This window comes from Kitasatospora sp. NPDC058063, assembly GCF_042885395.1.
Taxonomy (GTDB): domain Bacteria; phylum Actinomycetota; class Actinomycetes; order Streptomycetales; family Streptomycetaceae; genus Kitasatospora; species Kitasatospora lactacystinica.
In genome coordinates, this window is record NZ_JBHVSD010000004.1 from 186,867 (window position 1) to 244,537 (window position 57,671).

The window sequence follows — 57,671 nt, forward strand, 5'->3', positions numbered from 1 at the left end:
TGTGGCCGCGGTTGGGGGTTGGGGTGGCGCTTTCTTGGGGGCGCCCGCCCCCCCCCCCCCCCCGGGGGGGGCCCCCCCCCCCCCGGGCCCCCCCCCCCCCCCCCCGCCCGGTGCCCAAGGACCTGACACCCGACCACCTCGCACAGGAAGTCGGCCCCACCGACTTCCTGCTCATCCCCACCGGTCCCCCATGATGGTGATCATGACTGATGAACCCCTGTCCGTGTCCTTCGCCGAGCTGCGCAGCTCGTTCGACGTCGTACTCCGTCATATGGAAGCCGCTGCGGCGGGCGATGCCGTCACCCTGGACAACGACTACTTCTGGTCCATCCCCCCGAACGACCTCTACGACGTCACCCGGACGCCGGACGAACTCACCATCGGACAGCTCTCGGAATCCTGGCAGCACCTGCGGGACGTAGTCGCCGACCCGGACCGCGCACTGAGCCACCACCTGACGTGGCTCGCCGACGTCCTCCGGGCCATCGCCCACGAGCACCCGGCATAGCCCCCCTCCCGCCCCACGCGGGAAGTGCCGAAAGTCTCCCGTGATCCGGTCCCGGAAGCTGGGATGCAGGGTGATCCTGTCCCGGTTCGTCCGGTCCGGGGACGGTGGATGGCGAGCCGAGCCTACGACCCGCGGAAACGCAACAGAAAGGGCCCGGTCGGCAGTGGCGGTTTCTAGCGGCCGACGGGGCCCATGTCCTTGCCGGACGGCGCTCCGCTCCGCTCCGGCACGGGCGAGGATCAGCCCGCACCGAAGCGTGGGCGCGGCCGGATCACTCGCCGTCGGCGCTCACCGGGACTTCGTCCTCCCGGATGATGATGTGCTCCTCGCCCTCGATCGTGATCTCCGTGCCCGCGTACTTGCCGGACACGGCCTTGTCCTTGGCGGACTCCGTCACCTTGCTGTCCTCGGCCATGTCTCCTCCTTCCGGTCGACACGGTGCCGACCCGCACCGATCCTGTCATGACGGACCGTCACCGGACCATCGCTCACGACCAATCGGCCCGACCCCACCCACCCCGCGCGGGAAGTCGACGGAGGTCCCCGGCCGGGGCGGGCCCGGCCGGGGACGCGAACGGCTACAGGTGGACGTCGGAGACCTCGAAGGTCTGGACGCTGTAGGCACCGCAGTCGGACCAGAACCGCCCGCCGTTCATCACGGTGTCCGCGTAGTACTGGTAGCGCTGGCCGTCACCGGCGCCGACGCCGGTGACCCAGCGCTTGACCGCGGCGCCGTGGACGCCCGGCTGCGAGAACGCCGACAGGTCGAACGTGAGCCACTGCGCGTCCTCGAGGAGGTAGGCGACCACGACCAGCTTGTGGTTGACGGCGTCGTAGGCCGCGACCGCGTTGTTGTGGCCGGTGTCCATGATCGTCATCCCCGGGCGGATGTGCCGCATGTACTGAGCGAGCACCCAGTACTTGGGGTTGACCCAGACCAGTGCCCCGTCGGTGAAGTCGATCGCGCCGAAGCCGTGCCAGTCGAGGATCTGCCACGCCACCCAGGCCGAAGGGTGGAGCAGGTGCAGGTCGGCGTGCAGGTTCTCGGCGAGGGCCAGGCCGTGCGCCCACCCGTCGCCGTACTCGGAGTTCCAGATCCGCTTGCCGTCGGCGGACACCGCGTCGTACAACCCGGCCCGGTCGCCGCCGAGTTCGTCGTAGCCGTGGACGTTGACCCGGCCGACGGCCGCCTTGGTCACGGCGTCGAACTCCGGGCTCGTCCAGGTGTTGCGGGCCAGCGCGGTGCCGTTCTCGTCGAGGCCCGCCACCAGCGTCCCCGTCAGGCCCCGGACGTTCAGGTGGGCGCGGGTCCGCCGGATGAGGTCGGCCTGCTGGGCGTGGGTGTAGAAGCAGCCTTCCTGGGTGGTGTTCATCACCGCCTTGTTGCCCCAGTTCAGGCCCGGCTCGTTGAACGGCTGGACCGAGGCGAAGTCGATGCCCCAGTGGTCGTGCGCATACCGTGCCACCGTCGCCAGGTAGGCCGCGTGGCGGTCGAAGTTGCCGTCCTGGAGGTTGCAGAGCCCATCGGCGGCGCCCTCCGGGTTGTCGTTCTTGAGCATCCACCACATCGGCGAGTTGGCGAAGAGCTCGAAGGTGTCCACGCCCCGGGCCTTCGCCTGCTGGAGAACGCCCCGCTGCTTGGCGTCCAGGCTCCAGTCGAAGCTCGACGAGGACGGGTCGTCGGAGTTCCAGTCGAGCTGGAAGCAGGTCGGCCAGGTCGTCCCGGGGCCCGATCCGGTTCGCCCACCAGCCCAGCGAGGTGCCCCATCCCTCCCAGCGGCGGGTCCACTCCACGTTCGGTGCCGGCGGCTTGACGTCGATCGTTCCGATCGGCTGGCCCGCCCAGGAACGGCCGGTTCCGGAGATCAGCGTCATCGCGCCGAGCGGCACTCCCACGAGTCCGCGCAGCAGCGTACGTTTCCATCGGTTCCCCCTGGAATCCGTCGCCGCCGGTCAGCCCAGGAGGAGTCTGCCTTGTCGTCCACCCTGGTGGGCCGACGGCTCCTGAGGGAGCACGCAATGTCAAGAACCGGCGACGCTGGGCCTGAAAGCGCGCCTGGACGAACGCCTGGACGGGCGCCCGGACCGTCAGCGCGGGGCTGCGGCGAACTGCTCCGCCGACAGCTCGAACACCCGGACCCGCCGACCGCTGGTGGGATTGACGGTCTCGCGGGCCGGGTGCATCCCCAGCTTGGTCATGATCCGTTCGGAGGCGTCGTTGCCCACCTGGGCGATGCTGACGATCCGCTCCAGCCCCCGCTCCTCGAACCCGAACCGGACAGCGGCCACAGCCGCCTCGGTGGCCAGGCCCCGCCCCCAGTGGGAACGTCCCAGCCGCCAGCCGACCTCGACCGCCGGCAGCACCTCCGGCAGGAACGCGGGCACCGAAAGCCCGGTGAACCCGGCCAGCTCGCCGGTGGAGCGGATCTCCACGGCGAACAGGCCGAAGCCCCGCGACTCCCACTCGCCCTCCCACGCCCGGATCCCGGCGCGGGTCTGCTGCTCGTCACGGACGCTGCCGTCCCGGATCCACCGCATCACCTCGGGATCGGCATTGACGGCAGCCATGGGCGCGACGTCCGCCTCGCGCCAGCGACGCAGGATCAACCGGGGAGTCTCAAGCGTGACCATTCCGTCATTCTGGATCAGCAAGTGGCTCTCCGCCATCCTCATCGGACACGCGTGCAGGCGCTCGTCGGATCGATCCGGCCCCCGTCCTGGCCTACTCCGAACTCCCGCCGGGCGTCGGGACGACGTCGAGTTGCTGGAGGAAGCCGAGAAGGTCCTTGTCCGACCACTTCTCGGCGAGCTTCCCGTTCTCGACACGGTGGATCACCGTCGCGGCCCGCCCGCTCCCCCCACCACGTCCCCGGCGCGCGAGGCCGCCCTGCACGTTCACTCAGAAGCAGCCGTGCGGGGCCCGCCCAGGAGCAGTGCGTTGAGGGTGGCGTAGTCGAATCCGCCCTCCAGCGCGGTCGTTGTGCCGCTCTCCAGCAGTTCCCGGGCCGCCCTGCGAACCAGCGCGTACGCGGCCTCGACGAGGGAGGACCCCGCGCTGATGCGGGCAGCGCCCGCCTCGGCGAGCTCGGACACCGGCGGTGCTCCGGGGCCGACCAGGACGTTCACCGGCAGGGGTTGAGAACCCGCGAGCGTCCTGACCGTCCCGGTGTCCGGTGTGCCGAGGACGAAGATGCCGTCCGCACCGGCCGTCGCGTAGGCGCGGGCGCGGGTGAGCGTTTCGTCCAGCCAGGTCGTGCGGTCACCGGGCGGCAGGCGGTGCGTGTCGATGCGGGCGTTGATGAACAGCGGGACGCCGGTCTCGTCCGCAGCCTCACGGGCGGCCGCGATCCGTTCGGCCTGCTCGCCGACCGGACGCAGGGTGTCCTCCAGGTTGATGCCCACGGCCCCGGCCGCGAGGACGCCTCGAACGGTCTCGGCCACACCGTCCGGGTCGGTCGCGTAGCCGCGTTCGATGTCCGCGGTGACCGGTACGTCGACGGCGGCCGTGATCCGGGCCAGCGCGCCGAGCGCCTGGTCGCGGGTCAGGCGATCGCCGTCGCCGTGACCGAGCGACCAGGCGACCCCGGCACTGGTGGTCGCGATCGCACGGGCACCCGCCTCCGCCACCACCCGGGCGGAAGCGCCGTCCCATGCGTTGGGCAGGACCAACGGCGAGCCCGGTACGTGCAGGGAGCGGAACGTCAGTGCCGTGTCGAGAAGTGTCGCCATGGACGACATTGCACCACGGGGGCCGGACGAACGATCACGGCCCGCTCCCGGGTGCGGGATCGATCGCCTCACAGGGAACCGTGCCCGGCCGCACGCACCGTCACGGTCGCGGGGGGGTCCGCTCGCAGGAGCCGGCCCTCGCCACCGGCGAAATTGATGCCCTGGAAGGAGGCGCCGAACTCCACCTGCTCGAAGCCGAGTTCCCGGTGCAGGTCGAGCGAGGCGCGGTTCCTGGCCGAGATGAAGCACCAGACGGCCGCCCCTCCTCCCCAGGCCCATTCCATCCGGCGCCGGGTCAGCAGCCTCGCGATTCCACGGCGCCGCCAGTCGGGATCCACCGTGACACCGGTCAGGTAGTGGCCGGCCGGGGCACCGTCCCCGGCGTGCTCGGGCAGGAACGCCGCGCTCGCGTACCCGACGGCTGCACCGGACACCTTCGCGGTGATCACCAGGCTGCGCTCAGCACGCAGCGCCCCCCGGATGCGGTCCGCCCATGCGCCCGCCGAACCACCGCGCGCCCGGGCCTGGATCGCGGCCAGCCTCGGCACATCGTCCCCGGTCGCCTCCGCCACCACCGCGGTCACCGGAGCAGGCCGCTCGGCCGGGTCCGGAGCGTAGGCGGCGAACCGCGTGTCCTGCCCTGCCATGTCGCCTCTCCCCGCCGTCCGGCGTCGTCCCGAACCCGCACGCTACGGCGGCGGGCACGGCCTCCGCCACCCTGGCCGGTACCCGGCTCTGGCCCCGACCCACCGCAGCGGAACGCCCGGCCGCCGGGCCGGGCCGCGTGCGGGGCCGAGGTACGGGGCCGAGGTGCAGGGGGCCGAGGGACAGCGGCGGAAACCGCCGTGCGCGGGGCGGGCACCGTGCGCGAGACTGCCGGGATGAACAGGGACGGGGATACGGCGGAACCGGTGACGGAGCTGGTCGGGCAGGCCCTCGGCGCGCAGGACCGGCACGCGTGCGAGGGACTGCTGCGGCGGGCCGCCGAGGCCGACGGGCGCGGGGCACTGGCGCGCGCGGTGGACCTGCTCGGGTCGCCGCGGCCGGTGGAACGGGCCCTGGGCTGCGACCTGTTGGGGTTCGCGAGCGACGCGCACGAGGACGTCCGGGCGGGGGCTGCCGACGCCCTGACCGCCCTGGCCGTACGGGAGTCCGAACCCGAAGTCCTCCGCTCGCTGGCACGGGCCCTGGACCAGACCCAGGACCGGCGGGCCGTGCCCGTCCTGGTGGCCCTGGCCGGGCACCGGGACCCCGAGGTGCGGCAAGCGACGGCCATCGCCCTCGGGGGCTTCGACAGCGGGCTGCCCGACGGGCCGGACGTCCGCGCGCTGATCGCCCTCGCCCGGGACCCGGACCCGGAGGTGCGCAACTGGGCCACGTTCTCGCTGGGCTTCCAGTCCGGGGCCGACACCCCGGCGGTCCGGGCGGCCCTCTGGGAACGGACCCGGGACGCGGACCCGGACGTCCGCGCGGAGGGCGTCCGCGGTCTGGCGCGGCGGCGCGACCCGCGCGCCACCGCGCCCCTGCGCGAGCTGCTGGCGGATCCGGACGGCGCGGAGGTCCTCACCTTCCGGGCGGCGGAGATCCTCGGCGCCCCCGAACTGCTGCCGCTGCTGGAGGACTACGACCCGGACGACCACGGGGTGGCCGAGGCCCTCGCCGCCTGCGACCCGGCACGGAAGGCCCGGCTCGACGAGGCTGCCTGGGCGCTGGTGCGCGCCCTGGAGCAGTTGCGGCCCGAGCTGTCGGCCGCGGTCCGGGCGACCCGCTGCGAACCCGGCCTGACCCTCGGCCTCGGCAGCGGCCCCGACGCACCGGGCTACGACGTCGGAGCACTGCTCGCCCGCGCGGGCAACGATCCGCTGCGGGCGGCCGAACTGGTCTGTGGAGACCACCCGGGCGACCACCCCGTGACGCGGCCGTAGGCGCCGCGACCGCCCGCGAGTGATCCAGCTCACAGGATCGCGGTGCATAGCGGTCCGGGCGCCAGTGCCTTTCAACAGGTACAGGTGTTCGCGGGTCGGAAGGGCGGTGCCGGATGAGGCAGTCGCGAGCGGATGGTTTCGACGAGTTCGTCGCGGCGCGCTGGTCCGCGTTGTTCCACCTCGCGCGCCTGCTCACCGGCGGAGACCGGCACCGGGCCGAGGACCTGCTCCAGGAGGGGCTCCTCAAGCTGTGGTCCGCCTGGCCGAAGGTCGCCGGGCAGGCCCCCGAGGCGTACGTGCGCCAGGTCCTGGTGCGTGCGGCGGCCCGCTCGGCCCGTCGCCGCTGGTGGGGCGAACGCCCCACCGGGGAACTGCCCGAGACGGCGGACGGTCAGGACCTGGCCGCCGCCGTCGACGAACCCACCCGGCTGGAGGCCGCACTGGCCCTCCTGTCGGCCCGGCAGCGGGCCGCGGTCGTCCTGCGCTACTACCAGGACCTGCCGGAGCAGCAGGTCGCCGAGGTGATGGGCTGCCCGCTGGGCACCGCCCGTTCCCTGGTGTCGCGCGGGGTGGCGAAACTGCGACAGGCCCTGACGGAGGTCAGCGAGCCGGTGGGGTGAAGGAACGACACATGGATCATTTCGAACAGGAGCTGACACGCATGATGCGCGACACCCAGGAACAGACGCCCTTCGAACCCCGGCACCGCGAGCGCCTCCAGGCCGGCGTGCGGGCGCGCCGCCGCACCCGGGCGGCCCTCATGGGCGGCGGCTCCGTCCTGCTCCTCGCCGGAATCGGTGTGGGCCTTCCCGCCGCCTTCGCCCAGGACCACAGCACCACCGGCCCGGCCTCCACCGCCACGTCCACCCCGACTCCCGTCCCGACGGCGACGCCGACGCCGACGCCGACGGGCCCTCCCACCCCGAACCCGACCTGGACCCCCACCCCGACCGGCCCTCCCACCCCGAACCCGACCTGGACCCCCACCCCGACCGGCCCTCCCACCCCGCTCTCGACCGCGCCCCGGTCCCGGTAGCAGGCGGCCGGACCGGCTGCGGCCCGAGCGCCGAGGGAACGGGCCGCAGCCGGCCGCCCGTCAGCAGTCGGGGCAGTCCGGAACAGGGGGAACCGTCGGGAAGGTGTCGTTCCCGCGGAGCCAGTCCGTGAGCCATTCCGCCAGCGTGAACTTCTGCGGGGACACGTAGTGGTGGTCGCAGGCGTTCTCGTCCATGCCCCACATGGCGCCCTGCGGGGTACTGAGGTCGAGGCACCACCAGATGACACCGCCGAGGGTCACCAACGGCACCACGCTGGACGGAAAGCCCGGCTCGGAGGCCCACTTCCGGTAGACGCGCGCCAGAGACGCCTCGTGGCTGAACCGCCGCTTCGACTCGGTGAGCGAGACGACGCCGCCGTACGGCCCGAAGCCGCCGTCGGCGACCTCGCAGTAGATCCTCCGCAGCAGGGGCGCCATCGGAAATCCGGTGAGGGCCTCGAACTCGTCGGCGGCCTTCGTCGGCGCGGGCAGGGGAAGACCGCGGGCCTCGGCGAACTCGTGGAGGCCGGCGATGATCTCGTCATCGGTCCAGGCGGGGGAAGTCACGGAGGAACCGTAGCGGCATGCTCGCCGGTGCGTCCGCGCAGGTCGTCGCGGCTCACCGCGGGAGGATGCGGACGCTCGCGGCCCCGTCCGGGCGGGGTTCAGGGGCGGTCCTGGAGGGGGCCTCGCCGAGCCGGGTCAGGGCGAGGCGGACGCCGGGGCCGGAGCGTTCCGTGGTGAGCAGGCCCGCGGCCCGCAGGACGGTGGTGTGGTGGCTACCGGGATCGCCAAGGCCCGTCCGACCCCGTTGATAGCGTGCTCACCATGACGGAGCTGGAAGAGTCGGAAGAGCTGGAAGCGCTGGTCCTGACCCCCGACGAGCGGGCGCGGGGAGTCCGGGTCGACCGGGTGATGTTCACGATGGACTGGACCGGCGAGGACCACCCGGGGCAGCTGGCGGCATTCGTGGCCGGTCGGGTACGGGCCTTCGGGGCGGAACCGGCGGGCATCGACACCGATGTGGTCCACCGGGCGGCCGAGGACGATCCGACGCTGCGCCGCGGTGACGTCCCGGTCCGTCAGCTCGATCACCTCGCCGGCGTGCTGGCGGACCTCGGCCGCACGCTCCTGGTGCGGGAGAACGGCACCGACACCTACGAGCTGCTGGTCGCGCTGACCGGTGGGCGCGAGCCCGCCGGGTTGCTGCACGAGGGCCTCCCGGTACGGGCCTGGGGCTCGGGGCCCGAGGCGACCCTGGTCAGTCTGAACTGCCCGGACTGCTCGCAGATGCTGGTGTGGGAGCTGCCGCCGAGCGAGACCCTCGCCGACGAGCACTGCGACTGCGGCGCCGCGTTGTTCGACGCCGAAGGCCGCCCGCTGCCCAACGTCGTGCTCCACGCCTGAGCCGGCGCGCTTCACCCGCTCAGGCCGAGGCCCCGCCGCAGTCGCATCCGCTCCCGCCGTCGGCGTGGTCGTGCCGCTCCCGGCCGGAGCCGGCGGGCAGCACCAGGGTGAAGGACCGGGCGACGGTGAAGACCGCAGGCTCGGGCAGGCCGAGGGCGGCCAACGCAGCGGAGGCGGCCTCGTGCCGCTCGCCGTTGACCCGGACTTCGGCCTCCACGGCGCCCGGGGCACCACCGTAGAAGAGGTGGACACCGTTGAACCAGGGCGACTCCAGGTCGGCGGTGAAGGTATCGGCGATCTTGCGTAGTGCCTGCGCCTCCAGCAGTTCCTTCTGGAGCCGGAGGTTCTCCTCGGCGGAGAGTCCGTAGGCCAGGACGCCCGAGGTGATGGATCGCCGTCCCGGGACGCCGTGTTCCTGGTCGGGGCTCAGGTGATCGGCGAACTGCCCGCGACCGTCGAGCAGTTCGAGCATGCAGGCACCGGCGGAACGGGCCCACAGCCCGGCCGCCGCGCGCGGGGTGCTGACGACCACGACGCAGTCCGTGAAGCAGGGGACGTCGGGCTGGACACTCACGTCCGGGAAGGCGATCAGGTCGTAGTGCCGGTTGTCCCCGTGTCCTGCCGGTCCGACGGCGACGGCCCAGCCCCGGGGGCTGAGCAGCGAGTTGCCCTTGAGTTCGGTGCCCTCCGTGCTGCCGGGGGCGATCTCCTCAAGGGCATCGCGAACCAGGGCGAGGAACTCGCGGTCGGGCAGTCGGCTCTCGGGCGGCTCGCAACGCTCGGTGCGCTGGGACGACTCGGTGGGCTCGGTGGCGCGAGAGCGGCGGCGTATCCAGGACATGCGGGGATCATACGGAGGCGAAGCTTCCAGTGCCCCGTTCACGCTCCACGCCTGAGCCGGGCCGGCGCGCCGCGCAGGAAGTCGGGCCCGCCGACTTCCTGCGCGGAGCTGCGATGTGGAATGCCCCGAACCCGCCCTCGCCGCCGCGGACCTGCACGTGGTGATGTGCTGTGTGCTGTGCACGGTTACCTGTACGCGGTGCTGAGCTGCACTGTTGATGGGGAGTCGAACCCCGCGTTGCTCTTCACGCGCCAGGAGTGGGCCGGAGTACCGCCGGCCCTCGGTGTGTGCACGCCTCCGAAGCTGCTACCTGCTCCACATCGTCCGATCATGCCGGACTGTCAGTCCAGCAGATCGACCTCCCAGTTCGTGCGCTGGATCCGCACGTCGACCTCGCGGATCTCCCGCGCGAGCGCATCCGCCTGACCGCGCAGTTCGGCGACCGGGAGCGCGGAGAGCATCATCAGCTCGGACCGGAGCGGGGAACCGGGGCGACGGCCGGTCAGGTCCGGCTCGGGGCGGCGGCCCGGCCGCGGAAGGTGGCGCGGTAGGCCTGGGGCGACACCCCGATCGCCGCGTGCAGGTGCTGGCGCAGCGAGGCGCCGGTGGCGAAGCCGATCTCGGTGGCGATCCGGTCGACCGGGAGGTCGCTGGTCTCCAGCAGGTGGCGGGCGCGGTGCAGCCGTTGCTGGATCAGCCAGCGGCCGGGGCTGGTGCCGGTCTCCTCCTGGAAGCGGCGGGCGAAGGTGCGCGGGCTCATCCGCGCGTGCGCGGCCAACTCCCTCAGGGCGAGCGGGCGGTCGAGGTGTTCCAGGGCCCAGGCCTGGGTCGCGGCGGTGCCGTTGGCGCCCTCCGGCGGCACCGGCTGTTCGATGTACTGGGCCTGGCCGCCCTCGCGCCAGGGCGGCACCACGCAGTGCCGGGCGACCTGGTTGGCGACGGCGCTGCCGTGGTCGGAGCGCACCACGTGCAGGCACACGTCGAGGCCGGAGGCGGCGCCCGCCGAGGTGAGGATGTCGCCGTCGTCGACGAACAGCACGTCGGCGTCCAGGGCGACGCGGGGGAACATCCGGCGGAAGGCCGGCGCCAGCGCCCAGTGGGTGGTGGCGGGGCGGCCGTCGAGCAGGCCGGCGGCGGCCAGGGCGAACGCGCCGGTGCAGATGGAGACGATGCGGGTGCCGGGGCGGATCCGGGCGAGGGCCGCGCGCTCGGCGTCCGGCAGGTCGGCGGTGACGCGGTGCAGGGCGTAGGGCGGGATGACGACCGTGTCGGCGCTCTCCAGCGCCTCGGGCCCGTGCCCGACGGTGATCGTGAAGTCGGCGTCGGTGGCGACCGTCCGGTCGTCCGTCGCGGCGCACGTCACCACCTCGTACGCTCCCGGCACGCCGGGGAAGACCCGGTTGGGGATGCCCAGCTCGAAGGGGTACACGCCGTCGAGGGCGAGGACGACCACGCGGTGCGGCGGCCGGTCGCCGGGGAGACCGAGGGCGCCGGGGAGAGCGATGAAACCGGGGCCGCGGTGGCCGCGGGGTGCGATCGCAGGCATGGCACGATCCTATCGGTCTTTGACCATCTTGCCATTTCGCAGGTCAGGGCCCCGGTCGCAGGCTTGGTCCATGACCACGAACACGATGCGAGCCGTCACCCAGACCACCCTCGGCGCCCCGGACGTCCTCCACGAGGCCGAGGTCGAACGGCCCACGCCCGGCGTCGGCCAGATCCTCGTCGCCGTCCACGCCGCCGGGGTCAACCCCACCGACTGGAAGCACCGCGAGCGCGGCATCTTCCTCGGGCAGCCCCCGTTCACCCTCGGCTGGGACGTCTCCGGGACCGTCGAGGCGGTCGGCCTCGGCGTCTCGCTCCTCGCCCCGGGCGACGAGGTCTTCGGCATGCTGCCCTACCCGTACGGCGCCGGCTCGCACGCCGAGTACGTCACTGGCCCCGCCCGGGCCTTCGTGCCCAAGCCCGCCGCACTGACCCACGTCGAGGCGGGCGCGCTCCCGCTGGTGGCGCTCACCGCCTGGCAGGCCCTCGTCGACACTGCCGGGGTCCGGCCGGGGCAGCGGGTCCTGGTGCACGCGGCGGCCGGCGGCGTGGGGCACGTCGCCGTGCAGATCGCCAAGGCGCGCGGCGCGTACGTCATCGGCACCGCGTCCGCCGCCAAGCACGACTTCGTCCGGGGCCTGGGCGCGGACGAGGTGATCGACTACCGCACCGCCGACTTCGTGCAGGAGGCCCGGGACGTCGACGTGGTCCTCGACCCGCTGGGCGGGGAGTACCGGCTGCGCTCCCTGGAGACGCTCCGGCCCGGCGGCGTCCTGGTGTCGATCCTGCCCCACGACCTCGACGGACTGGCCGAGCGTGCCGCCGAGTTGGGCGTGACGGCGAAGACCCTGCTGGTCGAGCACGACCGGGCCGGGATGGCCGCGATCGCCGCCCTCGCCGAGTCCGGGCAGCTGCGCGTCCACGTCTCCGGCACCTACCCGCTCGCCGAGGCTGCCAAGGCCCACGCCGAGGGCGAGACCGGCCGGGTCACGGGGAAGCTGGTGCTCACCGTCCGCCCGTGACAGCGCCCGGCGGTGTCACGGGCGGACGGTGAGCAGAACCGATCAGACCGGGGCAGAGTCGGACCGATTCGGGCGGGATGGGACGATACCTGCCATGCCAAGCAAGTCTCCCCCGGTCCGGGGCACCGACGCCCCGCCCGACCCGCTCCGCCGTCTGCTCCTCGAACTGGGCGAAGCCCTGCTGGGCGGCGGCCTGCCCGTCCATGACGTCGAAGAGGAGCTCCACTGGCTGGGGCGGGCGTTGGGGGCGCCGGAGGTACGGGTCGCCGCCCTGACCAACGGGCTCTTCGTCGCGCTGGGGCCGGACGACGCCACCCGGTTCCAGCCGGTCGGCACCGCGCTGCGGTTCGAGCAGACGGCCGACGTCCTCCACCTGGTGCACCGGCTGCGGGCGGGCGAGCTCGACGGGCCCCGGGCGCTCGCCGAGCTGGACGGGATCCGGCGGGCCCCGGCCCGCCGGCCCGCGTGGGTGTCGGACCTCGGGGCGCTGCCGGTCGGGGTGGGGGTCTGCCTCTTCCTCCAGCCGGTGGCGGCGAATGTGCTGGCGGCCGGGCTCGGCTCGCTGATCGTCGTCGGACTGACCGTGCTCGCCCGGCGGCTGCCGTACCTGCGGCCGCTGCTGCCCGTCACCGCCGGCTTCCTGGTCGCGCTGCTGGTCCTCTCGCTCGCCCGGGCCGGGCTGCTGGAGGGCCCGCTGCGGACCATCGTGGCCACGCTGGCGATCCTGCTGCCGGGCGGACTGCTCGTCACCGGGCTGTCGGAGATCGCCGCGGGTGCGGCCAGCGCGGGTACGGCCCGGCTGGTGTCCGGTGCGGTGCAGCTGGCGCTGTTCCTCGCCGGGGTGGCCGCGGCCGCGACGGCGGCCGGCGTGCCGGCCGCCGCGCTGGCCGACGTGCAGGTCGCCAGGCCCAGCTGGTGGGTGATCGCGCTGGGGCTGGCGCTCGCGGTGGCCGGCGTGGTGGTCAGCGTGAACACCCCGCCCTCGGCCGTCCCGTGGATCGTCGTGGTGATCGCGGTCAGCGTCACGGTCCAGGTGGTGGTGGGGTCGGCGCACGGCGCGGCGGTCGGCGGCCTGGCCGGCGCGGTCACCGCCGCGGCCGCGGCCACCCTGGTGCACTGGCTGCCCGGCGGTCCGCTCTGGCAGGTGCTCTACCTCCCGGCGTTCTGGATCGTGGTACCGGGCTCCTTCGGCCTGCTGCACACCGCGCAGATCGAGGTCGGGAACGGCGCGCAGTCGGTGCTGACGGCCGTGTCGGCGGTCTTCGGGGTGTCGATCGGCACCCTGATCGGCTCGGTGATCAGCCGGATCCCCCGTCCCTCCCGCGCCGTGCTGCTGCCCCGGGCCTGAGCCCGGGGCAGACGGCCCCGCCCGTGTCAGGGCCCCGATGCGGCCGGGGCCCGACGCGGGCGGGGCCCCGCTCAGGGGTGGCGCAGCGCCTCGGTGAGCCGGTGCGCGGCCTCCACCACGGCCTGGGAGAGCTGGGCGCCGGGGTGCCGGGTGAGGCGTTCGATCGGCCCGGACACCGTGACGGCGGCGACCACCCGGTTGGACTGGCCGCGGACCGGCGCGGAGACGGAGGCGACCCCGAGTTCGCGCTCGCCGACCGACTGGGCCCAGCCCCGGCGCCGTACGCCGCTCAGCGCGGTGGCGGTGAAGCGGGCGCCCTGCAGTCCGCGGTGGAGCCGTTCGGGCTCCTCCCAGGCGAGCAGGATCTGGGCGGCGGCGCCGACCTTCATGGGGAGGGTGACGCCCACCGGAACGGTGTCGCGCAGGCCGGTGAGGCGCTCGGCGGCGGCCACGCAGATCCGCACCTCGCCCTGCCGTCGGTAGAGCTGGGCGCTCTCCCCGGTGATGTCGCGCAGCTGGGAGAGGACCGAGCCGGCCGCGGCCAGCAGCCGGTCCTCGCCGGCCGCCGTCGCGAGCTCGCCGAGCCGCGGGCCGAGCATGAACCGGCCCTGGGTGTCCCGGCTGACCAGGCGGTGGTGTTCAAGTGCGACCGCCAGCCGGTGGGCGGTGGGCCGCGCCATGCCGGTGGCGGCGACCAGGCCGCCCAGCGTGGCGGGGCCGGCCTCCAGGGTGCCGAGGATCGAGGTGACCTTGTCGAGCACGCCGACGCCGCTCGTGTTCTCCATGTGGGGGTACTCCAGTCTCGGGGCCCGGAGCAGCGGACGGTCGCTGCTCACGGCGGCTCCTGGCGGGGAGCCGGGGGGTGTGGTCAGCGAGGACGGGCCGGGGGAAACGGCCGATTGCCTGCGCCGGGCACGAGACGGGTACGCGAAAGCGCCGGGGCGGGAAGCGCCCGGGCGAAGGACAGCACAGAGAGCACCGTGTCTCCTCATCTTTCCCGCGCCACAGTGGCGACAGGCCGGAGTTGGCACTGCCCCCGGACGGCACGGCGCGTACTTCGGACGCCGGGTCGAACGGGGAGTTGCCGGGGCTTCGTAGGGCCGGTCCCTCCACCCCTCTGGATGATTCGCCAGGAACGATACAAGACTTCCCGGGCCGCTCGGCAAGCCCCCCCACCTCCGACCCCCACCCCGACCCCCGCCCCCGGCCGCCGCCCGCGGGCCCGCTCAGCGGTGGCGCGGCTCCGGCAGGCCGGTGCACGGGGCCCGGTCCGGGCCGCCGGGGGCGGTGGCGTCCCAGTCGCTCAGGGCAGCGAGGGCGGCGGCGCGTTCGGAGGCCGTCGGCCGGGTGCCCTCGGGGCCGAGCAGGTAGTCGGCGACCGGGGTGAGCAGCAGGGTCGCGTCGCCGGCCGGGAGCAGCAGGGCCTCGTCCCACCGGTGCCGGATGACGGTGCGGCGCAGCAGGGTGCCGTGGCGCGGCCGGAGCGGGTGGTGGCGGCCGCGGCGGCGGCGCCGTTCGGGGGCGACCTCGGCCTCCAGGACGGTGCGCACGTCCCGCAGGGAGCCGAGCGGCACGTGTTCGGCGGCGAGGTCGAGGAGGGCCGCGGCCTCCGGGGCGAGCCGGTAGGCGGCGACCACCGCGGCGGTCTCGACGGGGTCGAAGGGCTGCCCGGCGAGCTGGGCCACGTCGATCACATCGCCCGCGAGGAAGGCGCGCCCGAGCCCCTCCTCGGCGAGGGCGATCAGGCATTCCACGTGGTCGTCGGCGGCCAGGTAGGGGCGGACCGGGACGGAGGCGAGGTCGCCGGTGAGCGCGGCGGTGGCGACCCGTACCTGGTACCACGGGTCCAGCAGCGGGTCCTCGCCCGGCCAGCGCAGGGTGACGGCGGTGTGCCGGGGCCGCTCGCCGAGCAGGGTGACCTCCACGGACTCCACCGGGTGATCGGTGACCAGCCGGTTGACGGCCTGCCAGAGCGTGGCCTCGGTGGGGCTGACGAGGACGAGTTCGGCCAGCGGCCGGGGCAGGTCGGGCGGGTAGTAGCCGGCCAGTGGCAGGTCACGGACCGGACGGACCCCGGTGGCGTCGGCGAGGTCGCGCGCGACGCCCGCGTAGCACTCGGCCCGGTCGCGGGCGCGCTGCAGCTCGGCGCGGGCGTGCTGGCCCATCCGGACGCCGTCCCGGGCGAGTGCGGCGAGCACCAGGTACGGGAGGTGGCGCTCGCCCCGGGCGCGGTGGAGCAGGTCGACCGGTCCGGCGGCCGGGTCGACGTCGAGCAGCCGGTGGAGCAGGTCGGTGTTCATGGGGGGTCCGCCTCCGAGAGCCGTGGTGGTCGGCCGGACGGCGGCCGGGCGACCGGGGACGTGGCGGGTCCGGCGGTCGGGGCCGGGCCGACTGCGGGCGCCACACCGTCGATTGTGGTCACGGCCGATCAACGCCGGATCACCACCGGGTCGATGATCCCTCGACATCCCGCGGGGTGCCGTGGGTTGATAGGGGCTCATCGAATCGGGGGGCGGCACGTGCGCGGACGGGGGCGAGCACATGAGGCGGGCAGGTGCAGGGATGGATGATTTCCGGTTCTCGGTGCTGGGACTGATGAGAGCGCAGCGCGGCGCGACCGCGCTGAAGGTGGGCAGCCCCCAGCAGCAGGCGATGCTGGCGGTGCTGCTGCTGCGGCCCGGCCACGGCGCGAGCGCCACCGACCTGATCGACGCCCTGTGGGGCGAGGAGCCGCCGGGCACCGCGATGACGACGGTGCGCACGTACGCCTGGCGGTGGCGCAAGGTGCTGCACGGCGAGGAACCGGACGCGCCGACCGTGCTGACCTCGGTCGGGGACGGCTACCGGCTGGTGCTGCCGAAGCACGCGGTGGACGCGGCGCAGGCGGAGGAGCTGGCGGCGCAGGCCGAGCGCACGGCGGCCGCCGGGGAGCCGCAGCAGGCGCGTGATCTGCTGAACCAGGCACTGGAGTTGTGGCAGGGCGAGCCGCTGGCCGGCATCCCCGGCCCGTTCGCGCAGCGCCAGCGCCAGCGGCTCCAGGAGCTGCGGCTGACCCTGCTGGAGGAGCGGATCGCCCTGGACCTGGCGCTCGGCCGCTACTCCCGGTGCATCCCGGAGCTGACCTCGCTGACCACCGAACACCCGCTGCACGAGCGGGCGTACGGGCTGCTGATGCGCGCGCTGTACCAGGCCGGGCGGCAGGCGGACGCGCTGGCGGTGTTCCGCGGCGCGCGTCAGCTGTTCCTGGCCGAGCTGGGCGTGGCGCCCGGAGCGGAGCTGGACCTGCTGCACCAGCGGATCCTGGAGGGCGACCCGACGCTGGCCGCCCCGGCGCCGGTCCTCCGGCCGGTGTCCGCCGTGCCCGGGCCGGCCGCGCCCGTCGCCGGCCCGGCGGAGCGGACCGCTCCCGGGGCCGGGTCGCCGGAGCCGGCCGGCGGACCCGCGGCGCCGGACGCACCCGCCGCCGCCCCGGCCGGGAGCGGCGTGCCGGCCCCCAGACCGGCCCAGCTTCCGCCCGACGCGGCCGACTTCACCGGCCGCACGGTGCTGGTGGAGCGGCTGCGCGGGGCCCTCGGCGCGCCCGGCCAGCAGGCGCTGGCGATCGCGACCGTGGTCGGCATGGGCGGGGTCGGCAAGACCGCGCTGGCCCTGCACGTCGCCCACCGGGTGCGCGAGGCCTACCCGGACGGGCAGCTCTACGTCGACCTGCGGGGCGCCGACGCCACCCCGGCCGACCCGGAGGCGGTGCTCAGCGGCTTCCTGGTGGCGCTCGGCGTGCCGGCCGACGCGGTGCCGGACGGGCTGGACGCCCGCTCGGCGCTGTTCCGCTCGGTGGTGGACGGCCGGCGGCTGCTGCTGGTGCTCGACAACGTCCACGACACCGCGCAGATCAGACCGCTGCTGCCGGGCGCGGTCGGCTGCGCCGTGCTCACCACCAGCCGCACCCGGCTGTCCGGCCTGCCCGCGACCGTCCAGGCCGACCTGGGCGTCTTCGAACCCGAGGAGGCGCTCGAACTGCTGGGCCGCACCATCGGCGCCGAGCGGCTGGCCGCCGAGGCCGAGGCCGCCCGGGAGCTGCTGCTCGTCTGCGGCCACCTCCCGCTCGCGGTGCGGATCGTGGCGGCCAGGCTGGCCGCCCGGCCGAGCTGGACGGTGCAGACGCTGGGCCGCCGGCTGGCGGTCGAACGCCGGCGGATCGACGAGCTGCGCATCGGCGACCTGGAGGTGGCGGCCGCCTTCGAACTGAGCTACCGCCAGTTGACGCCCGCCCAGGCCCGGGCGTTCCGGCTGGCCGCCTCGGTGGACGGCCCGGACCTCGGGCTGCAGGCCGCGGCCGCCCTGCTGGACCTCGACGAGTACGACGCCGAGGACCTGCTGGAGGCCCTGGTGGACGTGGCGATGATGGAGTCGCCCTTCCCCGGCCGCTACCGCTTCCACGACCTGCTGCGCGCGTTCGCCCGGCGCCGTCCGGACGATCCCGGCGCGGCGGTGGCGGCCCGCGACCGGATGCTCGACCACCTGCTGGCCACCGCGTGCACGGCCTTCCAGCACGCCGTTCCCGGGGATCCGGCGGCCGGCGCGCTGGGGCCCGCCCGCAGCGCGGGCGTTCCGCTGGACGGCCCGGACGGGGCGCGGGCCTGGGCCGAGGCGGAGGGTTCCGGGGCGATCGCGCTGGCCGCCCAGGTGGCGGGCTGGACCCTCGCGGACGACGCCGAGGCCGCCCCGCCCGCCCCTGCCGACGGCCGTGCGCCGGCACACGGGCCGGGGCAGGGCCCGGGGCCCGAGCCGCTGCGCGCCGCGATCGATCTGCTGATCGCGCTCACGCCGTTCGTCCTCGCCCCGCCCAGCCGTCAGCTGGCCACCACCGCACAGGACCTGGCCGCCGCCGCGGTCCACCGCGCCGACCACCGGGCAGCTGGCCGGGCGCACTTCCTCCGCGGCAACGTCGCCCTGGCCGCCACCCGGCTGGAGGAGGCGGAGTCGGCCTCCCGGCTGGCGGTGGCCGCCTCCCGCTCGGCGGGCGACACGGTGATCCTGCGCCAGGCGCTGAACGACCTCGGCCTGGTCTGCCAGTTCCTCAGCCGCTACGACGAGGCCGTCGGGCACTACGACGAGGCACTGCTGCTGGCGCGCGAACTCGGCCACCGCTCCGGGGCGCTGGTGACGACGGTGAACGCGGCGCTGGCCCGGGTGCGCAGCGGGCGGGCCGCCGAGGCGGTGCCGATCTGCCACGAGGTGCTGGCCGAACTGCGGACCCGGCACGACGATCCGGGCCGGGCGTACACGCTGTACGTGCTGGGGCTGGCGCTGCACGGGCTGGGGCGGCACGAGGAGGCGGTCACCTGGTTCGGCGAGTGCCTGGCGGTGGCCTCGGCGGCCGGTCTGCGGGCCCGGGCGGCGCACGCCCGCTACCGGATGGCGGACAGTCTGCGGTCGCTGGGCCGGACGGACGAGGCGCTGGAGCACGCCGGGCAGTCGCTGGAGCTGTGCGAGGAGCTGGGTGCCGAGCGGGACCAGGGCCACGCGCTGGTGGTGCTGGGCCGGACCCTGGCCGACCTCGGGCGGGAGGCCGAGGCGGGCGGCCGGCTGCGGGAGGCGCACCGGATCTTCGTCCGGCTGGGGCTGCCGGAGGCGGCGGAGGTGGCGGGGCTGCTGTCCGCGCGGGAGGGTTCTGCCACGTCGGCCGCGCCGGCTCCGTCGGCCGCATCGGCCGTATCGGCTCCGTCCGTCCCGTCGGCTCCCTCGGTCCCGAAGGGGCGGCGGGCCGCCGACCGGCTCTCGTCGGGCTGCTGAAGAAACGATCCTGCGCCCGGCTTCGGCATGCTCAGGAACCGGTGCTGTTCCAGTCGCCGGTGCTGCCGTGCCCGGTGCCGGTCGGGGTCGGGGTGGGGACGGCCGTCGGCGTCGCGTCGCCGCTCACCACCGTCGCCGTCCCGGTGCCGGCCGACTCCGCCACGGCGACCGTGGCGGAGAGGCCCGCGCCCAGGGCGACGACCACCCCGAGGCCGACCGTGAACAGCCGCAGGCGGGTACGGGCGGTGGCCGGACGCTGCGTCATCTCTGGTGCTCCCTTGGGTCGCTTCCCCGGAGGGAAGGGGTTCCGTCGTGGTGTGGCACCAGTCTGGCCGGGGGCGGTCAACGGCCGATCTACAGCCGAGCACCGGTGGTCACCACTGATCACCGGTGCCCGGCGGAGCCGCTTCTCAGACCTCCGAACGGATCTCCGAACCAATCCCCGAACGAATCTCCGAACCAATCTCCGAACGGATCTCCAGGGTGCAGCACTTCACGCTGCCGCCGCCCTTGAGCAGCTCGCTGAGGTCCATCCCGATCGGCCGGAAGCCGCGCTCGCGCAGCCGCGCGGCCAGGCCGACGGCCGCCTCCGGCAGCACCACGTGCAGGCCGTCGCTCACCGCGTTGAGGCCGAACACCGCCGCGTCCTCGCCGCCCACCAGCAGCGCGTCCGGGAAGAGCCGCCGCAGGACGGCACGGCTCCCGGCCGAGAAGGCCTCCGGGTTGTACATGATCTCGTCGCCGTCGAGCACGGCGAGCGCGGTGTCCAGGTGGTAGTAGCGCGGGTCGACCAGCTCCAGCCCGATCACCGGTCGGCCGAAGAACTCCTGGGCCTCCGCGTGCCCGTCGGCCACGCTGCGAAAGCCCCGCCCGGCCAGCACGGAGCCCGCGGTCAGCAGCAGGTCCCCCTCGCCCTCGTTGACGTGCTCCGGATCGCGCGTCTCGAAGCCCCGGGCGCGGAACCACTCCAGGTAGGCCGGGCCCTCGGCGGCCCGCTCGGCGTTGCGGAAGCGCGCGCCGAGCACCTTGCCGTCCACCACGGTGGCGCCGTTGGCCGCGTAGACCATGTCGGGCAGGCCGGGCAGCGGGTCGATCAGGTCGACCCGGTGGCCGAGCTCGCCGTAGAGGGCGTACAGCCGCTCCCACTGGGCGACGGCGAGGTCGGTGTCCACCGGCTTGGCGGGGTCCATCCACGGGTTGATCGCGTAGCTGACCTCGAAGTGGGTCGGACGGCACATCAGGTAGTGGCGCGGGCGGGCGGTGCGGGTCATCGGGGCCTCCGGGTGAGGGCGGGTCGGGAGGTGGCGCGGGGTGGGGCGGGGGCCGGGCGGCGCGGTCAGGCGGCGGGGTCCGACGGCCGGGTCGGGAAGTCGCGCAGGCCGCGCAGCGGGCTGGCCAGCAGCACCCCGCCGGCCGAGAGCAGCACGCCCGCCATCAGCCAGATGGTGCCGCGGGCGCCGATCACCTCGCCGAGCCAGCCGCCGAGCAGCGCTCCCACCGGGATCGCGCTGTAGTTGAGGGTCGCGGAGCTGGCCCTGATCCGGCCGATCATCTCGGGCGGGCAGTAGGCCTGGGAGAAGCTGCCGGCCAGGACGTTGCCCGCCACCACGCCGCAGACCGCGACGGCCCAGGCGAGCGCGCTGACCACGAGCGGCAGCCGCTCGCCCGCCAGCGGCAGCAGCAGGATGAAGGGCGCGACCACCAGCTCGCAGACCAGCAGCCCGCGCGCGGTGCCCAGCCTCCGGGCGATCCGCCCGGCCAGCATCGCACCCGCCAGCCCGCCGACGCTCACCAGCGCGAACACCGCGCCCACCGCGCCCGGTTCGATCCCCACGCTGCGCACCAGGAAGACCGTCTGCACCGCCTGGATGCCGTTCAGTCCCAGGTTGCCGACCGCCGCGAAGCAGGCGAACGTGCGCAGGTAGGGATCGCGCAGCAGGAACCGGACGCCCTCGCCGATCTCGCGCGGGATGCCGCGCCGTTCGGACACCGGCGGGGGGCGCTCCTCCGTCCTGATCCGCCGCAGGCAGAACGCCGACACCAGGTAGGTGAGCGAGTCGGCGAGCATCCCGCTGGCGGCACCGAAGGCCTGCGCGAGCAGACCGGCCGCGCCCGGGCCGGCGATCTCCGCCGCCGAGGCCCCGGAGCGCAGCTTGACGTTGGCCTCCAGCAGGTCGGCCTTCGCCACGAGGGTGGGCAGCACCGCCCCGTAGGCGGTGGAGAAGAACACCTTCACCGCCCCGGTCAGCAGGGCCACCACCACCAGCTGGGCGAGGGAGAGCGCCCCCAGCCACGCGGACACCGGGACACTGGCGAAGAGGACGAGCAGCAGCAGGTCGCAGACCAGCATCACCCGCACCCGGGGCCAGCGGTCCACCCAGGCTCCGGCCGGCAGGCCGAGGAACAGCCAGGGCAGCCAGGCGGCGGCGTTGATCACGCCCACCGCGAAGGGGCCGGCGCCCAGGGTGACCACGGCCACCAGGGACAGCGCCACGCTTCCGACGGCCGTGCCGAGGGTGCTGGTGGTCTCACCGATCCAGAGCCGGCGGAAGTCCCCCTGGGCCCACAGGCCCCACCGGCCGCGCGGCCGCTCCGGCGGCGCCGGTGATTCGATCGGGACGGTGGTGGTCATCGCGGGTCACGCTCCCGGCTTCTGGGTGTGCGGCGTCTCGGTGTGCGGCGTCTCGGTGTGCAGCTTCTCGGTCAGCACGGCGGCGATCCGTGCGAGGGGTTCCGGCCGGGTCAGCTCGCCGTGGGCGCAGGCCAGGCGGTGGCTCTCGATCCGGCCGTCCAGGTACGGCCGCCAGCTCTGCTCGTACGGCCAGTCGGCGGGCTTGCCGGTGGTCGCCCCGAAGAAGACGGCGTCCCCCCGGTAGCGGCCCGGCACGTGCTCGGCCATCAGCTTGCGGTGCCGGTCGAAGACCTCCGGCAGCACGGCCACGGCCTCCCCGAGCACGGCCCGCAGATCGGCGAGGCCCCGGCCGTCCGCCGGGTCGTGGCCGAGCGAGTGCAGCAACTCCGCGAGGGTGTCGGCGGTTTCGACGGGCGGGGCGTCGGCGGTGCGGACCGCCGGGGCGCCGTCGAGCAGGGCCAGCAGGCCGACCTCGGCGCCCTCGGCCCGCAGCCGCACGGCCATCTCCTGCGCGACCACCGCGCCGAAGGACCAGCCCAGCAGGTGGTACGGGCCGTCGGGACGCACCGCGCGGATCTGCCGCACGTAGTCCTCGGCGATCTCGGCGACGCTCGCCGGTGCGTCGCCGCGCAGGCCCCGGGCCTGGAGGCCGTACACCGGCTGCTCGGGGCCGAGGTGGCGCAGCAGCCCGGAGTAGACCCAGCTGATGCCGGCCGCCGGGTGGACGCAGAACAGCGGGGGCCGGTCGCCGCCGGCGCGCAGCGGCAGCAGGACGTCCAGCGCGTCGGCCGCCGGGCCGTGGTCGAGCCGCCGGGCGAGCCCGGCCGCGGTGGGTGTCTCGAACAGCGCCCGCATGCCGGGGTCCGTGCCGAGGGCGCCGCGGACCTTGGCGAGCAGCTTCATGGCGAGCAGGGAGTGGCCGCCGAGGTCGAAGAAGTCGTCGTCGATGCCGACGACCTCCAGGCCGAGCACCTCCGCGAACAGCCCGCACAGGATCGACTCCTGCGGCGTCCGGGCGGCGCGGCCGCCGGCGAGCTGCCCGAAGTCCGGTGCGGGCAGCGCCGTCCGGTCGAGCTTGCCGCTGCCGGTGAGCGGCAGCGCGGCCAGCGGGACGACGGCGGCGGGCAGCATGTAGCCGGGCAGGTGGCCGGCGGCGAAGGCGCGCAGTTCGGCGGGATCGAGCGGGCCGTCGGCCACCACGTAGGCGACCAGGCGCAGCCCGTCCGCGGCGGGCAGCACGGCGGCGGCGCCGACCCGCGGGTGGAGCGTCAGCACGTGCTCGATCTCGCCGAGTTCGATCCGGAAGCCGCGGATCTTCACCTGGTGGTCGGTGCGGCCGAGGTACTCCAGCTCCCCGTCGCGGGTGCGGCGGGCCAGGTCCCCGGTGCGGTACATCCTCGCCCCGGCCGCGGACGGGTCGGCGACGAAGCGTTCCGCCGTCAGGCCGGGGCGGCCCAGGTAGCCGCGGGCCAGGCCCGGGCCTGCGAGGTACAGCTCCCCGGGCACGCCCGGCGGGACGGGGTTGAGGTACTCGTCCAGGAGGTACGCCCGCACCCCGGCGATCGGGCCGCCGAGACCGGGGCGCTCCGCCCCGCCGAGCGGCCGGCCGAGGGCGTAGACGGTGGCCTCGGTCGGGCCGTACAGGTTGTAGGCGGTGGTGCCCGGCGCCGCGCGCAGGCTCGTCCAGAGCTGCTGGCCGACGGCCTCGCCGCCCAGCACCAGGACGGCCGGGGCGGCGCCCTCCAGCAGGCCCTCGGCGAGGAGCTGCTCGGCGTAGGACGGGGTGACGTCCATGGCGCCGATGCCCTCCGCGCGCACGTGCCGCACCAGCGCGGCCGGGTCGCGGCGCAGCTCGTCGCCGATCAGGTGCAGCTCGTGCCCGGCGAACAGCCAGAGCAGGCTCTGCAGCGACCCGTCGAAGCAGAGCGAGGCGGTGAGCGCGACCCGCAGTCGGCCGTGCGCGGCCTCGGCGGCGGCGATCGGCCCGGCCCGGTGGGCGGCCAGCAGGGCGGCGAGGCTGCCGTGCTGGACGACGACGCCCTTGGGGCGGCCGGTGGAGCCGGAGGTGTAGATCAGGTAGGCGGCGTGGCCGGCCGAGGCGCGCGGGGCCGGGTCGGTGTCCGGCCCGGTGGCCTCGGCGAGGGCCAGCACGGGGGTGCCGGCCAGCGCCTCGGGCCGGGGCCAGCCCTCGTCGGTGAGGACGAGGACGGGGGCCGCGTCGGCGAGGGTGCGGGCGGTGCGGTCGGCCGGGTGGTCGGCGTCCAGCGGCAGGTAGGCCGCGCCGGCCTTGAGCACGGCCAGGGTCGCGATCACGCTCCCGGCCGAGCGCGGCAGGGCGAGGGCGACCACGGACTCGGGTCCGATGCCCCGCCCGATCAGGTGGTGGGCGAGCCGGTTGGCGCGGGCGTTCAGCTCGGCGAAGGTCAGCCGGACGTCGTCGCAGACCAGCGCGACGGCCTCCGGGGTGCGGGCGGCCTGGGCCGCGAAGGCGGCCGGGACCAGCGGGAGTTCGGCCGGCAGGGCGGCGCCTGCGGTCGGGAGCGCGGCGCGCTCCTCGGCCGACAGCAGCTCGATCCGGCCGATCGGCAGCTCGGGCCGGGCGGCCACCGCCGCCAGCAGCCGGCCGAGGCGCACGGCGATCGCCTCGACCGTCTCCCGGTCGAAGAGGTCGGTGGCGAAGTCGATCGCGCACTCCAGGCCGGCGGGCGCACCGTCGGCGTCGAAGGACTCGCCGAGGCCCACGCTCAGGTCGAACTTGGCGACCGTCCCTGCGGAGGACACCGCCGAGGCGTCCAGGCCGGCCGCGGCGAGCGGCGCCGAGTCGCCCCGGCCCTCCAGCAGCAGCATCACCTGGAAGAGCGGGTGGCGGGCCAGCGAGCGGGCCGGGTTCAGCTCCTCCACCAGGCGTTCGAAGGGCACGTCCTGGTGGGCATGGGCGTCGAGTTGGGTCTCCCGGACGCGGGCCAGCAGCTCGGTGAAGCTCGGATCGCCGGACGTGTCGGTGCGCAGTACCAGGGTGTTGACGAAGAAGCCGACCAGCTCGTCCAGCGCCTCGTCGCCGCGCCCGGCCACGACCGAGCCGATCGGGATGTCGGTGCCCGCGCCGAGGCGGGTGAGCAGCGCGGCGAGGGCCGCCTGCACGGTCATGAACATCGTCACCCGCTGCCGGCGCGACAACTCGCCGAGAGCGCGGTGGAGTTCCGCGCCGTACGGGACGACGACCCGGTCGCCGCGGTGCGAGGCGGCGGCTCGGCGCGGCCGGTCGACGGGCAGCGACAGCTCCTCGGGCAGGCCGGCCAGCGCCTCCCGCCAGTGGGCGAGCTGGCGGGCGAGCAGGCTCTCCGGGTCGCCGTCCTCGCCGAGCAGTTCGCGCTGCCAGAGCGCGTAGTCGGCGTACTGGACGGGCAGCGGCGCCCACTGCGGGGCCGCGCCGCCGGTGCGGGCCGCGTAGGCCGTGGCGAGGTCGCGCAGCAGCGGGCCCATCGACCAGCCGTCCCCGGCGATGTGGTGCAGGACGAGGGCGAGCAGGTGCTCGCCGGGCCCGGCCGGGATGACGTGGGCGCGGACGGGCAGGTCGGCGGCCAGGTCGAAGGGGCGGGCCGTGCAGCTCGCCGGCTCGGTGCCGGGCGGCAGCAGTTCGACCCGGACGCGGGCCTGCCCGGCGGGCAGGATCCGCTGGTACGGGGTGCCGTCGGACTCCTCGATCAGGGTGCGCAGGCTCTCGTGCCGGGCGACCACGTCGCCGAGGGCGAGCTCCAGCGCGGCGGCGTCCAGCTCGCCCGCCACGCGCAGGACGAGCGGCAGGTTGTAGAGGGCGCTGGGGCCTTCCATCCGGTCGATCAGCCACAGGCGCTGCTGGGCGAAGGACAGCGGCACCCGCTCCGGGCGTTCGCCCGCCGCGCTCAGCGCCGGTCGCCGCGAGCCGGTGCCCAGGCGGGCGGCCAGCCCCTCCACCGTCGGTGCCTCGAAGACGTCCCGGATCCCCAACTCCGCGCCCAGCGCCGCCCGGACCCGGCTGAGCAGCTTGGTGGCCAGCAGCGAGTGCCCGCCCAGGTCGAAGAAGTCGTCGTCGATACCGACGCCGTCCAGGCCGAGCACCTCCGCGAACAGCCCGCACAGGATCTCCTCCTGCGGGGTGCGCGCCGCCCGGCCCGCCGACAGCGCCCCGAAGTCCGGCGCGGGCAGCGCCCGGTGGTCGACCTTGCCGCTGCCGGTCAGGGGCAGGGTGTCGAGCAGCACGACGGCGGCCGGCACCATGTAGCCGGGCAGCGACTCGGCGGCGAAGCGCCGCAGTTCGGCGGCGAGTTCGGGCGCCTCCCGGTCCACCGTGCAGTAGCCGACCAGGCGGCGGTCGCCGGTGTCGCTCTCCCGGACGGTGACCACGGCCTGGCGGACGGCGGGGTGGCGGGCCAGCACCTGCTCGATCTCGCCGGGTTCGATCCGGAAGCCGCGGATCTTCACCTGGTGGTCGGTGCGGCCGAGGTACTCGACGCCGCCGTCGCGGGTGCGGCGGGCCAGGTCCCCGGTGCGGTACATGCGCGCGCCCGACTGGAAGGGGCAGGCGACGAAGCGCTCCGCCGTCAGGCCCGGCCGCGCCAGGTAGCCGCGGGCCAGGCCGGCGCCCGCGAGGTACAGCTCCCCCGGCACCCCCGCCGGGACGGGGTTGAGGTACTCGTCGAGGAGGTACGCCCGCACCCCGGCGATCGGGCCGCCGAGACCGGGGCGCCGCGCCGCGTCGAACGGCTGGGTCAGCGCGTAGACGGTGGCCTCGGTCGGACCGTAGAAGTTGTGGCCCGCGGTGTCGGGGTGCTCCCGCAGCCGCTGCCACAGCGCCTGGCCGACGGCCTCGCCGCCGAGCAGCAGGAGGCGCGGCGCGGGTGCGTCCAGCAGCCCCTCCTCGATCAGCTGCTCGGTGTAGGACGGGGTGAGGTGCAGGGCGTCGATCCCGGCGGCGGCCGTGTGGCGGACCAGCGCCGCCGGGTCGCGGCGCAACTCGTCGCCGATCAGGTGCAGCTCGTGCCCGGCGAACATCCAGAGCAGGGGCTCCAGGGAGGCGTCGAAGCAGAGCGAGGCGGTGAGCGCGATCCGCTGCCGGCCGTGGGCCTCCTCGGTGCCCCGGATCAGGGCGGCGCGGTGGGCGGCGAGCAGGGCGGCGACGGCGCCGTGCGGCACCACGACGCCCTTGGGGCGGCCGGTGGAGCCGGAGGTGTAGATGACGTAGGCGGCGTCGCCCGGGTCGAGGGCGCACCACCCCGGGTGGGACGCGCCGGCCTCGGCGTCCTCGGCCGGCGGGGCGTCCTCGGACGACGGGGCGACGTCCAGGGCGGGCAGGCCCGCCAGCACCTCGGGCAGCGGCCAGCGGTCGTCGGTGAGGACGAGCGCCGGGCGGGCGTCGGCGAGCATGTGGGCGGTGCGCTCGGCCGGGTACTCGGCGTCCAGCGGCAGGTAGGCGCCGCCGGCCTTGTGCACGGCGAGCATGGCGACCACCGTCTCCGCCGAGCGCGGCAGGGCGAGGGCGACCACCGACTCCCGCCCGGAGCCAGCGGCCCGCAGGCGGTGGGCGAGCCGCTCGGCCCGGGTGTCCAGTTCGGCGAAGGTCAGCCGGACCTCGCCGCAGACCAGCGCGACGGCCTCCGGGGTGCTGGCGGCCTGGGCCGCGAAGGCGGCGGGCAGCAGCGGGAGTTCGGCCGGCAGGGCGGCGCCGGCCGCCGGGAGCGCGGCGCGCTCCTCGGCCGACAGCAGCTCGATGCGGCCGATCGGCAGCTCGGGCCGGGCGGCCACCGCCGCCAGCAGCCGGCCGAGGCGGACGGCGACGGCCTCGACGGTCTCCCGGTCGAAGAGGTCGGTGGCGTAGTCGAGGGCGCAGTCGATCCCGGCGGGCTCGCCGTCGGGGCCGAAGGACTCCTCGGCGATCAGGCTGAGGTCGAACTTGGCGGAGCCGTTGCCCGCCGCGAGCGGCTCGACGCGCAGACCCGCCGTGGCCGGCTCGGCCCGCTCGTTGCTCTGGAGCACCAGCATGATCTGGAACAGCGGGTGGCGGGCCAGCGAGCGGGCCGGCCTGAGCTCCTCCACCAGGCGCTCGAAGGGCACGTCCTGGTGGGCGTAGGCGCCGAGGGCGGTCTCCCGGGCGCGGCCGAGCAGTTCGGCGAAGCTGGGGTTCCCGGACGTGTCGGTGCGCAGCACCAGGGTGTTGACGAAGAAGCCGACCAGCTCGTCCAGCGCCTCGTCGGAACGCCCGGCCACCACCGAGCCGATCGGGACGTCGGTGCCCGCGCCGAGGCGGGTGAGCAGCGCGGCGAGAGCCGCCTGCACGGTCATGAACAGGGTGACCCGGTGGGCCCGGGAGAGCGCGACCAGTTCGCGGTGGCACTCGGCGTCCAGGGTGAGCGCCACCCGGTCGCCGCGGTGGGAGGCGACGGGCGGGCGGGGACGGTCCAGCGGCAGCGTCGCCTCGTCCGGGAGGTCCGCCAGGGTCTCGCGCCAGTGGGCGAGCTGGCGGGCCGCCAGGCTCTCGGGGTCGCTCTCCTCGCCGAGCAGCTCGCGCTGCCAGAGCGCGTAGTCGGCGTACTGGACGGGCAGCGGCGCCCGGCCGGGGTCGGCGCCCTCGGTGCGGGCCGCGTAGGCGCCGGTGAGGTCGCGGACCAGCGGGCCGAGGGACCAGCCGTCGCTGGCGATGTGGTGCAGCGCCAGGACCAGCACGTGCTCCTCGGCCGAGACCCGCAGCAGGGCGGCGCGGACGGGGAGTTCGGTGCGCAGGTCGAAGGCGTGGCGGCAGAGCCCGGCCACCGTGGCGGCCACCTCGTCGGCGGGGCAGTCCCGGGTGTCGAGCGGGACCACGGCCTCCCCCGCCGGAAGGACGCGCTGGTACGGGGTGCCGTCGAACTCCTCGATCAGGGTGCGCAGGCTCTCGTGCCGGGCGACCACGTCGCCGAGGGCGAGCTCCAGCGCGGCGGCGTCCAGCTCCCCCGTCAGGCGCAGCGCCAGCGGCGCGTTGTAGAGGGCGCTGGGGCCTTCCATCCGGTCGATCAGCCACAGGCGCTGCTGGGCGAAGGACAGCGGGACGCGGTCGGGGCGCTCACGGCCCGTACCGAGGGCCGCCCGCTCGGAGCCGGCGTCCAGGCGGGCGGCCAGCCCGGCCACGCTCGGCGCCTCGAAGACCTCCCGGATCCCCAACTCCGCGCCCAGCGCCGCCCGGACCCGGCTGAGCAGCTTGGTGGCCAGCAGCGAGTGGCCGCCCAGGTCGAAGAAGTCGTCGTCGATACCGACGCCGTCCAGGCCGAGCACCTCCGCGAACAGCCCGCACAGGATCTCCTCCTGCGGGGTGCGCGCCGCCCGGCCCGCCGACAGCGCCCCGAAGTCCGGCGCCGGGAGGGCGGACCGGTCCAGCTTGCCGTTGGCGTTCAGCGGCAGCGCGTCCAGCGGCACGATCGCGGCCGGCAGCATGTAGCCGGGCAGCGTCCGGGCGGCGCTGGCGCGCAGCTCGGCCGGGTCGAGCGGGCCGTCGGCGACCACGTACGCGACCAGGCGCAGCCCGTCCCCGTCGGGCAGGACGGCGGCCTGGAGCACCCGCGGGTGGGCGGTCAGGGCGCGCTCGATCTCACCGGGTTCGATCCGGAAGCCGCGGATCTTCACCTGGTGGTCGGTGCGGCCGAGGTACTCCAGCTCCCCGTCGCGGGTGCGGCGCACCAGGTCCCCGGTGCGGTACATGCGCGCGCCCGGCTCGAACGGGCAGGCGACGAAGCGCTCCGCCGTCAGGCCCGGCCGCGCCAGGTAGCCGCGGGCCAGGCCGGCGCCCGCGAGGTACAGCTCCCCCGGCACCCCCGCCGGGACGGGGTTGAGGTACTCGTCGAGGACGTGGCAGCGGGTGCCGGCGACGGTGCGGCCGAGGACGGGCCGCCCGGTGGCGTCCAGCGGGTGGGTCAGGGCGTCGACGGTGCACTCGGTCGGGCCGTAGAGGTTGTGGGCGGCGGTGCCCGGGGCCTCGCGCAGCCGCGTCCAGAGCGCCTGGCCGACGGCCTCGCCGCCGAGCAGCACCAGGGCCGGCGCGGGCTCCTCCAGCAGGCCCTCCTCGATCAGCTGCTCGGCGTAGGAGGGCGTCACCTCCAGGACGCCGATGCCCTGCCGACGCGTGTGGCGGACCAGGGCCCGGGCGTCGCGCCGCACGTCGCCGCCGATCAGGTGCAGCTCGTGGCCGGCGACCAGCCACAGCAGGCCGTCCCAGGAGGCGTCGAAGCAGAGCGAGGCGGTGAGCGCGACCCGCTGCCGGGCGACCCCGGCCATCACGCCCGCGCGGTGGGCGGCCAGCAGCGCGGCGATGCCGCCGTGCGGCACCACGACGCCCTTGGGGCGGCCGGTGGAGCCGGAGGTGAAGATGACGTAGGCGGCGTCGGCCGCCGTGGCCCGCGGCGCCGGGTCGGTCTGCGGGCCTTCCGCGCCCTCGGCGAGGTCGAGCACGGGGTGCCCGTCGAGCACCTCGGGCAGCGGCCAGCGGTCGTCGGTGAGCACCAGCGCCGGGCGGGCCTCGGCCAGCATGTGGGCCGTCCGCTCGGCCGGGTACTCGGCGTCCAGCGGCAGGTGGGCGCCGCCGGCCTTGAGCACCGCGAGGACGGCCACCACCGTCTCGGCCGAGCGCGGCAGGGCCAGCGCCACCACGCGCTCGGGGCCGATGCCCCGGGCGATCAGCGCGTGGGCGAGCCGGTTGGCGCGGGCGTTCAGCTCGGCGAAGGTCAGCGAGAGCTCGCCGCAGACCAGGGCCACCGCGTCCGGGGTGGCCGCGGCCCGCGCCTCGAAGACGGCCGGTACCAGGGGCACCGTCGCGGGCAGCGGGGTGTGGTCGGCCGCCTCCGCGGCGCGCCGCCCGGCGGGCAGGACGTCCAGCTCGGCGACGGACCGCCGGGGGTCGGCGGCGACCTGGCGGAGGATCGACTCCAGGGCGGCGGCCAGCTGTTCGGCGCTCGCGCGGTCGAACAGGTCGGTGGCGTACTCCAGGACGCCGGCCAGCCCCGCGGCGGCGCCCTCGGCGCCCTGCCGCTCGACCAGGCGCAGGGTGAGGTCGAAGGTGGCCGTCCCGAAGTCGACCGGCTCCTCCGTCACCGTCACGCCGGGCAGGTCCGGGCCGTCCTCGGCGGCGCCCGCGAAGGCCAGCATCACCTGGAACAGCGGGTGGCAGGCGGTCGAGCGGGTCGGGTTCAGCTCCTCCACCAGGCGCTCGAAGGGCACGTCCTGGTGGGCGTGGGCGGCCAGGTCGCTCTCCCGGACCCTCGCCAGCAGCTCGGCGAAGCTCGGGCGGCCGGACAGGTCGGTGCGCAGCACCAGGGTGTTGGCGAAGAAGCCGACCAGCTCCTGCACGGCCTCGTCGAGGCGGCCGGCCAGCGGGGTGCCGATGGGCAGGTCGGTGCCCGCGCCGAAGCGGTGCAGCAGGGTGGCGTACGCGGCCCGCAGGACCATGAAGAGGGTCACACCGTGCTCGGCGGCGAGCGCGGTGAGCCGGGCGTGCAGGTCGGCGTCGAACTCCAGCGGGACGACCGCGCCGCGGTGGGTGGCGACCGGCGGGCGGGGGCGGTCCAGCGGCAGCGGGAGCTCCTCGGGCGCGCCGGCCAGCGCCTCGCGCCAGTGGGCGAGCTGGCGGGCGAGCGGGCTCCCGGGGTCGTCCTCGTCGCCGAGCAGTTCGTGCTGCCAGAGCGCGTAGTCGGCGTACTGGACGGGCAGCGGCTCCCACGGCGGGGCGTCGCCGGCGAGGCGGGCCCGGTAGGCGTCGGTGAGGTCGCGGTAGAGCGGGCCCAGCGAGGCGCCGTCCCCGGCGATGTGGTGGACGACCAGGACCAGCACGTGCTCCTCGGCCCCCTCGGGCCGCAGGTAGGCGTGGACCGGAAGGTCGGTGGCGAGGTCGAAGGTGTGGCCGGCGAGTTCGTCGCTCGGGCGGTCGGTGACGGTGAGCAGGCCGGTCGCGGGGGCGTCGAGGACGCGCTGGTACGGGGTGCCGTCGTGCTCGCCGAAGACGGTGCGCAGGGCCTCGTGCCGGTGCACGACGTCGCCGAGGGCGGCCTCCAGGGCGGCGGGGTCGAGCGGGCCGCGCAACCGCAGGGCGAGGGTGACGTTGTAGGTGGCCGAGGGGCCGTCGGCCCGGGCCAGGAACCAGAGCCGGCGCTGGGCGAAGGAGAGCGGCACCCGCTCGGGCCGGTCGGCGGGCCGCAGCGCCGGGCGGGCCGGGGCGGGGGTGCCGGTCGCGCGGTCGGCGAGCCGGTCGGCGAGCCCGGCGACGGTCGGGGCCTGGAAGAGGTCGCCGATGGCGAGTTCGACGCCGAGCTCGGTGCGGGCCCGGCCGACCAGGCGGGTGGCGAGCAGGGAGTGGCCGCCGAGGGCGAAGAAGTCGTCGTCGATGGTGATGTCGTCGATGCCGAGGAGTTCGCCGTACAGCTCGCAGAGCACCCGTTCGCGCTCGTCGCGCGGGGCGCGCCCGGTGTCGTCGGCGGCGAGGTCGGGGGCGGGCAGGGCACGGCGGTCGACCTTGCCGTTGGCGTTGAGCGGCAGCGCGTCCAGCAGGACGACCACGGCGGGGACCATGTAGCCGGGCAGCGCGGTGCCGGCGAAGGCGCGCAGCTCGGCCGGGGTGAGCGAGGCCTCGGCGGTGCAGTAGGCGACCAGCCGGGTGTCGCCGGGGCGGTCCTCGCGGGCGATCACGATGACCTGGCGGACGGCGGGGTGGCGGGACAGCGCCGCCTCGATCTCGCCGAGTTCGATCCGGAAGCCGCGCAGTTTGACCTGCCCGTCGATCCGGCCGAGGAACTCCACGGCGCCGTCGGCGCGCAGCCGCACGAGGTCCCCGGTGCGGTACATACGGCCGCCGGGCGCGTACGGGCAGGCGACGAAGCGTTCGGCGGTCAGGCCGGGACGGCCCAGGTAGCCGCGGGCCAGGCCGGCGCCGGCGAGGTACAGCTCGCCGGGGACGCCGGGCGGGACGGGGCGCAGCCGGGCGTCGAGGACGTAGCTGCGCATGTTGTCGAGCGGGCCGCCGATCGGCACCCGGGGGCCGTCGAGGTCGGCGGGGGCGAGCGGGTGGTGGGTGGCGAAGGTGGTGGTCTCGGTGGGGCCGTAGACGTGGGCGAGCAGCAGCTCGGGGCAGGCCTCCAGGACCCGGCGCAGCAGCACCCCGGAGGCGGCCTCGCCGCCGGTGCAGACGACGCGCAGGGCGGCGAAGGTCTCCGGGGCCTGCTCGGCGACGAGGTCGAACAGGGCCTTGGTGAGGAAGACGGCGGTGACGTCGTGGCGGGTGGTGACGGCGTGCAGGGCGGTGGCGTCGAGGGCGCCGGGCGGGGCGACCACGACGGTGTTGCCGGCCAGCAGCGGCGTCCAGATCTCGTAGGTGGCGGCGTCGAAGGCGTGCGGGGAGTGCAGCAGGACGCGCTGGTGGCGGCCGTCCTGCCAGCGCCGGTCGGCGGCGAGGTCGAGCACGTCGCGGTGGCGCACGGCGACGCCCTTGGGGCGGCCGGTGGAGCCGGAGGTGTACATCGCGTAGGCGAGCTGGTCCGGGTGGACGGGCACGCCGGGGCGGTGGGCCGGGGCGCCGGCCTCGTCGCCGGGGCGGACCACGGCGGCGCCGTGCGGGAAGCCCGGGTCGGCGCGGTCGGTGAGCAGCACGGGGGCGCCGGTGTCGGCGAGCACGCCGGTCATCCGCTCGGGCGGCAGGCCGGGGTGCATGGGGACGTAGCAGCCGCCGGCCTTGAGGACGGCCAGGGTGGCGACGACGACGTCGGCGGAGCGCTCCATCAGCATCGCGACGGGGGTCTCGGGGCCGACGCCGAGGGCGGTGAGGTGGTGGGCGAGGCGGTTGGCGCGGGTGTCGAGTTCGGCGTAGGTCAGGCTGCCGCCGTCGTGGACGAGGGCGGTGGCGTGCGGGGTGCGGTCGGCCCGGCGCTCGAAGGACTCGACGAGGGTGCCGCTCCACCGGGGGGCGTCGGTGGCGTTCCATTCGACGAGGATGCGGGTGCGCTCCTCGGGGGCGAGCACGTCCAGGGTGGCGATGGGCGCCTGCGGGTCGGCGGCGGCTCCGGCCAGCAGCCGGCCGAGCCGGTCGGCGAGGGCGGTGACGGTGGCGCGGTCGTAGAGGTCGGCGGCGTACTCGATCGAGCCGGTGAGCCCGGCGGGGGCGCCGTCCGGGCCGTGCTGTTCGGCGATGCCGATGTTGAGGTCGAACTTGGCGACGCGCAGGCCGATCGGTTCCGGCGCGCTCTCCAGCCCGGGCAGGTCGGGCGCGGCGTCCTGCCCGTGGTTCTGCAGCACCAGCAGGGTCTGGAACAGCGGGTGGCGGCCGAGCGCGCGGGGCGGGTTGAGCTCCTCGACGAGGCGCTCGAAGGGGAGGTCCTGGTGGGCGAAGGCGTCGAGCTGGGCCTCCCGGACCCGGCCGAGCAGCTCGGCGAAGCTCGGGTCGCCGGACGTGTCGGCCCTCAGTACCAGGGAGTTGACGAAGAAGCCGACCAGGTCGTCCAGGGCGTCGTCGGCGCGCCCGGCGACGCCGGTGCCGAGCGGGATGTCGGTGCCGGCGCCGAGCCGGGTGAACAGGGCGGCCAGGCCGGCCTGGAGGACGGTGAACAGGGTGGTGCGGTGGGTGCGGGCGAGGGTGAGCAGGGCGGTGTGCAGGCCGGCGTCCCAGGCGAGGTCGACGGAGTCGGCGGCGCCGGTGGGGGCGGGCGGTCGGGGTCGGTCGGTCGGCAGCTCCAGTTCCTCCGGCAGGCCCGCCAACGCGGTTCGCCAGTAGTCGAGTTGACGGGCGAGCAGGCTCTCGGGGTCGTGCTCGTCGCCGAGCAGGTCGCGCTGCCAGAGCGCGTAGTCGGCGTACTGGATCGGCAGCGGCTCCCACGACGGGGCGCCGCCGGCGAGGCGGGCCCGGTAGGCCTCGGCGAGGTCGCGCAGCAGGGGGCCGAGCGACCAGCCGTCGCCGGCGATGTGGTGGAGCACGACGAGCAGCACGTGCTCGGTCGGGGAGAGGGTGAACACCGTGACCCGGATGGGCAGTTCGCGGCTCAGGTCGAAGGTCTCGGCGGCGGCCGCGTCCCGGTGGGCGGGGTAGTCGGCCGGTGCGCGGTCCAGCACCAGGAAGCGCGGCCGCGCCTCCTCGGCGGGCAGGATCCGCTGCACCGGGACTCCCCCGACCACCGGGAACACCGTGCGGAGGGCCTCGTGCCGGGCGACCACGTCCGCCGTCGCGGCGCGCAGCGCGGCGGTGTCGAGCTCGCCGCGCAGGCGCAGGGCGAACGGCAGGTTGTACAGCGCGGTCGGCCCCTCGATCTGGTCGATCAGCCAGAGACGCTGTTGGGCGTACGAAACCGGGATCACGGTGCTTCCTCTACTCACGTCACGGCACGGCACGGGGTGTTCGGGATGGGGACGGTCGGTCGGCGGTCAGACGGCGGCCAGGTCCGGGCGGACGCTGGGCCGGCAGTCCAGGACGTCGACCGGCTGTCCCATCGAGACGGCGATCCTGCGGTCGCCGCGGTACGGGTCCCGGCCGTGTGCGCAGAGCACGTTGTCGACCAGCATCACGTCGCCGACCTGCCACCGCTCGCGAACGGTCGCGGCGTGGTACGCCTCGTTGAGGGCGTCGACGTCGGCGCTTCCGAGCGGTTCGGCGTCACCGAATCCGGTGTTGAACGGCAGGCCGTCCGGGCCGAACTCCTCGGTCATCGCCTCGCGGATGTCCGGGTCGAGCGACCACTCGTTCCAGAACGCGAGGTGGTTGAACCAGACCTCCTCACCCGTGCGCGGGTGGTGGATGGTGGCGGGGCGCAGCTGACTGGTGCGCAGGTTGCCGTCCGGGCGCCACTCGCAGGTGATGCCGTTCTCCCGGCAGTAGGCCTCGACCTCGGCGGGGTCCTCGGTGGCGAAGGCGGTGCGCCAGCCGAGGGAGACGTAGTCCGAGTAGGCGCGGGTGAGCGTCCAGCCGGAGGTCCGCCCCCGCTCGACCAGGTGTGCCGGCAGGTGCTCGAGCACCTTGCGGCAGTCGGCGGTCGGGGTGGCCCCGCCCTCCTCGGGGGCGATCAGGCAGGCGAAGAGCAGCCGGCCGGGGAACGTGAGGGTGTAGCTGTTCTCGTTGTGCATCCGGATCGGCTGGGCCGGCGGCAGGTCGGTCGAGGAGAAGACCCCGTTGCCGTAGTCGCTGCGCGGGGTGGCCTTCTCGCGGTAGGGGGTGCGCTCGGGGATGAGCACGTCGCGCACGGCCGCGACGTCCTCGGTGCTCGCGACCGGCAGGCCGCGCAGGAAGATCGTGCCGTGGCGGTGCAGGGCGTCGGTGAGCTCGGTCTCGTTCTCCCGCAGCCAGTCGCAGGCCTCGCCGAGGTCGGCGGTGCGCGGGGCGTGGGCGAGGGCCGGGCGGCCGGGGTTCAGTTCCCAGGTCGGCATGGCGGCGCTCACTGGTGGGCGAGGGAGGCGACCAGGCTGGCCGGCCTGATGTCGGTCCAGTTGGCCTCGATGTAGTCGAGGCAGCCCTGGCGGGTGTCCTCGCCGTGGACGGTGGTCCAGCCGGCGGGCACGTCGATCCAGACGGGCCAGAGGGAGTGCTGGTTCTCGTCGTTGGCCAGGACCAGGTAGCCGGCGTTGTCGTCCTCGAACGGGTTGCTCATGGTGTCCTCCTTGGGTTGATTCGAAGGTACGGGCGGCCCGGGGCCCGCAACGGCAGGAGGCGAGGCAGGTACGCGGCAGTTCGGTGCGGGTGGCTGCCGCCGTCGGACGGTCAGCGCGGGAGGAGGCGGACCGGGAAGCGGTCCAGGCCGAAGTTGATGATCGAGCGGTTGTGGGTGACCGGGCCGGTCGGCTCGATGACGGCGACGCGTTCCAGCATCGCCGTGAACAGGGCGCCGAGTTCGGCCTTGGCCAGCGGTGCGCCGATGCAGTAGTGGGCGCCGAGGCCGAGGGCGAGGTGCTTGTTGGGGCTGCGGTCGAGCAGGATCTCCTCGGGCCGGTCGAAGGCCTCCGGGTCCCGGTTGGCGGACCACACCCAGACGGCGACCCGGTCGCCGCGCCGGATGGCGTGGCCGTCGAGTTCGGTGTCCCGGCTCGCGGTGCGCAGGGTGTGCAGCCCGACCGAGGTCCAGCGCAGGAGTTCGTCCAGGGCCGAGTCCATGCCGACCTCGCCGCGCTGCAGCTTCCGCCACAGTTCCGGGTTCCGGGTGAGGGTGTGCAGGCCCATGGCCGCGGTGTGACGGACCGTCTGGACGCCGCCGACCACGATGTTGTCCAGGTTGAGCACGACGTCCTCGACCGGCAGCAGCTTGCCGCCGACCCGGTAGGTCGCCATCTTGCTGATCAGGTCGTCCTTCGGGTTCGTCCGGCGCAGCATCACCTGGTGCAGCAGGTAGGGGATGAGCTGCTGGTGGCCGGCCCGGCGCTCCTCGGGGGTGTTGCCGAGGAACGCGACGTCGCAGACCCGTTCGACCATCTCGCGGTCCTGCTCGGGGACGTCCAGGAGGTCGCACATGACGGACAGCGGAAGGGCGGAGACGGCGTCGACGAGGTCGACCTCGCCCAGTTCGACGGCCTTCTCGACGATCGAGGCGGCGAGGTCGGTGATGCCGCGGGCGGCGCCGCGCACCGGGCCGGGGGCGAAGAACGGGTTGGCGGGGGCGCGCAGTTCGCGGTGCCGGGGCGGGTCGGTGAGGGCCATCATCCGGCCGGAGCCGACCGGGACGTTGCCCTCGCCGGCGCCGAGCAGCGAGCCCTGTTCGGAGCTGTAGAGGGCGGCGTTGCGCAGCACCTCGGCGGAGTGCCGGTAGGAGAGCACCGACCAGACCTGCCCGTCGTCGACGGTGTCGGTGCGGTGGACGGCGGACTCCCGGCGCAGCTCCGCGACCAGCGCGGGGGTGTCGGGGCGGGCCCACAGGTCGGGATCGGTGAGGTCGACCGCGGTGGTGGTTGGCATCAGTGCTCCGTCGTGGACTGGTGGGCGGCGCCGGGCCGCGCGATGAGGGAGGAGAGCAGGTCGACCGGGCCGGGCCCGTCGACGGTGGCGAGCAGGTGGCCGCCGGGGACGACGTGGTGGCCGGAGCCGCCGCGGGTGTGGGCGGCCCAGCCTTCGAGGCCGCCCACGGCGAGGAGGGGGTCCTCGACGCCGACGACGGTGTGCAGGGCGGAGCCGATCGGCGGGTGGGGCCGGGGCCGGTAGGTGTCGACCACGGCCAGGTCGGTGCGGATGCCGCGCAGCGCGTTCTCCTTCAGGTCGGCGTCGCCCTCGACGAGTTCGCCCATCCCGGCCAGCCGCAGCAGCTCGTCGGCGGTGTACCGGGGGCGGTCCGCCCCGGCCCAGGCGGCGGGCGGCGAGGCGGCGGCGGCGACGACCAGCTCGGGGCGCCGCTCGGCGGGCAGCGCCCGGGCGACCTCGTAGCCGAGCAGCGCGCCGAAGCTCTGCCCGTAGAAGCCGAACCGGCCGGTCAGGTGCGGGGTGAGGGCCTCCAGGACGGCGTCGACCAGCAGGTCGAAGCTCGCGGGCATCGGGTGGCCGAGCCGGCCGCCGCGGGCCGGCGGGCGCAGCGCCCAAACCTCGGCGGCCGGGGCGAGGGCGCGGGCGAGCGGGGTGTAGGCGGTGGCGTCGCCCCCGGCGTGCGGGAAGCAGAACAGCCGGTAGGGGCGGTGCGGCTGGGGCGCGGGGACGAACAGCCAGTCCCCCTCGACGCGGGGCCGCACCCGCAGCGCGGTGGTCATGCGCCGGCCGCCCGGGCGCGGGCGGTCAGGGCGGGCCGGGGGGCGGCGGTGCCGGCCGCGGCGGCCTGCCCGACGGTGGCGGTGAAGGCGGCCAGGTCGGCGGAGTCGAGCAGGTGGCGCAGCTGGAGTTCGATGCCGAGCCGGCGGCGCAGCAGGTGGACGACCCGCAGCGCGGCGATCGAGTGGCCGCCGAGCGAGAAGAAGTCGTCGGTGGGCCGGACGCCGGTGACGCCGAGCACGGTGCTCCAGACCTCGGCGACCTGCTCCGCCAGTCCGCCGGTGCCGGCCGTCGCCTCCTGTGCGGGGGCGGCCGGGGCGGCGGGGACGGGCAGCGCCGCCAGGTCGACCTTGCCGTTGGGGGTGAGCGGCAGGGCGTCCAGCACGGTGATCACCGAGGGCACCAGGTGGGCGGGCACGGTGGCCCGCAGCCGCTCGGTCAGCTCGGCGGCGGTGACGGCGCCGGTGACGTAGCCGGCCAGGCGCCGGTCGCCGGGGGCGGGTTCGTGGACGGTGACGGCGGCGGCCTGGACGCCCGTCAGCCGGGCCAGGGCGTGCTCGACCTCGCCGAGCTCGATCCGGTAGCCGCGCAGCTTGACCTGGCGGTCCACCCGGCCGACGTACTCCAGCCGGCCGCCCTCGCCGCGCCGGGCCTGGTCGCCGGTGCGGTACATCCGGGCTCCCGGCCCGCCGGACGGGTCGGCGACGAAGCGCTCGGCGGTCAGCGCGGGCCGGCCGACGTAGCCGTGGGCGAGTCCGGGCCCGGCCAGGTACAGCTCGCCGGCGACGCCGTCGGGGACGGCGGCGAGCTTCTCGTCCAGCAGGTGCAGGCGCACCCCGGGCAGCGGTTCGCCCAGGTGCGGCCCGGGGCCGCTGATCGGCGCGGTGACGGCGTCGACGGTGCACTCGGTGGGCCCGTACAGGTTGAGCGCGTCGATGCCGCCGTCGGCCAGCTCCCGCCAGGTGCGCTCGGGGACGGGCTCGCCGCCCATGAACAGCCGCGGCACCCGGGCGCCGGCGAGCGGCTCGCGCAGCAGCTCCCAGTGCGAGGGGGTCAGGTCGAGGTCGGTGACGGCGTGCTCGGCCAGCAGGGCGGCGACCCGGGCCGGGTCGGCGCGGTGCTCCTCGCCGATGACCAGGACGGTGTCGCCGCGGCAGATCCGGGCCCACTGCTGGACGGAGGCGTCGAAGGAGACGCTGGCGTTCCAGCCGACCACGCCGGGCTCGGCGCGGTAGGCGCCGGTGGCCTCCAGGGCCTCGACCAGGGCGGCGACGGCGCCGCGCGGCACCTCGACGCCCTTGGGGCGGCCGGTGGAGCCGGAGGTGTGGATGACGTAGGCCGGGTCGAGCGGGTGCGCCCCGGCGGGCAGGTCGGGCCCGTCGGCGGCGGCGTCCGGGCGCAGCACCGGCACGCCCTCGGCGGCCGGGAGGCCGTCGGCGCTGATCAGGGCGGCGAGCCCGGCGTCGGTGGCCATGAAGGCGAGCCGCTCGGCGGGGTAGGCCGGGTCGAGCGGGACGTAGGCGGCGCCGGCCCGCCAGACGGCGAGCAGGGCGACCGGCAGGTCGGCGGTGCGGCCGAGGTGGACGCCGACCCGGTCGCCGCGGCCGACGCCGAGGGCGCGCAGGGCGCGGGCCAGGGCGGCGGTGCGGCGGTCGAGTTCGGCGAAGTCCAGGCGGTCGGCGCCGGCCAGCACGGCGGTGCGCCCGGGGTGGGCGGCGACGGTGGCGCGCAGGCGGTCCAGCAGATCGGTCATGACGGGTCCTCAGAGGTCTCGGGCGGCGGCGGCCATGGTGTGCAGGGCGGTGGCGTAGGTGTCGATGAACTGCTCGGCGGTGCTGTCGGTGACCAGCGAGCGCTGGTGGTCCACCGCGAGCAGCACCCGCTGGGTGACCGGGTCCTGGATCACCGAGGCGCCGAAGGCGAAGCTGTTGGGTTCGTGGCGCAGGGTCGGCTCGGTGCCGATCCGGCCGTCCACGATGCGGGCCGAGCTGAGCCGGCCGAGGGCGTGGAAGCGCAGGTAGCCGAACTGGCTGTCCAGCGCGGTGTCGGTCATCAGCCGGGCGAGCCGGGCGAAGGGCACCCGGCGGTGCGGCATCATGTCCAGCTCCTCCCGGTGGACCTCGCGGACCAGGGCGAGCAGGTCGCCGGTGGGCTCGCAGCTCAGCGGGACGGTGTTGAGGAACAGCCCGTACACCTCGGTGCCGCCCAGGCGTTCCAGCCGGCCGTTGACGGCCAGCCCGGTGGTGACGCGCGGCTTCCCGGTGACGGCGGCGAGGGCGTGCAGGTGGGCGGCGAGCGCGACCGACTTGACCGGCACGCCGAGCGCGTCGGCGACGGTCCGCAGCTGGTCGGGCGCCTCGGGCAGCACCCGTTCGACGGTGCGCGGCGCCTCGTGCACGGACTCGCTGCCGGGGAACAGCTGGCCGCTGACGCCGGACAGCCGCTCGCGCCAGTAGCCGAGCGAGCGCTCGTCCCCGGCGGCCTGCCGTTCGACGGCCACGAAGTCGCGGAAGGCGGTGCGCGGCGGCGGGGTGGGCGCGCCGAGCGGATCGGCGGCGAGGGCGCCGTGGCGTTCCAGGATCTCGGTGAGCAGCGAGGTGAAGCTCCAGCCGTCGAGGATCGCGTGGTGCTCGGAGACGGTGAGCTGGAAGGCGTCCTCGGCCAGGCGCTGCACGGTGATCCGGAACAGCGGCGGGGCGGTGAGGTCGAAGGGCGTCCACCGGTGGGTGTCGAACACCTCGCGGATCGCGGTGTCCTGGTCCGCTTCGGCCGCGCCGCGCAGGTCGGCGAAGTCGACGGGGGCGGGCAGCCGGCCGTGGACGAGCTGCAGCGGTTCGCCGTAGCCGGACAGGTCCAGGCCGGTGCGCAGCACGGCGTGGCGGTCCAGGGCCTCGGCGACGGAGCGGCGGAAGGCCTGTTCGTCGAGGTCGCCGGAGATCCGGTAGGAGTTGACGTTGTGGTAGCTGTCGGTGCCGCCGGCGATCTCCATGTGGAAGACCATGGAGAGCTGCATGGACACCATCGGGTAGGCGTCGACGACGCCGGGCGGCAGGTCGGCGCGGTCCTCCGGGGTGATCAGGGCGAACGGCTCGTGGGCGTCCGGGTCCTCGGTGACGGGCTTCGCCAGCGGCAGCAGGGCGGCGACGGTGGGGGCGTTGAAGACGTCGCGCAGGCTCAGCCCCCAGCCGCGCTCGTGCAGCGCGCCGGCCAGCTGGACGGCCCGGATGGAGTCGCCGCCGAGGTGGAAGAAGTCGTCGTGGACGCCGATGCCGTCCACCCCGAGGACCTCCGTCCAGACGGCGGCGAAGGCCTCCTCCTCCGGGGTGCGCGGCTCGACGTGGCGGCCCGCGGCGGCGGCGCTGCGCTGCCCGGGGGCGGGCAGGGCGGCGCGGTCCACCTTGCCGTTGACGGTGAGCGGCAGCGACTCGAGCACGGTGAAGGTCGCCGGGACCATGTACGGGGGCAGCGAGCGGCCGAGGAAGGCGCGGACGTCGGCGGGCTCGCGTCCGGTGACGTACGCGGCGAGGCGGTCCTCGTGCACGGTGACGACGCAGGCGTCGACGTCCGGGTGGGCGGCGAGCGCGTTCTCGATCTCGCCGAGCTCGATCCGGAAGCCGCGCAGTTTGACCTGGAAGTCGGCGCGCCCGATGTACTCCAGTCCGCCGTCGGGCAGCCGCCGGGCGACGTCGCCGGTGCGGTAGAGCCGGGCCCCGGGCGGGCCGTAGGGGTCGGCGACGAAGCGCCCGGCGGTGAGGCCGGGGCGGCCCCAGTAGCCGTGGGCGAGGCTGCCGCCGCCGATGTACAGCTCGCCGGCCGCGCCGGGCGGCACCGGCCGCAGCCAGTCGTCGAGGACCTGGGCGCTCAGGTGCGGCATGGGCGTGCCGATCAGGCTGCGTTCGAAGCCCGCGCTGCCGGCCAGGTCGTGGGTGGTGACGTGGACGGTGGTCTCGGTGATGCCGTACAGGTTGCAGAGCCGGGCCGGGGGCGGCGGGTCGAGTTCGAACCAGCGCTGGACGACGGCCGGGTCCAGCGCCTCCCCGCCGAGCATGATCCACTTCAGCGCGGGCAGGGCGCGCGGGCTGCGGCGCAGCACCGGCTCCAGCTGGCGCAGCGCCGAGGGGGTGAGGCAGAGGCGGGTGACGCCCTCCTCCTCCAGCAGCTGGGCGAACTCCTCGGGCGAGCGGCTGGTCACGTACGGGACGACGACCAGGCGGGCGCCGTGCAGCAGGGCGCCCCACATCTCCCACACCGTCCAGTCGAAGGCGTAGCTGTGGAAGAGCGTCCAGGTCTCCCGCGGGCCGAAGCCGAAGTGCCGCTCGCCGTCCGCCATCAGCCGGCTGACGTGCTCGTGGGCGACGGCGACGCCCTTGGGGCGGCCGGTGGAGCCGGAGGTGAAGATGACGTAGGCGACGTCACCGGGGCGGCCGGCGGCCGGCGGGCGGGTGTCCGGCCGGGCGGCCAGGTCGGCTGCCCCGGCGCTCAGGTCGTAGGCCTGCCAGGGGCCGTCGGGCACCAGGTCCGGGCGGTCGGTGACGACCAGGGCGACGCCGGTGTCGCCGAAGACCAGGGCGGCGCGGTCGGCGGGGGCGGCCAGGTCGACGGGCACGTAGGCGGCGCCGGTCTTGAGCACGCCGAGGACGGTGACCAGGACGTCGGCGGTGCGCTCCAGCAGCATGCCGATCCGGTCGCCGGGGCCGGCGCCGCGGGCGCGCAGGGCGTGCGCGAGGCGGTTGGCCCGGCGGTCCAGTTCGGCGTAGCTCAGGGTGCGGTCGGGGTCGCTGACGGCGGGCCGGTCGGGGTGGGCGTCGGCGGCCCGCTCGAACAGCTGGTGCAGGCAGTGGCCGGGGGTGTCGGTGGCGGCGGCCGCGTCCACGGGGCGGGTGGTCAGCCGCAGCACGGTGGCGTCGGGGTCGTCCAGGGCCGCGGTGAGCAGGGCGTCGTACTCGGCGGCCAGCCGGCGGACGGTCTGCGGGTCGAACAGCTCGCTGCGGTACTCGGCCTCGCCGCGCAGCTCGCCCCCGGCGTCCCCGCCGTCGAACACGGACCAGGTGAGGTCGAACTTGCTGGTGCCGTTGGAGCGCACCCGGCTGCGGGCGGTGGCCGCCGGGCCGAGCGCCAGCGGGCTGCGGTCCTCGCCGTGGGCGCCGAACACCACCTGGACCAGCGGCGGGTGCTGGGCGCTGCGGGCGGCGCCGAGCCGGTCGACGATCTGGTCGAAGGGCAGGTCGAGGTAGCCGTACGCCTCGAAGGCGACGTCCTGGACGTGCTCCAGCAGGTCCCGGAAGCCCAGCGCCGGCGCGAGCCGCAGGCGCAGCGGCAGCAGGTTCACGAAGTAGCCGAGCAGGTGCTCCAGTTCGGGGCGGTCCCGGGTGGTGACGGGGGTGCCGACCACCAGGTCGTCGGCGCCGGTCCAGCGGTTCAGCAGCAGGGCGAAGGCGGCCAGCTGGACGGTGAACGGGGTGACGCCCTCCGCCTCGGCCAGCGCGCGGACCCGCGCCGCCGTCCCGGGGGCGAGGCCGAACTCCTCGGTCCGGCCGGCCGCTCCGCGCTCGGCGGGCCGGGGCCGGTCGGTGGGCAGCTCCAGCAGGGCGGGGGCGCCGTCCAACTGCTGCTTCCAGTAGGTCAGGTGCTCCTCGTAGGAGGTGCCGAGCTCCTCCTCGGCGCAGTCGGCGTACTGCACGGTCAGCTCCGGCAGCCGGGCCTGCCCGCCCCGCACCGCCGCGCCGTACAGCTCGGCGAGCTCGCGCTCGAACACCTCGGCGGACCAGCCGTCCCAGACGATGTGGTGGACGGTGAACAGCACCGTGGTGCGCTCGTCGGCGAGCCGGAAGGCCTCGGCGCGCAGCAGCGGGCCGGCGGCCAGGTCGAAGGGCTCGGCGCAGCGGGCGGCGAGCAGGTCCTCCAGGCGCTCCTCCTGCCCGGGGCCGCCCAGCGCGCGCAGGTCGGTCACCGCGAGCGGCACGGCGAGGCGGTGGTGCACCTGCTGGCGGGGGCCGTCGGGGTGCAGCGCGAAGGTGGTGCGCAGCGTCTCGTGCCGGGCCGTGACGGCGTCCAGCGCGCGCTGGAGCAGGGCGAGGTCGAGCGGGCCGGTGACGTCGAGGGTCCAGGGGGTGCAGTAGGTGACGGCCTTCGGGTCGAGGCGGTCGAGGAACCAGAGGCCGCGCTGCAGCCCCGAGACGGGCGCGGTGCGCGCCGGGCGGTCGGACGGGCTCACGGCCTCGTTCCCTTCGTGTGCGGTGCGGCCCGTCATCGGGCGGCCAGCCGTTCGGCGATGGCGCTCACGGTCCGGGCCCGGAACACCAGTTGCGGGGGGACGCGGCTGCCGGTCTCCCGGGACAGCCGCATCGCGACCCGGACGGCGGCCAGCGAGTTGCCGCCGATCCGGAAGAAGTTGTCCTCGCGGCCGACCTCGGCGAGGTCGAGCACCTCGCGCATCGCCTCGGCGACCAGGCGTTCGGCCACGGTCAGCGGATCGGCGGCCCCGGTGGCGTCGGAGCCGTCGGCGGCCCCCGTTGCGTCGGTGGCCCCGGCCGCGTCGGCGGCCCGGCGGCCGGCCGGGGCGGGCAGCGCCCTGCGGTCCACCTTGCCGTTGTGGTTGAGCGGCAGGGCGTCCAGGACGTCGAGGGTCGCGGGCACCATGTGCTCGGGCAGCAGGGCGGCCAGGTGGTCGAGCAGCGCGTCCGGGGCGGGGGCGCCGGCGGCGACGGTCACGTAGGCGGCGAGCCTGCGGTCGCCCGGGGCGGGCTCGTGGACGGCGACGGCGGCCTCCCGGACGGCCGGGTGGCGGGTGAGCGCGTCCTCGATCTCGCCGGGCTCGACCCGGAAGCCGCGGATCTTCACCTGGTCGTCGATCCGGCCGGTGACCTCCAGCAGGCCCTCGGCGTCGAGGTGGCCGAGGTCCCCGGTGCGGTAGAGGCGCTCGCCGGGGGCGCCGTACGGGGAGGCGACGAAGCGTTCGGCGGTGAGGCCGGGCCGGCCGAGGTAGCCGTGGGCGAGACCGCCGCCGGTGGCGTACAGTTCGCCGGTCGTGCCGGGCTCGACGGGGCGCAGCCGCTCGTCCAGGACGAGGACGCCCTTGCCGTTCAGCGGGACGCCGATCGGGACGGAGGCACCGGCGGTGTCGGCGGGGCCGACCCGGTGGCAGGTGGTCAGGCCGAGGCTCTCCACCGGGCCGTAGCCGTTGGCCACCGCCAGGCCCGGGTAGGCCTCCAGGGCCTTGGCCACGTGGGTGACGGAGGCCCGCTCGCCGGCGGTGAAGGCGAGCTTGAGGCCGTCGTAGGTCTCCGGGAACTCCTCCAGCAGGAAGTTGAACAGGCTGGCGGAGAGCTGGAGCTGGGTGACGCCGTGGCGGCGGGTCAGCTCGGCGATGGTCTGCGGGTCCGGGCGCTGGCCGGGCTGGAGGACGCAGGCACCGCCGAAGCAGAGCGCGCCGTACAGCTCCAGGGCGAAGGCGTCCCAGGAGACCGGCGAGCACTGCAGCCAGACCTCCTCGGGGCCGAAGCGGGCGTAGTCCTGGCCGAGGTAGGTGGTGGTGAGCGCGCGGTGCGGGACGGCGACGCCCTTGGGGCGGCCGGTGGAGCCGGAGGTGAACATCACGCAGGCGAGGTCGGCGCCCCCGACCGGCAGGCCGAGGTCGTGCCCCGCGTACCGGGCGAGTTCGGCGGCCGAGGCGTCCAGGTCCACCTGCCGCCCGACCGGGAAGGGCACGGTGGCGCGCCGGTGGGTGACCACCGTGGCGGCGCCGGTGTCGGCGACCGCGCCGGCCAGCCGCTCGGCCGGGAAGGCCGGGTCGAGCAGGGTGTAGGCGGCGCCGGCCTTGAGGGCCGCCAGCAGGGCGACGACCAGCTCCGGCCCGCGCTCGGCCAGCACCGCGACGGTGTCGCCGCGCCCGATGCCGAGGCCCGTCAGGTGCCGGGCGAGCCGGTTCGCGGCGGTGTTCAACTCGCCGTAGCCGACGGTCCGTTCGCCGGAGATCAGGGCGACGGCCCGCGGGTCGCGGGCGGCCCGCGCCTCGAACAGGGCGTGCACCGGCACCTCGACGGCGGCGGCCAGGGTGCCCAGCCACTCCTCGCACAGGCCGGCCATGGTGTCCGGGGCGAAGAGGTCGCTGTCGTACTCGAAGCGGCCGGTGAAGCCGGTGCCCAGGTCGTCCACCGAGACGGACAGGTCGAAGCGGGAGACCGGGTTGGAGTGCAGGGCCCGGGTGACCTCGTGCCCGCCCACCGTGAACGGCCGGGGGTCCAGCGGGTGCAGCTCCAGCAGCACCTGGCAGAGCGGGTTGCGGTCCTCGGGGCGCTCGTCGAGCACGGCGCCCGCGATGTCGTCGAAGGGCACCTCCTGGTGGCGGTAGCCGCCGATCGACACCTCGCGCACGTGCCGGACCAGTTCACGGAAGGAGGCGCCCTCCTCCAGCCTCAGCCGCAGCGGCAGCAGGTTGACGAAGTAGCCGATCAGGCCGTCGAGTTCGGCCCGGCCGCGGACGTTCACCGGCGAGCCGAGCACCAGGTCGCGCTGCCCGGAGCGGCGGTGCAGGGTGAGGGCCAGCCCGGCCAGCAGCACCATGAACGGGGTGGCGTCCTCGCTGCGGGCGAGCGCCCGGACGGCCTCGGCCACCGGGCCGGGCATGGCGAAGCGGTGGAAGGCGCCGCGGAAGGCCTGCTCCTCGGGCCGGGGCCGGTCCGGCACCAGCGCGTCGGCGGTCGGCGCGTCGCGCAACTGCTCGCGCCAGTATTCCAGTTGCCGCTCGGCGGTGTCGTCCTGGTACTGCCAGGCGGCGTAGTCGCCGTACTGGACGGCGAGCTCCGGCAGCTCGGCCGGCCGACCCTCGGCCAGGGCGGCGTACAGCTCCTGGAGTTCGGCCTCCAGCACGGCCAGCGAGCCCTCGTCCCAGACGATGTGGTGCAGGAGCAGCAGCAGCGTGGTCGCCCCGTCGGCCCGGAAGACCCGGGCCCGCACCAGCGGCCCCCGCTCCAGGTCGAAGGGCTCCAGCGCGGCCTCGGCGACCAGCGCGTCCACCTGCCCGGCGGTGGTCTCGGTGAGCGTGAACGGCAGTTCCACGAAGGGGTGGACGACCTGGCGCGGACCGTCCTCGGCGAGCTCGAAGGTCGTCCGCAGGCTCTCGTGCCGCTCGACCACCCCGGCCAGCGCCCGCCGCAGCAGCTCGGCGTCGACCGGCCCGGAGAAGCGGAACACCCAGGGCACCACGTAGGTCGGCGCGTCCGGGTTCCACTGGTCGAGGAACCACAGCCCGCGCTGGAACTTGGACAGCGGGGCCTGGGCGGCACCGGAGCGGACCGGGGCCGGGCGCGCGCCGCCGGACGCGGAGGTCACCGCGGCGGCGAACTCGGCCAGCGTCGGCGCGTCGAAGATGGTGTACGGCGACACCATGCCGAAGACGTCGAAGACCCGGCCCACCACCCGCACGGCCGTCAGCGAATCGCCGCCCAGGTGGAAGAAGTTGTCGTCGGCGCCGACCTCCGGCACCCCGAGCACGTCCGCCCAGACCGCCGCGATCAGCTGCTCGGCGGGGGTGCGCGGCGGGCGGCCGGCCGGCTTGCCCTGCGGCGCGGTCCGCGGCTCGGGCAGCGCCCCGCGGTCCACCTTGCCGCCGGCCGTCAGCGGGAAGGCGTCCAGCGCGGTGAGCGTCGCCGGGACCATGTGCTCGGGCAGCCGCTCGGCCAGCCAGGCCCGGGCCTCGGCGTACCCCGGCGCGGCGCCGGTGACGTACGCGGCCAGCCGGCCCTCGTGCGCCACCACGACGCAGCCGGTGACGCCGGGGTGACCGGCCAGCACCTGCTCGATCTCGCCCGGCTCGACCCGGAAGCCGCGGATCTTCACCTGGTGGTCGTCGCGGCCGAGGAACTCCAGCGGGCCGTCCTCGGCGGCGCGGCGCACCAGGTCGCCGGTGCGGTACATCCGGGCCCCGCGGGCCCCGTCGGCCGCCGCGAACGGGTCGGCGACGAAGCGGTCGGCGGTGAGGCCGGGACGGCCGAGGTAGCCGGAGGCCAGCAGCGGCCCGCCGACGTACAGTTCGCCCGCCTCGCCCGGCGGCACCGGCCGCAGCCGCCCGTCCAGCACGTGGAGGCGGCGCGCGCCGACCGCGGTGCCGATCGGCACCCGGGCGGCGGGCTGCTCCGGCGTGCCGTCGAGCCGGTGGGTGGTGGCGGTGACCACGGTCTCGGTCGGGCCGTAGGCGTTCAGCAGCGGCACCCCGGTCGCCGACCACCAGGCGGCGGCGGTGGCGGGCTCCAGCTTGTCGCTGCCGGAGATCATCAAGCGCAGGGTGCGCGGCACCCGGCCGCCCAGGGCCGCCACCACGTCCTGGAAGTAGCCCGCGGCCAGGTTGGCGACGGTGACGCCCTCGGCGTCCAGCAGGTCCAGCAGCGCGGCCGGGGCCAGGAGCCGCTGCTCCGGCAGGACCAGGCAGGCCCCGGCGGACAGCGCGCCGAGCACCTGCTCGACGGCCACGTCCACGGTCGGACGGGCGAACTGCAGCACCACGTCCCGTTCGGTCAGGCCGAAGGTCTCGACGACACCGGCCAGGTGGCCGGCCAGGGCGGCGAGCGGCACGTGCACGCCCTTGGGGCGGCCGGTGGTGCCGGAGGTGTAGATGACGTAGCCGGCGCCGGCGTTCCCGCCCGGCCCTGCGCCGATCTCGGTGAGCTCCTCCCCGTCCAGGGCGAGGTGGGCCCCGGCGTCCTCCGCGATCCAGCGGTTGCGCTCCTCGGGGGCCTCCCCGTCCAGCGGCAGGTAGGTGGCGCCGGCCCGCAGCGCCGCGAGCAGCGCGACCACGTGGTCCAGCCGGTCGCGGCCGGTCACGGCGACCGTCCGGCCGGGGGCGAGCCGGGCGGCGAGGGCGGCGGTCAGGCCGTCCAGCTCCCGGTAGTCGACCGTCCGGCCGCCGGCCCGGACGGCCGGCCGCTCCGGAAAGCGGGCGACGGCGGAGGCGAACGGCGCGAAACCGGGCGCCGTGAATTCGGTGGGGAAACCGCGCGAGGACATCATCCAACCCCAGATCGTGAGAGAAATCGGCGACGAAAGCGACGATAGGGGGAATTCGACGGCCCTATCGGCAGAATGAGCGGAAGGAAATCGGCAGTTTCATCATGCCGCTTTCCAGGCAGGCCAGGGCTACCGGCCGAGGGTGTTTCAGGAGTTCTCGGGGGACCAGACGTCCGCCCCGTCCAGGGCCTCGGGGGAGTATTTCCCGAGCGAACTGATCAGCAGTCTCAGTTCCAGCGCCAGGCATTCCGCGAAACGGTGCAGACCGGATTCCCGGTCCTCCGCGACGGCGAGCAGCGCCGCCCGCCCGAGGCCCACCGCACGGGCCCCCAGCGCCAGGCTCTTGACCGCCCGCGCGCCTTCCCAGATCCGCCCGGAGACCAGCAGGGAGGGCGGCGGCGCGGCCGCCAGCCGGCGCAGGCACTCCGCCAGCGGCAGGCCGACGTGCGGCAGGAACACCCCCGGCGCCCAGCCGGTGCCGCCCTCGGCGCCGTCCACCACGACGGCGTCCGCTCCGGCCTCGTGCGCCACCCGGGCGGCCTCGGCCACGTCCCGGCCGGGGTAGAGCTTCACCCAGATCCGCACCCGCGGGTAGTTGTTGCGCATCAGCCGGATCTGCTGGCGCAGGATCTCCGCGGTGAAGGTGCCCGGGGTGGCGGCGCGCAGCACCCGGCCGTCGCCGAACAGCGGGTCCAGCCCGAAGCGGTCGCCGAGCGCGGCGGCGGCTTCCGCGTCCAGCACGGTCATCCCGCCCAGGCCCGGCTTGGCCCCCTGGCCGACCTTCAACTCGAAGGCCAGCCGCCCGGATTCGAGCAGCGGCAGGGCGGCCGGATCGCTGTGGACGAGGTTCCACACCTCGGCGTCGGCGTCCTCGGTGCTCTGCTGCACGGCCACGCCGCCCAGCCCGTCCGGGAGTTGCTCTCCGTAGGCGCGCAGCCGGCCGAGCAGGGTGCGGTCGGCCGCCTCGCCGAGCCGGCCGTAGCCGTTGACCGGCACCACGTTCTCGCCGATCACCATCGGGATCCCGAGCGCCCCGGCCTGCCGGCTCAGGGCCAGCCCGAGGTCGCCGCCGGCCGCCCGGGTGGAGCCGGTCGCGGACACGTAGACCGGCAGAGCCGAGGCGAACCCGCCGATGGTGGTGGCGAGTTCGACGTCCCGGTAGTCGGGTTCGCGGCCGAGGTCGATCAGCTTGGCGAGCCGCTGCGGCAGGAACAGCGGCGGGACGATCCGCAGGGCGTCGAGCGTGTCGTTCGGCGCGGGCTCCCCGGGCCGGCCGGCGCCGAACAGCACCCGCCCGTACTCCTCGGCGGGCGGGAACGCCGCGGCCGCCCCGACGCGGGCCCGCCGCCGGACCTCCTCCTCCGGAAAGCCGGGCGCGGTCAGGTCCTGCACGACGGCGTCCGCCTCGCTGCACTCCCTCACGGTGACACCACCCCGGCGACCTTGGGGAACGCGCTGGCCTGCCAGACCGCGTCCAGCCCGGCGACGTACCGGGTGAGCCGCTCGACCCCGATGCCGAAGCCCGCGCTGGCCGGCACGCCCTCGCGCACCAGGTCCAGGTACCAGCGGTACTTCTGCGGGTTCTCGCCGGTCTCCCGCATCCGGGTGACGATCTCCGCGTAGTCGTTGGTGCGCTGGCTGCCGCTGCACAGCTCGCCGTAGCCCTCGGGCGCGAGCAGGTCGAAGTTCCGCAGCAGGCCCGGGTCCTCCGGGTGCTCGCGGTCGTAGAAGCCGCGCGAGCCCTTCGGGTAGTCGGTGACGAAGAACGGCCGGTCGCGCCGGGCCGACAGCAGTGCCTCGCCCTCCCAGTCGAGTTCGGCGTCCAGGCTCTGCGGGTGGCCGACGCCGCGCAGTTCGGCGACCGCCTCGGCGTGCCGGACGCGGCCGAAGGAGCCCTTCAGCAGCTCGGCGAAGGCCTGCGGGTCCCGGCCGAGTTCGGCGAACTCCTTGGGCAGCTCGCGCACCGTGCTGTCGACCATGTGCACCACCAGCTCCTCGGCCAGCTGGACGGCGTCGTCCCGGCTCGCGCCGGCGACCTCCACGTCCAGCTGGTGGAACTCGGCCAGGTGCCGGCTCGTCCCGGCGGTCTCCAGCGGCTCCAGCCGGACGTTCGGGGCAATGCAGAAGATCTTGTCGAAGGCGAGCAGCGAGGCCTGCTTGTACAGGATCGCGCTGGTCATCAGCTTGTAGCGGTGGCCGTAGAAGTCGATGTCCACCTGCTTGGAACCGCGCGCACCGGGGTCGGTGACCGGGCCGATGATCGGCGGCAGCAGCTCGGTGAAGCCCCGGCCGCGCAGGAACTCGCGGGCGGCGGCGAGCAGCTGCTGCTGGATCCGCAGGGCGCTGCGGGTGGTCGGGGCGGTCAGGTGCCGGCCCGGATCGACCGGGGGCGGGGGCGTGGTGTCGGGCATGGTCGGGGTCCTGTTCTCTCGGGTGGTCCGTGGCCCGCCGTCAAAGGCGCGGGCGGTCGTCGGTGGTGGAGCGGCGGGCGGGCGGGGGTGCTGGAACGACGGGCGGGCGGGCCGGGCATCGCGGCCCGGCGGGCGGCTCAGCGCGCCACCGGCAGGCCCCGGGCGGCGGACGCCGCCGCGGAGGCGGCCGCGTACTCGGCCCGGCCGTCGTAGCCGCGCCGGACGTGGGAGAGGGCGGCCAGCAGCCCGGCCGAGCCGAGGATCGGCGCCCGGCCGCGCTCGACGAGCCCCGCGATCGGCATCGAGCCGACACCGGACCAGTGCAGCCGGCCGTCCGGGCCCAGCGAACTGCCCGTCCGCCCGGCGTTGTCGGGGTGCAGGCAGTACGGCACGTCCAGGTAGCCGGCCGCGAACGCCCGCACCAGGGCCCGGCCGACGTCGGCGTCCAGGTCGAGCACCGCGCCGATCAGCGCCCTGGCCTCGGCCTCGATCCCGGTGTCCGCCGCGGCGGCGGGTCGTGGCCGGCCCCGCTCCGCCGCGGCGGCCGCGGCAGCGGTCTCCAGCGCCCGGACGTTCTCGGCGACGGTGGGAATGCGGTGCGCCTCCGCCGTGGTCTTGACGATCAGCCGGGCCGCTCCGCCGCGCACCGCGAGCCGCGCCGCGTCCTCCAGCAGCAGCCGCGCGCCGCCGGGCGAGCGCGGGTACACGCCCATGTACGCGTACACCACGAGGTGCCGGTCGACGTCCGCGAGCAGTTCCCCCGCGATCCGGCCGAGCGCGGCCAGCGCCTCCTCGTCCTGGCGGGCGTTGGCCTGCTGGGCGTAGCTGAGCGAGATGCTGCGCAGCCCGTTCTGACGGAAGAACAGCGCCTCCAGCACACTGATGGCGATCAGCAGCGAGGGCGGGCAGAGCTGTCCCATCATGCAGCCGCCGAACGTCTCCAGGTGCGGCTCGGCGCCGAACTCCCGGACGGAGGCGAGGATTTCGCAGCTGCGCCGCCAGCGCGCCACCGCCTCGTGCAGCGGGGTGCGGCCGTACGGCAGGCAGTAGGAGACCGGTCCGCCCTCGGTGGCGTCCAGGCCGGCCGCCAGCAGCGCCTCGACGATCCGCTCCGGCGCGGCCGAGCCGTGCCGGACCTGCACCGGGAAGCCCGCGTCCGCGACCCCGCGCAGCACCTCCCGGGTGACCTCGACCGGATGGGTGACGATCGGGTAGCCGTTGAGGCCCGCCCCGGCGGCCAGGGCGCGCCGGGCGGCGTCGAGGTCGCCGGTGCGGGTGTAGCTGTCCAGGGTGATGGTGCCGACGGTGACGGCGGCCGCCCCCCGGGTGGCGAGCAGGCCCTCCCGCATCACGGCCGCCCGCGCCATGCCCATCCGGGGCTGGACCACCAGGGCGCCGGCCTCGGCGGCCTGCGCCACGAACGCGCCGAAGCCCGCCCGGGCGGGGCCCGTCACGGCGGAGCCCGTCACCACAGGTTCCGTCACCACAGGTTCCGTCACAGCAGGACCCCGGAGCGCAGTCCGCCGACGAACTCGCGGAACCCGGCCACCGCGGCGCCCTCCTCGAAGACCGCGTCGAAGCCGGCCGCCAGCAGCGTCCGCTCGCGGTCGGGGTCGTCGGCCCCGGCGATGCCGAGCTTGCCGCCGATGACGGTCGGGGTGCGCCGCAGTTCCGGGCAGGCGCGGAGGGCCTCGATCACCCGCAGGCCCTCCTGGAAGCCGTGCCCGTTGACGCTGCTGATCACGATCAGGTCCGGTTCGATCCGGCGGCATTCGGAGATCAGCAGCGCGTCCGGGACGCACGCGCCCAGATTCGTCACCCGGTGGCCCGACTCCTCCAGCAGGAACTGGAGGAAGACCAGGTTCCAGGTGTGCGAATCCGAGGCCGTCGTCGTCACGACGACGTCCAGACCGTTCTGTTCGGCGTTTCCGTGCTCCACGACTCAGCCCTCATCGGTAGAGATCCTCGATGGCGTTCCGGCGCGTTCCCGCGGCGGTCCGGCCCCACGGAGAACGCTAGGAACGATCGGGCCCGGCAAGCGGCAGCTCCTGCGGCATTAAGCGGCAGAATCGGCAGCCGTTCGACGCGTCGCGGTCGGCCCCCACCGGCCCGCACCGGACCGTCGGCGGTCGGCGGTCAGCCCGCGACGGCCAGCAGCGGTCCGTCCCCCGCCGGCCCCAGCCGGATCCCGGGCTCCTCCCGGACGAGGCGCCGGCACAGGTTGAGCACCGTGAAGCGCACGCCGTCCCGGGCGGGCACGCTGCGGATCAGCCCGCGCGACAGCAGTTCGTGCACCGTGGCCAGGCAGGCCTGCAGCGTCCAGCCGCTGCGGACCACCGCGTCCTCCCCCGACCAGTCCCCCGGCTCGTCCACGAGCACCTCCAGCAGGGCGCGCTGGCGCTCCGTCAGCCGCCGGATCGCCGGCTCCACCTCGTCCCGCAGGTCACCGCGCGCGCCGAACACCACGGGCGGCGCCGCCAGCGTGAACGGGACGACCGCCAGCCCGGCCACCAGCTGGGAGGTGGACTGCACCAGCGCCCACCCCGCCGCGCGCTCCAGCGCGCCCGGCAGACCGTCCAGGCGGCGGCAGAGCTCCGCGACGGCGGGCGCCTCGGAGCGCTCCAGGGTGTAGCCGGGGCGCAGCCGGCACAGGTGCGAGAGCAGCAGCCGGACGGCCCCGACCTGTGCCAGCGCCTCCGGTTCGGCGTCGAGTTCGGGGGCCGGGACGGGCAGCGGCGCGAGCGGGATGACCTGTCCCCCGGGCAGCGGCCGGGCCTCCCGGGCGGTGATCAGCACCCGCAGCCCGGGGCAGCGGTGGAACAGCCCGTCCAGCTGCCCGGCGTCCACCCCGCCGTCGGCGCCGTCCAGCACCAGCAGGGCGGGCCGCGCTCCGATGTCCCGGGCGAGGTCGTCCAGCGGCGCGCGCCAGGGGTGCGGGCCGCCGCCGCAGTCCACCCAGCGCACCGACCAGCGGACGGCCAGGTGCAGCCGGCGGGCCACCTCCAGGGCGAGCCGGGTCTTGCCGACCCCGCCCAGGCCCACCAGCGAGACCAGCCGGTCCCCGTGCACGGCGAAGGCGTCGGCCAGCACCTCGGCCTCCATGTCCCGGCCGACGATCGCCCCGCGGGCCACCGGCGGGGCGGCCGGCTCGGCCACCGGCTCGTCCGCGAGCGGGTGCCGGCGGGCGGCCTCCTCGAAGTCCGTCCGGCTCCGGCCCTCCAGCCGCAGCGCGTCCGCCAGCAGCCGGACGGTCTCGTTGCGGGGCCGGCGCACCCGGCCGCTCTCCATGTCCCGGATCGCCCGCACGCTCAGGGTCGCGTGATCGGCCAGGCACTGCTGGGTCAGCCCGACCCGCTCGCGCCGTAGCCGCAGCAGCTCGCCGAAGCCCGCCGCCGTTCTCACCGCTTGCACCGACTGCCCGCCGTCCATGCCTCGTCTGCCCTTCGTGGTCCGGACTCCTCCTGGCGTCGGGACCGGTGGCGGCCTCAGCTCCGGGCGCCCGCACGGCCCGTGGTCCGGCCGTACGGGACCCGGCGATCAGGCTGTGGCCTCCGACCGGTTCCCTCCGGTTCCCGATGCTCCTGGCTCGCCGTCTACGCCCGATCAACGGCCGATCACCGGCCCCACCCACGACCTTCACCCGGGCCTCACAGGCCGTCCCGCCGCCCGTCGGGGCCGGACGGGGGCCCCTCGCCGGGGCGGCCGCGGCGGGGCGGCGCCGACCCTCCCGGTGCGCACGCAGCGGCCCGGACCTCGGCGGATGCCGGGATCCGGGCCGGTGGCGCGGGTCAGGGACGGGCCTGCGCGGAGGTCATTCGGCCGCCGCCTTGAGGCCGCCGTGGCACAGCCCCCAGATGATGAGGGCGTCGATCGCGATCAGGACGATCGCCCACGCCGGGTAGTAGGGCAGCCACAGGAAGTTGGCGATCATTCCCAGGCCGGCGAGGGCGACACCGAAGATCCGGGCCCAGAGGGCGCCGCTGAAGACCGCGATGCCCGCCACGACGATCAGGACGCCGATGATGAGGTGGATCCACCCCCAGCCCGCGCTGTTCAGCGAGTACGCGTAGTTGCGGGTGACGACGACCAGGTCGTCCTTGGCGATGGCGGAGATCCCCTCGAAGACCGCCATGAGACCGCCGGTGATCAGCATGACCCCCGCGAAGATGGTCCACCCGGACGCGTACGGGTGCCGCTGGGGCTGGGGGATCTGGCTGCTGCCGACTCCACTGACGCTGCTCGTCATGACGGTGACTCCTTCGATGGCAACCGCCTCGCGGACCGCGGAAGGCGGGAGGGTGGAACAGAAGTCCTACGTTCACGGTAGAACCGGATCCCCGTCCTGTCGTGGCGTCGTACCGGCCGCGGCCGAGGCCCGGACGTCCCTCGCGGAGCCCTTTCAGCCCTCCTCCCGGGGGTTCTCGGCGCCGCCGCCTCCGGACGCCCCGCCCCCTTCGGGTGCCCCGCCGCCTCCGGGCGCGCCGACCCCGCCCCCTCCGGACGCATCGACCCCGCCGGGCGCACCGCCCCGTCCTGGGCCGGCGACCCGTCCTGGGCCGGCGACCCGTCCGGAGGCCGCGAGCAGGGCCAGGACGGCGAGGAGCACGAGGAGCACCAGGACGAGCAGCAGCACGGTCAGCACCGTCGGGTGGTTCCAGAGGGCGAACACCAGGGCCACGATCAGCAGCGCCGCGAGGGCGAGCCAGCGGCGGTGGGCGTCGGTCCAGGTTCCGGCCCGTCCGGTGTGCACGCCGTGCGCGCCGCCCCAGCCTGCGACCGAGTCCGCGGCGTGGTCGGCCCCGCCGCGCACGGCCCGCGGCAGCCGTCCCGCCCCGGAGAGGTAGGCGCCGAGCGCGACCACCACGCCCAGGACGACGAGGGTGCGCAGGCTGACCCTCAGGAACCTCACCAGCGTGTCGAAGACCGCGGCCGCGGCGTCCCGGGACTGCACGGCGGGCGGCAGGTGGTCGAGGTAGTAGTGCCGGGCGATCACCAGGGCGATCGCCACCACCAGGCCGGCCCCCGCCGCGCCGAGCGCCGTGGACACCAGGGCCCGGCGCCGGCGCCGGGCCAGCAGGACGCCGACCAGACCGATCACCACGGTGATCACCGGCAGCCAGTTGCCCAGCACGTCCAGCGCGTGCGCGGCGCCGCGGACCTTGGCCAGCTTGTCGGACTGGAACAGCACCAGCTGCTTGTTCACCTCCGGGATCTTCTCGGCCGGGGTCAGCCCGGCGGCCACCAGCTGGTCCTTCAGCTGGTCCACGGCCTTCCCGACGTCGAGGGTGACCGTGCCGTCGCTGACTCCGACCGCGCCGCGGCCGTGTCCGGTCAGGGCCTGGACCACGGCCGTGTGGGCGGCGCGGTTCGCCTGCGTCCAGACGGTGTCGAAGGCGTCGCTCTGCACGACCTTGGTCGCCGCCTTGGAGACCACCTGGTCCACCGCGTCGTCGATCTTGGGCCCCAGCGACTTGACGGCGGACGCGGCCCGGGGCGGCAGGCCCTGCGACTGCAGCCAGGAGGCCAGGTCGGAGGCGACCTCCGGGCCGTTCACCTTCACGTCCACCGCCTGGGTGATCCGCTTGACCGCGGCGTCCTGGATCGCGGGGTTGGTGGCCAGCGGCGCGACCGTGCTGACGTACCGGTCGGTGTCCAGCGCGATGTCGTGCACCCAGACGGTGAGCAGCGAGACCGGCACCAGGATGCAGGTCAGCGTGATCAGCACGGCCGAGACGGTGCTCCTGACGATCCGGCCCGCCCGGGAGGGGTGCCGGGGCCCCGCGGTG

General features: G+C 75.4%; 36 protein-coding genes, 1 pseudogene and 1 riboswitch. Of the genes and pseudogenes, 8 read left to right on the top strand and 29 right to left on the bottom strand.

Features of this window, described 5'->3' with window-relative positions; genetic code table 11:
* The first annotated feature begins 202 nt into the window (after nucleotides 1-202).
* Nucleotides 203-508, top strand: coding sequence for a hypothetical protein (locus ACFVUY_RS08860; RefSeq protein WP_387728410.1), 306 nt, complete (start codon nucleotides 203-205; stop codon nucleotides 506-508).
* A 271-nt stretch (nucleotides 509-779) separates the two neighbouring features.
* Here ACFVUY_RS08860 and ACFVUY_RS08865 read toward each other — a convergent pair whose 3' ends face one another.
* From ACFVUY_RS08865 to ACFVUY_RS08885, 5 genes are all read right to left on the bottom strand, one after another.
* Complete coding sequence (locus ACFVUY_RS08865) at nucleotides 780-923, bottom strand: hypothetical protein (protein ID WP_387728412.1); 144 nt, start codon at nucleotides 921-923, stop codon at nucleotides 780-782.
* 163 nt (nucleotides 924-1,086) lie between these two features.
* Nucleotides 1,087-2,157: a glycoside hydrolase gene (locus ACFVUY_RS08870; RefSeq protein WP_387728748.1), complete on the bottom strand. Its 1,071-nt coding sequence runs from the start codon at nucleotides 2,155-2,157 to the stop codon at nucleotides 1,087-1,089.
* A 439-nt stretch (nucleotides 2,158-2,596) separates the two neighbouring features.
* On the bottom strand, nucleotides 2,597-3,139 hold the full coding sequence (locus ACFVUY_RS08875; protein ID WP_387728414.1) for a GNAT family N-acetyltransferase: 543 nt from the start codon (nucleotides 3,137-3,139) through the stop codon (nucleotides 2,597-2,599).
* Nucleotides 3,140-3,403: 264 nt separating this feature from the next.
* Entirely contained in the window at nucleotides 3,404-4,246 is an 843-nt protein-coding gene (locus ACFVUY_RS08880) for an isocitrate lyase/phosphoenolpyruvate mutase family protein (protein ID WP_387728416.1), read from the bottom strand.
* A 59-nt stretch (nucleotides 4,247-4,305) separates the two neighbouring features.
* A complete protein-coding gene (locus tag ACFVUY_RS08885) occupies nucleotides 4,306-4,884 on the bottom strand; it encodes a GNAT family N-acetyltransferase (protein WP_387728418.1) in 579 nt (192 codons plus the stop codon).
* Nucleotides 4,885-5,118: 234 nt separating this feature from the next.
* Between ACFVUY_RS08885 and ACFVUY_RS08890 the strand changes: the two genes are divergently transcribed.
* The 3 genes from ACFVUY_RS08890 to ACFVUY_RS08900 all read left to right on the top strand — a co-directional run bounded on the left by ACFVUY_RS08890 (nucleotide 5,119) and on the right by ACFVUY_RS08900 (nucleotide 7,198).
* Complete coding sequence (locus ACFVUY_RS08890) at nucleotides 5,119-6,162, top strand: HEAT repeat domain-containing protein (RefSeq protein WP_387728420.1); 1,044 nt, start codon at nucleotides 5,119-5,121, stop codon at nucleotides 6,160-6,162.
* A 113-nt stretch (nucleotides 6,163-6,275) separates the two neighbouring features.
* Nucleotides 6,276-6,782, top strand: a complete 507-nt coding sequence (locus ACFVUY_RS08895) for a SigE family RNA polymerase sigma factor (protein ID WP_387728422.1) — start codon at nucleotides 6,276-6,278, stop codon at nucleotides 6,780-6,782.
* Nucleotides 6,783-6,793: 11 nt separating this feature from the next.
* Nucleotides 6,794-7,198, top strand: a complete 405-nt coding sequence (locus ACFVUY_RS08900; protein ID WP_387728424.1) for a cellulase — start codon at nucleotides 6,794-6,796, stop codon at nucleotides 7,196-7,198.
* A 60-nt stretch (nucleotides 7,199-7,258) separates the two neighbouring features.
* On the opposite strand, the gene ACFVUY_RS08905 is transcribed toward ACFVUY_RS08900, so the two are convergent.
* Entirely contained in the window at nucleotides 7,259-7,765 is a 507-nt protein-coding gene (locus ACFVUY_RS08905) for a hypothetical protein (RefSeq protein ID WP_387728426.1), read from the bottom strand.
* A 261-nt stretch (nucleotides 7,766-8,026) separates the two neighbouring features.
* Here ACFVUY_RS08905 and ACFVUY_RS08910 point away from each other — a divergent pair, with 261 nt between their 5' ends.
* Nucleotides 8,027-8,605: a hypothetical protein gene (locus tag ACFVUY_RS08910; protein ID WP_387728428.1), complete on the top strand. Its 579-nt coding sequence runs from the start codon at nucleotides 8,027-8,029 to the stop codon at nucleotides 8,603-8,605.
* Between the two features lie 19 nt (nucleotides 8,606-8,624).
* On the opposite strand, the gene ACFVUY_RS08915 is transcribed toward ACFVUY_RS08910, so the two are convergent.
* From ACFVUY_RS08915 to ACFVUY_RS08925, 3 genes and pseudogenes are all read right to left on the bottom strand, one after another.
* Nucleotides 8,625-9,446: a DUF6348 family protein gene (locus ACFVUY_RS08915; RefSeq protein ID WP_387686421.1), complete on the bottom strand. Its 822-nt coding sequence runs from the start codon at nucleotides 9,444-9,446 to the stop codon at nucleotides 8,625-8,627.
* A gap of 341 nt (nucleotides 9,447-9,787) precedes the next feature.
* A pseudogene (locus ACFVUY_RS08920) lies at nucleotides 9,788-9,934 on the bottom strand (hypothetical protein); the annotation flags it as partial.
* A gap of 14 nt (nucleotides 9,935-9,948) precedes the next feature.
* Nucleotides 9,949-10,899, bottom strand: coding sequence for a GlxA family transcriptional regulator (locus ACFVUY_RS08925; RefSeq protein WP_387728749.1), 951 nt, complete (start codon nucleotides 10,897-10,899; stop codon nucleotides 9,949-9,951).
* Between the two features lie 163 nt (nucleotides 10,900-11,062).
* Between ACFVUY_RS08925 and ACFVUY_RS08930 the strand changes: the two genes are divergently transcribed.
* A complete protein-coding gene (locus ACFVUY_RS08930; protein WP_387728429.1) occupies nucleotides 11,063-12,013 on the top strand; it encodes an NADP-dependent oxidoreductase in 951 nt (316 codons plus the stop codon).
* Between the two features lie 94 nt (nucleotides 12,014-12,107).
* Nucleotides 12,108-13,361, top strand: a complete 1,254-nt coding sequence (locus ACFVUY_RS08935; protein WP_387728431.1) for a threonine/serine exporter family protein — start codon at nucleotides 12,108-12,110, stop codon at nucleotides 13,359-13,361.
* Nucleotides 13,362-13,432: 71 nt separating this feature from the next.
* Here ACFVUY_RS08935 and ACFVUY_RS08940 read toward each other — a convergent pair whose 3' ends face one another.
* Both ACFVUY_RS08940 and ACFVUY_RS08945 read right to left on the bottom strand, forming a co-directional pair.
* Nucleotides 13,433-14,146 carry an IclR family transcriptional regulator gene (locus tag ACFVUY_RS08940; RefSeq protein WP_387686855.1) on the bottom strand — a complete coding sequence of 238 codons (714 nt, stop codon included), beginning with the start codon at nucleotides 14,144-14,146 and terminating at the stop codon, nucleotides 13,433-13,435.
* Nucleotides 14,147-14,346: 200 nt separating this feature from the next.
* Nucleotides 14,347-14,489, bottom strand: a riboswitch (SAM riboswitch).
* 98 nt (nucleotides 14,490-14,587) lie between these two features.
* Nucleotides 14,588-15,661, bottom strand: coding sequence for a hypothetical protein (locus ACFVUY_RS08945; protein ID WP_387728433.1), 1,074 nt, complete (start codon nucleotides 15,659-15,661; stop codon nucleotides 14,588-14,590).
* A 262-nt stretch (nucleotides 15,662-15,923) separates the two neighbouring features.
* On the opposite strand from ACFVUY_RS08945, the gene ACFVUY_RS08950 reads away from it, so the two are divergent.
* The gene (locus ACFVUY_RS08950) at nucleotides 15,924-19,154 is read left to right on the top strand and encodes a BTAD domain-containing putative transcriptional regulator (RefSeq protein WP_387728435.1); all 3,231 of its coding nucleotides are present in this window, start codon (nucleotides 15,924-15,926) and stop codon (nucleotides 19,152-19,154) included.
* Nucleotides 19,155-19,185: 31 nt separating this feature from the next.
* Here ACFVUY_RS08950 and ACFVUY_RS08955 read toward each other — a convergent pair whose 3' ends face one another.
* From ACFVUY_RS08955 to ACFVUY_RS09040, 18 genes are all read right to left on the bottom strand, one after another.
* Complete coding sequence (locus ACFVUY_RS08955) at nucleotides 19,186-19,419, bottom strand: hypothetical protein (protein ID WP_387728437.1); 234 nt, start codon at nucleotides 19,417-19,419, stop codon at nucleotides 19,186-19,188.
* A gap of 145 nt (nucleotides 19,420-19,564) precedes the next feature.
* Nucleotides 19,565-20,425: a dimethylargininase gene (ddaH, locus tag ACFVUY_RS08960; protein WP_387728439.1), complete on the bottom strand. Its 861-nt coding sequence runs from the start codon at nucleotides 20,423-20,425 to the stop codon at nucleotides 19,565-19,567.
* Nucleotides 20,426-20,490: 65 nt separating this feature from the next.
* Nucleotides 20,491-21,786 carry an MFS transporter gene (locus ACFVUY_RS08965; protein ID WP_387686433.1) on the bottom strand — a complete coding sequence of 432 codons (1,296 nt, stop codon included), beginning with the start codon at nucleotides 21,784-21,786 and terminating at the stop codon, nucleotides 20,491-20,493.
* Nucleotides 21,787-21,792: 6 nt separating this feature from the next.
* A complete protein-coding gene (locus ACFVUY_RS08970) occupies nucleotides 21,793-35,118 on the bottom strand; it encodes an amino acid adenylation domain-containing protein (protein ID WP_387728441.1) in 13,326 nt (4,441 codons plus the stop codon).
* 66 nt (nucleotides 35,119-35,184) lie between these two features.
* Entirely contained in the window at nucleotides 35,185-36,180 is a 996-nt protein-coding gene (locus tag ACFVUY_RS08975; RefSeq protein WP_387686437.1) for a TauD/TfdA family dioxygenase, read from the bottom strand.
* 8 nt (nucleotides 36,181-36,188) lie between these two features.
* Nucleotides 36,189-36,401: an MbtH family protein gene (locus ACFVUY_RS08980; protein WP_189922088.1), complete on the bottom strand. Its 213-nt coding sequence runs from the start codon at nucleotides 36,399-36,401 to the stop codon at nucleotides 36,189-36,191.
* A 110-nt stretch (nucleotides 36,402-36,511) separates the two neighbouring features.
* Entirely contained in the window at nucleotides 36,512-37,696 is a 1,185-nt protein-coding gene (locus ACFVUY_RS08985; RefSeq protein WP_380541756.1) for a cytochrome P450, read from the bottom strand.
* Nucleotides 37,696-38,475, bottom strand: a complete 780-nt coding sequence (locus ACFVUY_RS08990) for a thioesterase II family protein (protein ID WP_387728443.1) — start codon at nucleotides 38,473-38,475, stop codon at nucleotides 37,696-37,698. Before ACFVUY_RS08990 ends, ACFVUY_RS08985 begins: the two co-directional genes overlap by 1 nt.
* Nucleotides 38,472-40,226, bottom strand: a complete 1,755-nt coding sequence (locus ACFVUY_RS08995; protein ID WP_387728445.1) for a non-ribosomal peptide synthetase — start codon at nucleotides 40,224-40,226, stop codon at nucleotides 38,472-38,474. The genes ACFVUY_RS08990 and ACFVUY_RS08995 overlap by 4 nt, the downstream gene beginning before the upstream one ends.
* Before the next feature lie 9 nt (nucleotides 40,227-40,235).
* On the bottom strand, nucleotides 40,236-44,687 hold the full coding sequence (locus ACFVUY_RS09000) for an amino acid adenylation domain-containing protein (protein WP_387728447.1): 4,452 nt from the start codon (nucleotides 44,685-44,687) through the stop codon (nucleotides 40,236-40,238).
* Between the two features lie 32 nt (nucleotides 44,688-44,719).
* Nucleotides 44,720-49,477 carry an amino acid adenylation domain-containing protein gene (locus tag ACFVUY_RS09005; RefSeq protein WP_387728449.1) on the bottom strand — a complete coding sequence of 1,586 codons (4,758 nt, stop codon included), beginning with the start codon at nucleotides 49,475-49,477 and terminating at the stop codon, nucleotides 44,720-44,722.
* A 144-nt stretch (nucleotides 49,478-49,621) separates the two neighbouring features.
* A complete protein-coding gene (locus ACFVUY_RS09010) occupies nucleotides 49,622-50,866 on the bottom strand; it encodes a glutamate synthase-related protein (RefSeq protein ID WP_387728752.1) in 1,245 nt (414 codons plus the stop codon).
* Nucleotides 50,867-50,892: 26 nt separating this feature from the next.
* Nucleotides 50,893-51,885 (bottom strand): asparagine synthetase A, encoded by a 993-nt coding sequence (locus ACFVUY_RS09015; RefSeq protein ID WP_387728451.1) that lies wholly within the window; start codon nucleotides 51,883-51,885, stop codon nucleotides 50,893-50,895.
* A gap of 137 nt (nucleotides 51,886-52,022) precedes the next feature.
* Nucleotides 52,023-53,369, bottom strand: a complete 1,347-nt coding sequence (locus ACFVUY_RS09020; RefSeq protein WP_387728453.1) for a methylaspartate mutase — start codon at nucleotides 53,367-53,369, stop codon at nucleotides 52,023-52,025.
* 11 nt (nucleotides 53,370-53,380) lie between these two features.
* The gene (locus tag ACFVUY_RS09025; protein WP_387686452.1) at nucleotides 53,381-53,824 is read right to left on the bottom strand and encodes a cobalamin B12-binding domain-containing protein; all 444 of its coding nucleotides are present in this window, start codon (nucleotides 53,822-53,824) and stop codon (nucleotides 53,381-53,383) included.
* A 197-nt stretch (nucleotides 53,825-54,021) separates the two neighbouring features.
* Nucleotides 54,022-55,296 carry a helix-turn-helix domain-containing protein gene (locus ACFVUY_RS09030; RefSeq protein ID WP_387728455.1) on the bottom strand — a complete coding sequence of 425 codons (1,275 nt, stop codon included), beginning with the start codon at nucleotides 55,294-55,296 and terminating at the stop codon, nucleotides 54,022-54,024.
* A 400-nt stretch (nucleotides 55,297-55,696) separates the two neighbouring features.
* Nucleotides 55,697-56,131 carry a hypothetical protein gene (locus ACFVUY_RS09035; protein WP_387686455.1) on the bottom strand — a complete coding sequence of 145 codons (435 nt, stop codon included), beginning with the start codon at nucleotides 56,129-56,131 and terminating at the stop codon, nucleotides 55,697-55,699.
* Between the two features lie 153 nt (nucleotides 56,132-56,284).
* The gene (locus tag ACFVUY_RS09040) at nucleotides 56,285-57,610 is read right to left on the bottom strand and encodes a hypothetical protein (protein ID WP_387728457.1); all 1,326 of its coding nucleotides are present in this window, start codon (nucleotides 57,608-57,610) and stop codon (nucleotides 56,285-56,287) included.
* Nucleotides 57,611-57,671 lie beyond the last annotated feature (61 nt).

What these genes read in the sequence shown, in the direction of transcription:
- ACFVUY_RS08860 (WP_387728410.1), top strand. Translation starts at nt 203, where the DNA reads ATGACTGATGAACCCCTGTCCGTGTCCTTCGCCGAGCTGCGCAGCTCG.
- ACFVUY_RS08865 (WP_387728412.1), bottom strand. Translation starts at nt 923, where the DNA reads ATGGCCGAGGACAGCAAGGTGACGGAGTCCGCCAAGGACAAGGCCGTG.
- ACFVUY_RS08875 (WP_387728414.1), bottom strand. Translation starts at nt 3,139, where the DNA reads ATGGTCACGCTTGAGACTCCCCGGTTGATCCTGCGTCGCTGGCGCGAG.
- ACFVUY_RS08880 (WP_387728416.1), bottom strand. Translation starts at nt 4,246, where the DNA reads ATGTCGTCCATGGCGACACTTCTCGACACGGCACTGACGTTCCGCTCC.
- ACFVUY_RS08885 (WP_387728418.1), bottom strand. Translation starts at nt 4,884, where the DNA reads ATGGCAGGGCAGGACACGCGGTTCGCCGCCTACGCTCCGGACCCGGCC.
- ACFVUY_RS08890 (WP_387728420.1), top strand. Translation starts at nt 5,119, where the DNA reads ATGAACAGGGACGGGGATACGGCGGAACCGGTGACGGAGCTGGTCGGG.
- ACFVUY_RS08895 (WP_387728422.1), top strand. Translation starts at nt 6,276, where the DNA reads ATGAGGCAGTCGCGAGCGGATGGTTTCGACGAGTTCGTCGCGGCGCGC.
- ACFVUY_RS08900 (WP_387728424.1), top strand. Translation starts at nt 6,794, where the DNA reads ATGGATCATTTCGAACAGGAGCTGACACGCATGATGCGCGACACCCAG.
- ACFVUY_RS08910 (WP_387728428.1), top strand. Translation starts at nt 8,027, where the DNA reads ATGACGGAGCTGGAAGAGTCGGAAGAGCTGGAAGCGCTGGTCCTGACC.
- ACFVUY_RS08915 (WP_387686421.1), bottom strand. Translation starts at nt 9,446, where the DNA reads ATGTCCTGGATACGCCGCCGCTCTCGCGCCACCGAGCCCACCGAGTCG.
- ACFVUY_RS08930 (WP_387728429.1), top strand. Translation starts at nt 11,063, where the DNA reads ATGACCACGAACACGATGCGAGCCGTCACCCAGACCACCCTCGGCGCC.
- ACFVUY_RS08935 (WP_387728431.1), top strand. Translation starts at nt 12,108, where the DNA reads ATGCCAAGCAAGTCTCCCCCGGTCCGGGGCACCGACGCCCCGCCCGAC.
- ACFVUY_RS08940 (WP_387686855.1), bottom strand. Translation starts at nt 14,146, where the DNA reads ATGGAGAACACGAGCGGCGTCGGCGTGCTCGACAAGGTCACCTCGATC.
- ACFVUY_RS08945 (WP_387728433.1), bottom strand. Translation starts at nt 15,661, where the DNA reads ATGAACACCGACCTGCTCCACCGGCTGCTCGACGTCGACCCGGCCGCC.
- ACFVUY_RS08950 (WP_387728435.1), top strand. Translation starts at nt 15,924, where the DNA reads ATGGATGATTTCCGGTTCTCGGTGCTGGGACTGATGAGAGCGCAGCGC.
- ACFVUY_RS08955 (WP_387728437.1), bottom strand. Translation starts at nt 19,419, where the DNA reads ATGACGCAGCGTCCGGCCACCGCCCGTACCCGCCTGCGGCTGTTCACG.
- ddaH (WP_387728439.1), bottom strand. Translation starts at nt 20,425, where the DNA reads ATGACCCGCACCGCCCGCCCGCGCCACTACCTGATGTGCCGTCCGACC.
- ACFVUY_RS08965 (WP_387686433.1), bottom strand. Translation starts at nt 21,786, where the DNA reads ATGACCACCACCGTCCCGATCGAATCACCGGCGCCGCCGGAGCGGCCG.
- ACFVUY_RS08975 (WP_387686437.1), bottom strand. Translation starts at nt 36,180, where the DNA reads ATGCCGACCTGGGAACTGAACCCCGGCCGCCCGGCCCTCGCCCACGCC.
- ACFVUY_RS08980 (WP_189922088.1), bottom strand. Translation starts at nt 36,401, where the DNA reads ATGAGCAACCCGTTCGAGGACGACAACGCCGGCTACCTGGTCCTGGCC.
- ACFVUY_RS08985 (WP_380541756.1), bottom strand. Translation starts at nt 37,696, where the DNA reads ATGCCAACCACCACCGCGGTCGACCTCACCGATCCCGACCTGTGGGCC.
- ACFVUY_RS08990 (WP_387728443.1), bottom strand. Translation starts at nt 38,475, where the DNA reads ATGACCACCGCGCTGCGGGTGCGGCCCCGCGTCGAGGGGGACTGGCTG.
- ACFVUY_RS08995 (WP_387728445.1), bottom strand. Translation starts at nt 40,226, where the DNA reads ATGACCGATCTGCTGGACCGCCTGCGCGCCACCGTCGCCGCCCACCCC.
- ACFVUY_RS09005 (WP_387728449.1), bottom strand. Translation starts at nt 49,477, where the DNA reads ATGATGTCCTCGCGCGGTTTCCCCACCGAATTCACGGCGCCCGGTTTC.
- ACFVUY_RS09015 (WP_387728451.1), bottom strand. Translation starts at nt 51,885, where the DNA reads ATGCCCGACACCACGCCCCCGCCCCCGGTCGATCCGGGCCGGCACCTG.
- ACFVUY_RS09035 (WP_387686455.1), bottom strand. Translation starts at nt 56,131, where the DNA reads ATGACGAGCAGCGTCAGTGGAGTCGGCAGCAGCCAGATCCCCCAGCCC.